General features: G+C 58.0%; 36 protein-coding genes, 1 tRNA gene and 1 pseudogene. 13 read left to right on the forward strand and 25 right to left on the reverse strand.

The annotated features are described in order from the left end of the window. The 4 genes and pseudogenes from WA922_RS02725 to WA922_RS02740 all read right to left on the reverse strand — a co-directional run. Positions 1-466, reverse strand: a pseudogene (locus WA922_RS02725) (IS5 family transposase); the annotation flags it as partial. A 249-nt stretch (positions 467-715) separates the two neighbouring features. Further along, positions 716-800 (reverse strand) — tRNA-Leu (locus WA922_RS02730). 122 nt (positions 801-922) lie between these two features. After that, complete coding sequence (locus WA922_RS02735) at positions 923-1,201, reverse strand: integration host factor subunit beta (protein WP_424770142.1); 279 nt, start codon at positions 1,199-1,201, stop codon at positions 923-925. Positions 1,202-1,408: 207 nt separating this feature from the next. Further along, a complete protein-coding gene (locus WA922_RS02740; RefSeq protein WP_424770143.1) occupies positions 1,409-1,750 on the reverse strand; it encodes a GntR family transcriptional regulator in 342 nt (113 codons plus the stop codon). Positions 1,751-1,950: 200 nt separating this feature from the next. On the opposite strand from WA922_RS02740, the gene WA922_RS02745 reads away from it, so the two are divergent. Genes WA922_RS02745 through WA922_RS02755 form a run of 3 tightly spaced genes read left to right on the forward strand, consistent with a single transcriptional unit; the run spans position 1,951 to position 6,460 of the window. Further along, a complete protein-coding gene (locus tag WA922_RS02745) occupies positions 1,951-3,723 on the forward strand; it encodes a peptide MFS transporter (protein ID WP_424770144.1) in 1,773 nt (590 codons plus the stop codon). Positions 3,724-3,767: 44 nt separating this feature from the next. Further along, complete coding sequence (locus tag WA922_RS02750) at positions 3,768-5,159, forward strand: amidohydrolase (protein WP_424770145.1); 1,392 nt, start codon at positions 3,768-3,770, stop codon at positions 5,157-5,159. Next, positions 5,156-6,460, forward strand: a complete 1,305-nt coding sequence (locus WA922_RS02755; protein WP_424770146.1) for an amidohydrolase — start codon at positions 5,156-5,158, stop codon at positions 6,458-6,460. Before WA922_RS02750 ends, WA922_RS02755 begins: the two co-directional genes overlap by 4 nt. Positions 6,461-6,496: 36 nt before the next feature. Here WA922_RS02755 and WA922_RS02760 read toward each other — a convergent pair whose 3' ends face one another. From WA922_RS02760 to rpe, 9 genes are all read right to left on the reverse strand, one after another. Then, on the reverse strand, positions 6,497-7,294 hold the full coding sequence (locus tag WA922_RS02760) for a crotonase/enoyl-CoA hydratase family protein (RefSeq protein ID WP_424770147.1): 798 nt from the start codon (positions 7,292-7,294) through the stop codon (positions 6,497-6,499). Between the two features lie 45 nt (positions 7,295-7,339). Next, complete coding sequence (locus WA922_RS02765; RefSeq protein WP_424770148.1) at positions 7,340-8,125, reverse strand: alpha/beta hydrolase; 786 nt, start codon at positions 8,123-8,125, stop codon at positions 7,340-7,342. Positions 8,126-8,139: 14 nt separating this feature from the next. Continuing rightward, positions 8,140-10,074, reverse strand: a complete 1,935-nt coding sequence (gene dxs, locus WA922_RS02770) for a 1-deoxy-D-xylulose-5-phosphate synthase (RefSeq protein WP_424770149.1) — start codon at positions 10,072-10,074, stop codon at positions 8,140-8,142. A gap of 106 nt (positions 10,075-10,180) precedes the next feature. Further along, complete coding sequence (locus WA922_RS02775) at positions 10,181-10,645, reverse strand: Fur family transcriptional regulator (protein WP_424770150.1); 465 nt, start codon at positions 10,643-10,645, stop codon at positions 10,181-10,183. Positions 10,646-10,700: 55 nt separating this feature from the next. Then, complete coding sequence (gene msrA / locus WA922_RS02780) at positions 10,701-11,393, reverse strand: peptide-methionine (S)-S-oxide reductase MsrA (protein ID WP_424770151.1); 693 nt, start codon at positions 11,391-11,393, stop codon at positions 10,701-10,703. After that, complete coding sequence (locus tag WA922_RS02785; RefSeq protein WP_424770152.1) at positions 11,390-11,527, reverse strand: hypothetical protein; 138 nt, start codon at positions 11,525-11,527, stop codon at positions 11,390-11,392. Before WA922_RS02785 ends, msrA begins: the two co-directional genes overlap by 4 nt. Before the next feature lie 146 nt (positions 11,528-11,673). Beyond that, positions 11,674-13,263 (reverse strand): bifunctional phosphoribosylaminoimidazolecarboxamide formyltransferase/IMP cyclohydrolase, encoded by a 1,590-nt coding sequence (gene purH, locus WA922_RS02790; protein WP_424770153.1) that lies wholly within the window; start codon positions 13,261-13,263, stop codon positions 11,674-11,676. A 7-nt stretch (positions 13,264-13,270) separates the two neighbouring features. Further along, positions 13,271-15,169, reverse strand: a complete 1,899-nt coding sequence (locus WA922_RS02795) for a heparinase II/III family protein (protein WP_424770154.1) — start codon at positions 15,167-15,169, stop codon at positions 13,271-13,273. After that, the gene (gene rpe / locus WA922_RS02800; protein WP_424770155.1) at positions 15,169-15,831 is read right to left on the reverse strand and encodes a ribulose-phosphate 3-epimerase; all 663 of its coding nucleotides are present in this window, start codon (positions 15,829-15,831) and stop codon (positions 15,169-15,171) included. Before rpe ends, WA922_RS02795 begins: the two co-directional genes overlap by 1 nt. 234 nt (positions 15,832-16,065) lie before the next feature. Between rpe and WA922_RS02805 the strand changes: the two genes are divergently transcribed. Then, complete coding sequence (locus WA922_RS02805; protein ID WP_424770176.1) at positions 16,066-16,557, forward strand: DUF2141 domain-containing protein; 492 nt, start codon at positions 16,066-16,068, stop codon at positions 16,555-16,557. Here the strand turns inward: WA922_RS02805 and WA922_RS02810 are convergent, their stop codons facing one another. Beyond that, on the reverse strand, positions 16,558-17,460 hold the full coding sequence (locus tag WA922_RS02810) for a hypothetical protein (RefSeq protein WP_424770156.1): 903 nt from the start codon (positions 17,458-17,460) through the stop codon (positions 16,558-16,560). It lies immediately after the preceding gene. Continuing rightward, positions 17,457-18,452: a diacylglycerol kinase family protein gene (locus tag WA922_RS02815; protein ID WP_424770157.1), complete on the reverse strand. Its 996-nt coding sequence runs from the start codon at positions 18,450-18,452 to the stop codon at positions 17,457-17,459. Before WA922_RS02815 ends, WA922_RS02810 begins: the two co-directional genes overlap by 4 nt. A gap of 94 nt (positions 18,453-18,546) precedes the next feature. Here WA922_RS02815 and WA922_RS02820 point away from each other — a divergent pair, with 94 nt between their 5' ends. Together WA922_RS02820 and WA922_RS02825 are read left to right on the forward strand one after the other, a co-directional pair. Continuing rightward, positions 18,547-19,746: a M20 metallopeptidase family protein gene (locus tag WA922_RS02820; RefSeq protein ID WP_424770158.1), complete on the forward strand. Its 1,200-nt coding sequence runs from the start codon at positions 18,547-18,549 to the stop codon at positions 19,744-19,746. 104 nt (positions 19,747-19,850) lie between these two features. Continuing rightward, positions 19,851-21,407: a long-chain-fatty-acid--CoA ligase gene (locus WA922_RS02825; protein ID WP_424770159.1), complete on the forward strand. Its 1,557-nt coding sequence runs from the start codon at positions 19,851-19,853 to the stop codon at positions 21,405-21,407. Between the two features lie 41 nt (positions 21,408-21,448). Here WA922_RS02825 and WA922_RS02830 read toward each other — a convergent pair whose 3' ends face one another. From WA922_RS02830 to WA922_RS02840, 3 genes are read right to left on the reverse strand one after another with little or no spacing between them, the layout of a single operon-like run. Beyond that, positions 21,449-21,631 carry a hypothetical protein gene (locus WA922_RS02830; RefSeq protein WP_424770160.1) on the reverse strand — a complete coding sequence of 61 codons (183 nt, stop codon included), beginning with the start codon at positions 21,629-21,631 and terminating at the stop codon, positions 21,449-21,451. Continuing rightward, complete coding sequence (locus WA922_RS02835; RefSeq protein WP_424770161.1) at positions 21,631-25,881, reverse strand: translocation/assembly module TamB domain-containing protein; 4,251 nt, start codon at positions 25,879-25,881, stop codon at positions 21,631-21,633. Before WA922_RS02835 ends, WA922_RS02830 begins: the two co-directional genes overlap by 1 nt. Further along, positions 25,881-28,220, reverse strand: coding sequence for an autotransporter assembly complex protein TamA (locus tag WA922_RS02840; RefSeq protein WP_424770162.1), 2,340 nt, complete (start codon positions 28,218-28,220; stop codon positions 25,881-25,883). The genes WA922_RS02835 and WA922_RS02840 overlap by 1 nt, the downstream gene beginning before the upstream one ends. A 59-nt stretch (positions 28,221-28,279) precedes the next feature. Here WA922_RS02840 and WA922_RS02845 point away from each other — a divergent pair, with 59 nt between their 5' ends. After that, positions 28,280-29,416 (forward strand): YihY/virulence factor BrkB family protein, encoded by a 1,137-nt coding sequence (locus WA922_RS02845; RefSeq protein ID WP_424770163.1) that lies wholly within the window; start codon positions 28,280-28,282, stop codon positions 29,414-29,416. 75 nt (positions 29,417-29,491) lie between these two features. Here WA922_RS02845 and WA922_RS02850 read toward each other — a convergent pair whose 3' ends face one another. The 4 genes from WA922_RS02850 to WA922_RS02865 all read right to left on the reverse strand — a co-directional run bounded on the left by WA922_RS02850 (position 29,492) and on the right by WA922_RS02865 (position 37,299). Further along, the gene (locus WA922_RS02850) at positions 29,492-31,078 is read right to left on the reverse strand and encodes a sodium/sugar symporter (RefSeq protein ID WP_424770177.1); all 1,587 of its coding nucleotides are present in this window, start codon (positions 31,076-31,078) and stop codon (positions 29,492-29,494) included. A gap of 58 nt (positions 31,079-31,136) precedes the next feature. Further along, entirely contained in the window at positions 31,137-33,530 is a 2,394-nt protein-coding gene (locus tag WA922_RS02855) for a glycoside hydrolase family 3 N-terminal domain-containing protein (RefSeq protein WP_424770164.1), read from the reverse strand. After that, positions 33,527-34,456: a glycoside hydrolase family 16 protein gene (locus tag WA922_RS02860; protein ID WP_424770165.1), complete on the reverse strand. Its 930-nt coding sequence runs from the start codon at positions 34,454-34,456 to the stop codon at positions 33,527-33,529. The genes WA922_RS02855 and WA922_RS02860 overlap by 4 nt, the downstream gene beginning before the upstream one ends. Positions 34,457-34,545: 89 nt before the next feature. Further along, on the reverse strand, positions 34,546-37,299 hold the full coding sequence (locus WA922_RS02865; RefSeq protein ID WP_424770166.1) for a TonB-dependent receptor: 2,754 nt from the start codon (positions 37,297-37,299) through the stop codon (positions 34,546-34,548). 150 nt (positions 37,300-37,449) lie between these two features. On the opposite strand from WA922_RS02865, the gene WA922_RS02870 reads away from it, so the two are divergent. After that, positions 37,450-38,526, forward strand: coding sequence for a LacI family DNA-binding transcriptional regulator (locus WA922_RS02870; protein WP_424770167.1), 1,077 nt, complete (start codon positions 37,450-37,452; stop codon positions 38,524-38,526). Positions 38,527-38,560: 34 nt separating this feature from the next. Beyond that, positions 38,561-39,835, forward strand: a complete 1,275-nt coding sequence (locus WA922_RS02875) for an MFS transporter (RefSeq protein ID WP_424770168.1) — start codon at positions 38,561-38,563, stop codon at positions 39,833-39,835. Positions 39,836-39,994: 159 nt separating this feature from the next. Here WA922_RS02875 and WA922_RS02880 read toward each other — a convergent pair whose 3' ends face one another. After that, a complete protein-coding gene (locus WA922_RS02880; RefSeq protein WP_424770169.1) occupies positions 39,995-41,005 on the reverse strand; it encodes a hypothetical protein in 1,011 nt (336 codons plus the stop codon). A gap of 165 nt (positions 41,006-41,170) precedes the next feature. On the opposite strand from WA922_RS02880, the gene WA922_RS02885 reads away from it, so the two are divergent. Genes WA922_RS02885 through WA922_RS02900 form a run of 4 tightly spaced genes read left to right on the forward strand, consistent with a single transcriptional unit; the run spans position 41,171 to position 45,667 of the window. Continuing rightward, complete coding sequence (locus tag WA922_RS02885; protein ID WP_424770170.1) at positions 41,171-42,337, forward strand: GNAT family N-acetyltransferase; 1,167 nt, start codon at positions 41,171-41,173, stop codon at positions 42,335-42,337. A gap of 1 nt (position 42,338) precedes the next feature. After that, on the forward strand, positions 42,339-42,884 hold the full coding sequence (locus tag WA922_RS02890) for an N-acetyltransferase family protein (RefSeq protein ID WP_424770171.1): 546 nt from the start codon (positions 42,339-42,341) through the stop codon (positions 42,882-42,884). Then, on the forward strand, positions 42,884-44,206 hold the full coding sequence (locus tag WA922_RS02895; protein ID WP_424770172.1) for a hypothetical protein: 1,323 nt from the start codon (positions 42,884-42,886) through the stop codon (positions 44,204-44,206). Before WA922_RS02890 ends, WA922_RS02895 begins: the two co-directional genes overlap by 1 nt. Positions 44,207-44,212: 6 nt before the next feature. Beyond that, positions 44,213-45,667, forward strand: coding sequence for a lipopolysaccharide biosynthesis protein (locus WA922_RS02900; protein WP_424770173.1), 1,455 nt, complete (start codon positions 44,213-44,215; stop codon positions 45,665-45,667). 671 nt (positions 45,668-46,338) lie between these two features. On the opposite strand, the gene WA922_RS02905 is transcribed toward WA922_RS02900, so the two are convergent. Together WA922_RS02905 and WA922_RS02910 are read right to left on the reverse strand one after the other, a co-directional pair. After that, positions 46,339-46,797 (reverse strand): hypothetical protein, encoded by a 459-nt coding sequence (locus WA922_RS02905; RefSeq protein WP_424770174.1) that lies wholly within the window; start codon positions 46,795-46,797, stop codon positions 46,339-46,341. A 262-nt stretch (positions 46,798-47,059) separates the two neighbouring features. Further along, positions 47,060-47,318 (reverse strand): hypothetical protein (locus tag WA922_RS02910; RefSeq protein ID WP_424770175.1); only part of this gene is annotated, 259 nt, incomplete at its 5' end.

Consider the following 47,318-nt stretch of genomic DNA (forward strand, 5'->3'; position numbering starts at 1 on the left):
GTAATCGGAGGCCTCGCCGCCGGTCAGGATGAAGCCGAGAGGCAGTCCTTGATTGTCGCAGCGGGCCCATAACGTATTTGGGATTTTGCTCGTAAAGCCGCCGCGTGATCGACCAAGAGCATTCGCACAAGCCCCCTTTTCCGCCCGCCGCCGAGACATGGCCGCAAACCGAAGTGCTGTCGATCATGTGCTGCCAGTCATCCGTCAGACCCAGATCGACCAGCGTTTGCAGCAGCGCATCCCAGACACCCTGTTCGGCCCAGCGCCGGAACCGGACATAGACCGAGTTCCACTTGCCATACCGCTCGTGCATGTCGCGCCAGGGGCAGCCGACGCGCAGCACGTGGAGCATACCGTCAAGAAAGCGCGGATAGTTGCCCGCTGGCCGCGCCCACCGGCCCCGCTCAGACGGAAGGAACGGCCCGATCAACTCCCACGCTGCGCCCTTTAAATCTCCGCGATCCATAACTGCTCCCTAAAAAGCAATCTTGAATCAGAACGAAGCGCCCTCGGGATTCGCTTTTGTCAATAAGGTTTAGTGTGCTACCGGCGTATCGCCTGATCCTTATGGGCCACTGCTAAGTTGTGGGGGTTGGGTTCGGCCTTTGGTCGAACAACTGGTTAAGGTAAGCGCGGCTTTGAAGATGGTCTAAAAGGTGGGCCAGTTTCCTAAGTAGTTTTTAATCTATGGAAGTTAGATATTTAAGAGAATATGTGGTACGGGTGACTGGACTCGAACCAGCACGATCAAAGATCAGGGGATTTTAAGTCCCCGGCGTCTACCATTCCGCCACACCCGCACGCTGCAGCCGATCACCGTATTCGCGGCTGCGCGCCACTCCCCTAGCGATCCAAATAGAAAAGGCCAATTGTCTGGCTGAAATATTCACCGTGAGGCGGCCATATGCTGCTGCGTGCGGCTTTAGCGGTTGAGCCGCTCGCGCATTTCCTTGCCCGGTTTGAAATATGGCACACGCTTGGACGGGACGTGCACTGTTTCACCGGTCCGCGGATTGCGGCCCGTGCGGGCGTCCCTCTCCCGTGTTGAAAACGCCCCAAACCCGCGCAATTCCACGCGCCCGCCTTCGGCGAGACGCTTGGTAATTTCGTCGAAGAAAATATCGACAACTTGTTCTATTTCCTCTGCCCGAAGGTCAGGGTTGTCTTTGGCCAATGCCTGTAACAATTCAGACCGGATCATTACATTCTCCTCGGTTAATCAAGTGCCCCCGCACCGTGCCACCCGGCACCATACCATATGCCGCGTAATAGCACCGCAAATGGAACCTGCGCGTTTTTTCGAATGCAGCGTTGCAAATTTTACAATGGCAGAGAGCGCGCGTTGGCGCAATCGCGGGAAACCAAGTTTGACGAAAATAACGTGTTTACCGGCAAGGCGGGGCCAGCATTATACCGGATCGAGCAATTCGCGCGCCGGAATACCCAGTCGGCGCATACGTTCGCGGATTTGCGGCCATTCCTCACGCAGGAACAGGGCCCGCTCGCTGGCGCGCAAAGCTTCGGCTGCGCCTTTCACCACATACATACCGACGCCGCGCTGAACCTCCACCAACCCGTCAGACTGGAATTGTTGATAGGCTTTCGCCACAGTCAGCGGGTTGGCCCCTTGCGCCGCGGCAAAGGCGCGTACCGAGGGCAGCATGGCGCCTTCGGCATATTCGCCTTCGATAATCGCCGCCGCAATCTGATCACGCAGCTTCAGATAGACAGGCCTGGTTTGCTGGCTCATGATGATGGTCCTTGCATGGGTGCATCAGTGCCATAATACACCACGCCGCGTCAAGTTCCCCGCATCAGACGATAAAACCGCCCAGCCAGGCGAAACAATCGCTTCACATGCCAAAATCAGCCGCTACTGTGCCGCCATTCGGCCCTTCTGACGGGAGGAGGGGCAACAAATATTGCGCCCATGAGGGGGATCAAATAATTATGTCAGCACAAGCTTTGCCGGACGGAAATTCTGCCGGAACTATTCTAGGGCACCCGAAAGGGCTGTTCGTTTTGTTCTTTGCCGAAATGTGGGAGCGTTTTTCCTACTACGGCATGCGGGCTTTGTTGATTTTCTATCTTACCAAACACTGGCTATTTTCCGATAGTGATGCTGGCATCATCTACGGCGCTTACACCGCACTAGTCTACATTACCCCTGTAGTCGGCGGCTACATGGCCGACAAAGTTTTGGGTCAAAGGAAGGCAGTTGTCTTTGGTGCGGTTCTATTGACACTTGGGCACTTCTTTATGGCGTTTGAGGGAGAGCCCGCCGCTGGAAATTCAGACAATCCAGTCATTTATATTTTCTGGTTAGCCTTAGCTCTGATCATCGTTGGATCAGGCTTTTTGAAAGCCAATATTTCAGTAATGGTTGGCCAGCTCTACCCGCGCACCGATATTCGCCGCGATGGTGCTTATACTATATTCTACATGGGCATAAACCTAGGCGCTGCTCTGGGTTCCTTGCTGTGTGGATACATAGGAGAGACCTACGGCTGGGCGTATGGCTTTGGCCTTGCTGGAATTGGTATGCTGGCCGGATTGGTGGTCTTTACTCTGGGCAAAGGTCTTTTGCTGGGCCGTGGCGAGCCATCCAACCCTGAAGCGCTGAAAACTAAGAAACTTGGTGTTTCGATCGAATGGTGGATGTATGCTATTGGCATTGGCTTGGTCGCTGTTTGCTGGTTCCTTATCCAGTACCAAGATGCGGTCGGACTTTTGCTAGGAGGCTTTGGAGTATTATTGGTGCTATACGTCCTGGCGATCGCCATGTTTAAGCTGCCCTATGGATCTTTCTCCAACGGGCCAGAGCTGCCATTGATGCTTTTCATATTGGGCATCGTGTTGTCGGTCTTCGGTGTAATAATGGCGCTGTTCATGCCTGAATTGCTTTTGCTTTCAATGGCAGTCCCAATGATCGGCGCGGGACTAATAATTGCGGTGATTTTTCAGCAGTTCATAAGCTATCGCAATGATGATCGAGATCGAATATTTGCCGCCATGTTCCTGATCGTAACCTCAATCGTATTTTGGGCTTTGTTTGAACAAGCAGGCTCCTCACTGAACCTGTTTACTGATCGCCATGTGGATAGAGGCGGTGTTCCAGCCTCCACGTTCCAATCAATCAACGCAATCTATATCATTCTGCTCGCTCCAGTCTTTGCCACACTTTGGACTTGGCTGGGGCAGCGTGGTTTAGACCCATCGACTCCAATGAAGTTCGGTCTGGCTGTGATCCAAGTGGGATTAGGCTTTCTGGTCCTTGTATGGGGTGCCAGCAGCGTAGGAATAGATGTACCGACACCGGTCATCTTTATATTCCTCATTTACCTACTGCACACGACTGGCGAACTTTGTCTGTCGCCGGTTGGACTATCTGCAATGAACCGACTCGCACCAGCGCACATGGCATCCTTGATTATGGGTACTTGGTTCTTTGCCTCCGCGACTGGGAATTTTGCTGCTGGCATGATCGCGGCTGCAACTGGCGCAGAAGGAATCGGCGACGTTTCAGGAAAAGAAGTAGTCCTCGATGTCTACGGGACAGTCGGCCTTTATGCGGTTGGCATCGGTGTCGCTGTTATGGTCATCAGCCCGCTGATCAAGAAGCTGATGCATCTTGATACGCTGCAGGACGACTCTCTCGAAGGTCAGGCAGCTGCCGGCCTTGAAGCGCAAGAGGGCGGCACCCGTCCAGCGACTAGGGCATGATCGGGCAGATCAGCGGCAACGAATGAAGACGGTTGGAGAATAAAATGATGCGCTACCGTGCCATAACCATATTGGGGGGCGCGGCGGCGCTCGCTGCGTGTTCTGCCAATGCGGGTTCTTCGCCCGCCAGCGCGGGGACACGGGCGTCGGCGACATCGTCTGCACCGGCAGAAGAGCCCTATGCCTCCACCTATTCCGCCTATCCCGGTGCGCCAACGGCGTTGATCGGCGCGACCGTCTTTGATGGTGCGGGCGGGCAGATAGACACTGGCACGGTGCTGTTTGAAAACGGCAAAGTGGTGGCGATTGGCGATGCCAGCCTGGCGGTTCCTGCGGGCTACATGCGGATTGACGGCAGCGGCAAATTCGTGACGCCGGGGATCATCGATATCCACAGCCATCTGGGCGATTATCCCACCCCGTCAGTCGATGCCCATGATGACGGTAACGAAGCGACCAGTCCGACCACGCCCGATGTGTGGGCGGAACATTCAATCTGGCCGCAGGACCCCGGCTTTACCCGTGCGATCGCCAATGGCGGGATTACCAGCCTGCAAATCCTGCCCGGCTCTGCAAACCTGATGGGCGGGCGTACCGTCACCCTTAAAAATGTCCCCAGCCGGACCGTGCAGGGCATGAAATTTCCCGGTGCCCCTTACGGCATGAAAATGGCCTGCGGAGAGAATCCCAAACGGGTTTACGGCAATCGCGGCCGGATGCCGTCCACCCGCATGGGCAATTTCGCGGTCAATCGCCAGACCTGGATCGATGCACAGCAATATGCCGAGGGTGATCGCAAAAACCGCGATCTGGGCAAGGACACGCTGGCCGGGGTCCTGGCAGGTGACATCCTGATTCACAACCACTGTTACCGCGCTGACGAGATGGCGCTGGTCATGGATATGGCCAAGGAGTTCGGCTATACCGTCAGCACTTTCCACCATGCCGTGGAAAGCTATAAAATCGGCGATCTGCTGAAGGAAAACCAGGTCTGCTCTGCCGTATGGGCGGACTGGTACGGCTTCAAAATGGAAAGCTATGACGGCATTCCTGAAAACGCCGCGCTGATCCAGCAGGCCGGTGCCTGCGTTGTGATCCATTCCGATGATGAAAACGGCATTCAGCGGCTCAATCAGGAAGCGGCCAAGGCGCAGGCTGCGGGGGCGCGGATGGGCATCGATATTGCCGATGCCGATGTGATTTCATGGATCACGCTCAATGCTGCGAAAGCAATGGGCATAGATGCCATGACCGGCAGCTTGGAAACCGGCAAAATGGCCGATATCGTGCTGTGGAACGGCGACCCTCTGAGCGTGTATTCGCGGCCAGAGAAAGTGTGGGTCGATGGCGCGTTGATGTATGACGCGAATGACCCGAAACGCCGTCCGGTGAGCGATTTCGAACTCGGCCAGCCCGGTGAAGGGGATGTGAAATGATGGCGCGGCTTGCACTCAGCGCGGCCTTGGCCGCCTTCGCATTCCCTGCTTTGGCGTCTGCACAGGATATCGTAATTACAAATGCCACTCTGGCCATTGGTGATGGCAGCGCGCCGATTGAAAACGGCACGGTCATCATCGACAGCGGCACTGTGATATTTGCAGGGCCAGCTGGCAACGCGCCACAATCCCCGGCTGGCGGCACTGTAATCGATGCACGCGGGCAGTGGGTCTCGCCCGGTATTTTCATGCCGCTGACCAATTTGGGCCTGTGGGATGTCGGCGCGGTCAGCGAAAGCAACGACATACGCGCTGGTAATAGCCGGTTCAATGCTGCGCTTGATGCGTCTACCGCGGTGAACTACGCCTCGCAGCACATATCGGTCAGCCGTGCGGGGGGCGTGACGCGCGCCACAATCGCGATGGGGCCAAGCGGATCCATTTTTGCCGGACAGGGCGCCGCCATCGATCTGGGCGCAGATACTGATGCAGTGATGGAGGCAAAATCCTTCCAGCTTGTTTTGCTCGGCGAAGCGGGCGCCCGTCTGGCGGGCGGTAGCCGCGTGGCGGCCTATGCGGAATTTGCCAATTCGCTTCACGAAGCAAAAGCCTATGCCAATGGTAATTGGGCTGGCGAAGACGCATTACTGACACGCGCCGATGCGGCAGCGTTGGTCAGCGTCATCGACGGATCCCAAAAACTCTATATCCATGTCGAGCGCGCAGCCGACATCCGTTCTGTTCTTGCGCTCAAGCAAACCTATCCGGCGCTTGATATGGTGCTGGTCGGGGTAAGCGAGGGCTGGATGGTGGCGGGCGCTATTGCCGCAGCGGGAGTACCGGTGATCGCCGATCCGCTCGATAATCTGCCTGCGCAATTTGAACAACTGGCCGCCACGCAAAGCAATGTCGGCCGGATGGTTGATGCGGGCGTTACTGTCGCACTGGGCGGATTATCGGGCGGCATTACCGGCCCGCGCACAGCCCCGCAATTTGCCGGCAATCTGGTTGCATTGTCAAAATTGCCGCGCGCCTCAGGGCTGACATGGGGTGAAGCGATGGCAAGCATTACGTCGGTACCCGCCGCCATATCCGGATTTGCCGGGCGCTACGGTGTGCTGGCCAATGGTGCGGCGGGCGATGTGGTTATCTGGAACGGCGATCCGCTGGAAGTTTTCAGCGCGCCGACACGGGTGTTTATTGACGGGGTGGAACAGCCGCTGACCAACCATCAGACCCGTCTGCGTGATCGGTATAGAGACCTTGACCAAAGCGACTTACCCAAAGCCTATGATTGGTAATTGGCATGCCATGCCGATAAAATAAGAGGCGGATGTCTACTCCCCCGTGAAGATAGCCGGGCGTTTTTCCAGCAGCGCATCAATGCCTTCCACATGATCCCTGGTATGGTGCATTAACGCCTGCGTGTTGGCAGCCAGTTCCAAAGCACTGTCATAGGACATCGAGCGTCCCTGACGGAGCAGGTTTTTGGTTTGGCGTAAAGCATGCGGCGGCATGGCGGCGATTTTGCCCGCCATCGCTGCCGCATCATGCATTAGATTATCGGCTGGTACGACCCGGCTGACCAAGCCCCATTTTTCCGCCGTGGCGGCATCAATCACGTCGCCGGTATATAACAATTCCGCAGCGCGCGCTTCCCCGATAATACGCGGCAATATCCACGCGCCGCCATCGCCGGGAATAATGCCCAGCTTCAGGAAAGTGACGCCAAACTTCGCCCGATCTGACGCGATCCGGATATCTGCGAGGCAGGCCAGATCACAGCCGAGGCCGATGGCCGGCCCGTTGACAGCCGCGATCACCGGTACTTGCAGAGCGTATAAGGATCGCAGGATACGGTGGATATTGGTCCGGTAGCCATTGGCAACGTCAATCGGCGCCCCGCCGAAATTGCCGGTCCGCTCTTTCATCGCTTTGACATCCCCGCCTGCGGAAAAGGCGCGCCCCGCTCCGGTCAGGATCACGCACCGGACATTCGGATCGGCATTCACCGCATGACACGCAGCCTCGAACTCGGCCCCGTCCCCATCAATGCCCAGCGCATTCATACTATCGGGCCGGTCCAGCGTTATAGTGGTGGCATGGCCGCTATGGGTGATTGAAAGTAAGGGCATCGGAATACTCCGTGAACAGGTAAGGCATGGCGGCCGCTTATATCACTATAGCGCCGCCAGCCACGCGGCCTGCGCGGCTTGGACGGCGGGGGTGAAGATCAGATCATGACCTTCTGCGTCAAACAAGATAAATTCTGCTGCGGGGCCCGCTTCGGCAAGGGCTTCGCCGTGCTGATAGGGTATCAGCGTATCGTTCGATCCATGCACAATCAAAGTGGGCGCGGTAATTTGCCCAATCTTGCTTGCGTTATCATATGTATCCCGGATGAGCGGGCGGACCGGCAACCACCACAGCACTTCGGACGCTGCATCGGGCAGGCTGGTAAAGGGCGCTGACAGAACCAGAGCTTTGGGCGAAATCTCTGTCGCGAGTTGGACAGCCGTACCGGTGCCGATGGAATTACCCATCACAATAATCTGGCCTTTCGCTATATCCTGCCCGGTCAGAAAAGCCAAAGCGGCCCGTCCATCAGCATAAAAGCCCTGTTCGCAGGGCGTGCCCGCATTGCCCCCATATCCGCGATATTCGACCAGCAACAACCCGTAACCCAGCGCCGCCACTTGCTCGGTTGCCACCACGCTGCCGTAAAGCGTGCCGCCATTGCCATGAAAATATACTACAGTTGGTTGGCCCGCCCCGGCGCGGCGATAAAAGGACCGCAATTCCAAACCGTCCGCCGTCTGCAGAAAAACCTCTTCGAAACCATCGGGCAGCGGCGAAACAATATCGGGCGACGGATAAATCAGCCGTGTCTGCTGCGCATAGAGGATCGCGGTGATACCGGCATAGATAATGCCGCAAAATAATACAAAACCGGTCAGCCGGTGCATGATCAAAAGCAGCTTTAAGCCCGAACCTCTTCCACGCGCTCGCTTTCATCGGCGCTGTTGTGACGCAGTGCTTTCAAAACCGCATCGACAATATGCGGCGCGTTAAGCCCGGCTTCGTCATATTGCCTATCCGGCGCGTCCTGATCCTGGAACATATCGGGCAAACGCAAAGTGCGGATTTTGAGGCCCGCATCGGTCAGTCCATTGTCGCTGGCAAATGTCAGCACATGCGCGCCCAGCCCGCCGATCGCGGCCTCCTCAACCGTGATCACAACCTCATGCGTGCGCATCAGTTTCTCGATCATTTCGGTGTCGAGCGGCTTGGCGAACCGTAGATCGGCAACCGTGGTCGAAAGGCCCTTCGCCTCCAGCTCATCAGCCGCTTTCAGGCTTTCCGCCAGCCGTGTGCCGAGCGACAGCAGCGCCACTTTGGACCCTTCGCGGATAATCCGCCCCTTGCCAATCGCCAGCTTTTGCGGTGTTTCCGGCAGCGGCACGCCGGTACCGGCACCGCGCGGATAACGCAGCGCGATTGGCCCGTCATCATATTCAGCGGCGGTATAGGTCATATGGACCAGCTCCGCCTCATCCGCCGCGGCCATCACCACAAAATTGGGGAGCGTCGCGAGATAGGTAACGTCGAATGAGCCCGCATGGGTCGCGCCATCGGCGCCCACCAGACCAGCGCGGTCAATGGCAAAGCGAACCGGCAGATTCTGGATCGCAACGTCATGCACGATCTGGTCATAAGCGCGCTGGAGGAAAGTCGAGTAAATCGCCGCAAATGGCCGCATGCCTTGCGCCGCAAGGCCCGCTGCAAAAGTCACGCCGTGCTGCTCTGCAATACCGACATCAAACGCGCGGTCAGGATGCGCCTGAGCAAATTTGTCGACGCCTGTGCCCGATGGCATCGCGGCGGTTATCGCGCAAATCCGTCTATCGGTTTCCGCCAGTTTGGCCAGCGTTTCGCCAAATACGTTCTGATAATTGGGCGGGCCGCCGGATGATTTTTTCTGCACGCCGGTAATGACATCGAATTTGGCAACACCGTGATATTTATCCGCGCTGCTTTCTGCCGGTTCATAACCCTTACCCTTTGTCGTAACGACATGGATCAGGACGGGGCCTTCCTCCGCGTCGCGGACATTTTCCAGCACTGGGATCAGATGATCGAGATTGTGACCATCGATCGGGCCGACATAATAAAAGCCGAGCTCTTCAAATAAAGTGCCGCCAGTTACCATGCCGCGCGTATGGCTTTCCGCTTTGCCGACGGCCTTGTGCATACGGCGCGATAATTTCGCCATCGCCTTGGACGCCAGGCTGCGCAGACCCATATATTCGCTGCTCGACACCATTCGCGCAAGATAGGCACTCAAACCCCCAACCGGCGGCGCAATCGACATGTCATTATCATTCAGGATCACGACCAGACGGTTGCCGGCCTGTTCGGCATTGTTCATCGCTTCATAGGCCATGCCCGCGCTCATCGCGCCGTCCCCGATCACCGCGATGCCTTTGCCGGGTTGATCATTCAGCTTGTTGGCGACCGCAAAGCCGAGGCCCGCCGAAATCGAAGTGGAGGAATGCGCAGCACCAAACGGGTCATATTCGCTTTCGCTGCGTTTGGTGAAACCGCTCAACCCCCCGCCTTGACGCAGAGTGCGAATCCGGTCCCGCCGTCCGGTCAGGATTTTATGCGGATAGGCCTGATGACCCACGTCCCAGATCAGCCGGTCATCGGGCGTATTGAACACGTAATGGATGGCCACGGTCAATTCCACCACACCCAGGCCTGACCCCAGATGCCCTCCGGTAGAACCGACCGCCGAAATCATCTCGCTGCGTAATTCATCAGAAAGCTGGCGCAATTGCTCCGGCTTGAGAGTGCGGAGGTCAGCGGGTGTATCAACCGTATCGAGTAACGGTGTATCAGGTGTAACAGACATGTATATGTGGTAGCCTGACAGAACCGGCTTGTCGATTCAGTCTGTTGCGCGGCGGACCGATCGGCCTACCCGGCGGGCGTTCTGATCGAGCCGGTACGCATGCGGCCTACTTACACTGCGTGCAAATGCCCCTGATTTCGATAATCGGTCGCCGCGCGGCAAAACTGGCCTCTTCGGCGATGCTGCGTACGGTTCGGCTTACATCATCGCTGTCGATATGCGTCGCCTCTCCGCAATCATCGCAGACCAGAAAAATGCAGTCATGCGTGCAGCCGGGATGGCTGTTGGCGAGATAGGCGTTGGAGCTTTCCACGCGCAGCGCCAGATTGTTGCTCACGAACAGATCGAGGATCCGGTACACGCTGTTGGGCGCAACCCGTTTGCCGCGTTTGGCGGACAGATTATCGGCAATGTCATAGGCAGAGGCTGGCCGGTCATGCTGTGCCAGTTCACTAAACACATCAGCCCGCATATTGGTCCATTGCTCGCCTGATTGAACCAGCGATTCGCGCGCGGCATCGATCAGTCCGTCGCCGGAATGCTCTTGATGAAAATGTTTCTGCTTGCCCATGCGGCTGATATAGCGACAGTTCCGCGCCGTTTCTACTCGCTCGCGCCAGGAAGGCCTAGTTGCGCACAAAAGTGCTGCGATAATGCGATGGGTACATCTGTTTCAACGCGGCAATTTTGGGCTTGTCCCAGCGCAGAATATACCGGTGACGCGGGTTCTTCACCATGAAATCCTGGTGATAGTCCTCTGCATCGTAGAACTTTCTGTAGCTCTCAATCTCGGTGACAATCGGACTGCTCCATTTGCCCGAAGCCTGCATCTGTTTGAGATAGGCAGCAGCCACCCTGCGTTGCTCCGCGTTCATCGGGACCAGTGCGGCGCGGTACTGGCTGCCGCGATCGGGCCCCTGGCGATTGCGCAATGTCGGATCGGCGGTGACCGAGAAAAATATCTGCAATAGTTGGTCATACCGGACGATTTTGGGATCATAGACCACCCGCACTGCTTCGGCATGGCCGGTCACGCCGGTATTCGTCCGTTCATATGTCGCCGTCGCTGCATTGCCTCCGTGATATCCGGAAACCGCGCTTTTCACGCCATTCACGTGGCTGAATACCGCTTCCACGCCCCAGAAACATCCACCCGCAAAGACGGCGGTTTGCAGACCGCTGCCTTCATTTGCAAACCGGTTTGGCGTAGGAGCAGCCACCGGCCGTTCCAAAGCGGCAGCTGGCTGGCTGTAAGACGGGATCGCGATGGCCGAGGCGACGGCCAGCGGGACCAGACCGGCCAACAGAAGACGCCTCACCGGATCACTCCCGCCAGGGCTTGCGGAATAATATCGGCGCCCAAATCGGGGCTGATCTGGAACGCGACAATCAACCCGCCCACGATAAAGCCGATCGCGAAATTGCGGGAGAGGTCCGATTTCAAAAAGCGCATAGCGTTTCAACTTACCATCATAATCACTGCAAAACGCCTATACCCGCGGCGACTGTCCGCTGCGTGAACGCTCTGTTGTCATATGAATATACGTCGGGGCGCGCTGAAAGGTTTCAGGCTGCCACAAATATTAACGCTCAGCGTTATCAATGCCGGAAATGACGCATTCCGGTAAAGACCATTGCCAGACCCGCGTCATCGGCCGCTTTGATAACCTCATCATCGCGCATGGAACCGCCGGGCTGGATGATCGCCGTCGCGCCCGCTTCTGCTGCCGCCAGCAAACCATCGGCGAAAGGGAAGAAAGCGTCCGAGGCGACAGAACTGCCAACCGCACGCGACGCACCCCAGCCATATTTCTCGGCAGCTTCCGACGCCTTCATGGCGGCAATGCGAGAGCTGTCGCGGCGGTTCATTTGCCCCGCACCAATGCCTGCGGTTACGCTGTCCTTTGCATAGACGATGGCATTCGATTTCACGTGGCGGGCAATGGTCCAGGCAAACAGGCAGTCTTTCAATTCCTGCTCTGTCGGCTCGCGCCTGGTTACCACTGTGAGGTCAGCTTTACCGATTGCGCCATTATCGCGCGACTGGACCAGCAGGCCGCCGGTGATGGGTTTGACCGACAGGCCGCCCCGGCGCGGATCGGGCAGATCGCCCGTTACCAGCAGTCGCAGGTTTTTCTTTTTTGCAAAGGCGGCGCGTGCTTCATCGCTGACAGCGGGCGCGATCACGACTTCGGTAAATATCTGGCAGATCGCCTCTGCCGTTACGCCGTCGAGCGGTGCGTTGACCGCAACGATCCCGCCAAAGGCCGATACGCTGTCGCACGCCAGCGCCTCTTCCCACGCTTCCAGCAAACTGCCGCGCTGGGCGACACCGCAGGGGTTGGCGTGTTTGACGATGACAACCGCAGGGTCACCGCCCGCAAATTCGGCACATAACTCCAAAGCGGCATCGGCATCGTTGTAATTGTTGTAAGACAGGTCTTTGCCCTGAACTTGTTCTGCCTGTGCGATCCCGCGCGCATGTGGGCCTACCGGTGTGTAAAGCGCCGCCTTCTGATGCGGGTTTTCGCCATAGCGAAGCTCGGTAGGGGCAGCGCCATTGATCGCCAGCATATCGGGAAACAACTGGCCCTGATCGGCAAAGGCGAACCACTGGCTGATCATTGCATCGTAAGCGGCCGTTGCGCCAAATGCTTTGGCCGCCATTTTCTTTCGGAAATCCAGTGATGTTGCGCCATCTTGGCTATCCAGTTCACTCGCCAACCCCGCGTAATCAGCGGGATCAGTCACAATCGTCACGAAGGCATGGTTCTTTGCTGCAGAGCGCACCATGCTGGGCCCGCCAATATCGATATTCTCGATAATATCGGGCCGCTCGGCACCGCGCATAACAGTTGCCTCAAACGGATATAGATTGACCACGACCAGATCGATTGCGCCAATCGCCTGCTGTTCCATCGCAGCGACATGTTCCGGGTTATCGCGCACCGCCAGCAATCCGCCATGCACCATCGGATGCAGCGTTTTCACTCGCCCATCCATCATTTCGGGAAAGCCGGTGAGATCGGAAACGTCTTTCACTTCAAGACCCGCATCGCGCAGCGCCTTCGCCGTACCGCCCGTCGAAACAAGTTCGACCCCGCGCGCAGCGAGTAACCGGCCCAATTCCGCCAAACCGCTTTTGTCGGACACTGACAGCAGAGCCCGTTTGATGGGTATATTACTCATCGAAAACCTATCCCATTTTCTTGAACAGCCAGGAGAAACTTCCTCCGCCGCGCGATGTCATGCCTTGAATAACCAGTTGCTGGATTGGCTGGGGACGCCCGCCGCCATCAACCCACATGCTTTCCTCAATCGACAGACTGCCGCCGCCATCGGTGGCGGCAAGGCGAAATTGCCAATATGTGCCGTCGGGCAAAGCGAGGCCCGCACCCTTCTTGTCTTCCGACAGGCCCAGCTCAATTCCCGGCCCGATATGGAAACGAATGGCAAAACCCACTTTCCCGGTTTTACCCTTTTTTCCTGCGGGGATCAGCAAATCTTCGCCGCGCAATTCACTGCCATCTTCACGCATAATCAGGATGCGCCGGTGCGTGAGGCCAAACCGCGCAGCATAGCCGTCATGGCTGGCAGCAATCCGGGTCGCCATGCCCTGGCCGAGCCTTAGAACCTTGCGGTCCACCTCTACTTCGCCCACACCTGCGCCCAATTTACCATTGATGTGGACAGCAGTGGAATTGGCATCTTCCAAAGTCAGCGTGGAATGCGCCGCCGTGGCACGCAGCCCCTGTTCGATCCGTGCCGGAACCTGTCCGCCAGCGAGTGCCGAACCTCCGCAATTGACCACTATGCGCTGCCCCTGCGCACATAATTCGAACGCCAGTGTCGACGCACAGCCCGACCGCGCATGACGCGACAATGGCGGCGGGGCAGCGTCGAACTGCAATGTCGTTTTGTTGCCGGCAACCCGCTGATAGCCCCATTGACGGACATTTTTGAGCGGACGGGTGCGGACAGCACTGGCATCAATCAACGCGGCAATGCGGCTTGCCCGCACCGCCCCTGAACCCTGCCAGTTTCCGAGCCCCCCATCGGAATGCACCAACGTCAGCAGCGGCGGGACCAGCAGATCGAGCATCGTGCCGAACGCCTGCGGCGGATCCATATCGCGCGCACGGTAACAGGCGGATACATCAATCAGCAGCGCAATCGCATCCATCTGCGCAAGCGGACTGCGCGATAATACGCCGCCATCATCCGCGACGAGATCACCCAGCGCGCGAACGAGCCCCGCTTCACCAAATAATCGCCGCGGGTGGCCATCAGGCAGCAACAGCCCTGCTGCGGTTATCGCGCACCAGCCGGCAACCTCACCAAGCCCGTCATGCGCTCTGCTGACATTCCGGTCGAGCCAGCGCGCCGTTTCGGCAATCGCCTCGATCGTGCGCGTTCGCTGCTCCGGCTTTTTCCCCGACAGGATCAGCGGTGCATGCACCAGCCAGTTCAGCAGGCGATGGCCGACCAGTTCAACATTCCACGGCAAGCCCGTGCCCGGTTTGAGGTTGTTTTTCAGCCACTCCGCCATGACCCGTTCGGCTGTCTGAGCGCACTGCTCCCTCGTCGCTGAAGTAGAGAGGTCACGCAGCCATGAGAAGCCGTGAATAACGCGCTCAAAGGGCGGTGTCAGACGGGCCTTGGAAGAAAAGTCCATCTGCGCAATTGGCGCCTTGACGCCGTGCACCAGAAAATGCCCGGCCCGAAGAGCGACACCAGCCGCCCGGTCACCGGGAAGCGGTGAATTGACCGTCGCCAGCAGGCGCGGCCGGGCCGGTTTGGAAAACGGCGCAGTCAAAGTCGATGCCGGAACGCCGAGCCGGTATGCCAACCGGATCAGCTTGTCACCCGCACCGATGGACGGCGCCGAAAAATCGGCAATTGCCAGTGCACGGCCCGGTGCGAGCGTTTCGCGCTTGGCGGTTTGCCCGGCGCTGTCGGCCCTGTCGGCACTGTCGGCAACAACCAGATCGTCAGCCGTTTCGCCGTTGAGAGGAATGGCCCGGCCATCCCCGCCACTATCGATCGGTTCGCGGCCGGTGTCTGTGTCGATAGTGCGGGAGGAGACATCCACCATCACAGGGCGCCTTTTAATGCAGCAATATTGGCGGCATAGTAATCGGGGCCGCCCTTGAATGTGGCGGATCCGGCGACCAGCACGTCTGCCCCTGCCGCAACGCATTGGCGCGCAGTTTCTGCATTGACGCCGCCATCGACCTCCAGATGAATGTCGCGGCCAGTGCGGTCGATCATGGCGCGGATCGCCTCGATCTTGCGCAATTGGCTGGTAATAAAGCTCTGCCCGCCAAAGCCGGGATTGACGCTCATCACCAGCACCAGATCCACATCATCGATCAAATACTCAAGCGTGGACTCAGGCGTTCCGGGATTGAGCGAAACACCCGCTTTCTTGCCCAGATTCTTGATCGCTTGAACCGTTCGGTGGGTATGCACGCCCGCTTCTGGATGGACGGTGATAATATCTGCGCCCGCCTGAGCGAACTGCTCCAGATACGCGTCCACCGGGCTGATCATCAGATGCACGTCAAAAATTTTTTCAGTGTGCGGGCGCAGCGCCTTCACCACATCGGGGCCGATTGTAATGTTGGGAACATAATGCCCGTCCATCACATCCACGTGAATCCAGTCCGCACCCGCAGTGTCAATGGCCCGCACTTCTTCCCCCAGCCGAGCAAAATCAGCAGACAGGATCGAGGGGGAGATGAGCGGCCGAGTCATAGCTACGCCTTATTACGGATAATTGTCCGGCGTAGGAAACGCCAGTCGCGCTCACAAGCGGCGCAGCGGGGCTTTTCCACATCGGCACGGCTTTTCTCCCAGCAAAACGCAAATTCAGCGGAAATTCACACCGTCACAGCCATATGGGGGCCATATTCAGCTGCGAACAGGCGGTTGTCCTACCATCTCGCCGCTCTGCGTGAAGCGGCCCATCGTCATAGGTTTAATATGAGAATGAACATGAAATTCACATCGGCTGCTGCGGTGCTCGCTATGGGCAGCATGGCCTTCGCCGCGCCCGTGCTGGCCCAATACCGCCAGACCATCAGCAATGATATGAGCCGCTGCAGCGCCTCAGCCGGACCGGCAGTGAAAGTGACCGTCAGCGGAATCGAAGGGTCTTCGGGCACCATGCGCGTCCAAAGCTATCGCGGAACCAAGGCCGACTGGCTGGAGAGTGGCCGCTGGCTTAGCCGTATCCAGACCTCCGCACGCGCAGGCACGATGACATTCTGCATGCCCGTTCCCGCTGCCGGTTCCTATGGCATAGCCGTGCGGCATGACACAAACGGTAATGGCAAAACCGATATCACCAAGGATGGCGGCGGCATGTCGAACAACCCCAGCATCAATATCTTCAATCTGGGGAAGCCGAGTTACAAGAAAACCCGCTTTTCTGTTGGAGAGGGCGTCACCGCGATTACGATCAATATGAAATATATGTGATCACTGGCCATAGGCATCCCGCTGTCTGGCCCGCCACACGCGCCATAACACAATCGGCGCAGCAAGAACGGGATGGCGTTCGCGCCACGGCGTTATGTCCACCGGAACCCCAGTGTGCCGCTCAATCTTCCAGGCCGCATAGCGCGCAGCGCCATCGAATGTGGTGCTCGCCTTGAGCAGTCGGATAATATTGAGCGGCTTGCCCCACCTGCGCCTTTTTCGCCAGGCGCGCATGATCCTGGTCTTTTGACCGCGCGTCCAAACCGGCTTGAGCCGCTCGTCGCTTAGGCGGTAATCAATATCTCCCGCCGTCCAAGCAAGCGGTAACAGTCCGTCAAAATGCTCGCGATTGAGCGAAAGGATGGAATTCTCGCGCCCGGTTTTTTCCACGCGCAATTCCGCCCGGTAGGTTTCTTGAAAAAGAGCGCGCCAAAAATCGCCTTCGCGCCCGCTTTCTGGACCGAGCGCAGCGGCAAAGCGCGCTGCGGTAATGGCTGCCTGCGCGACCGATTCTGCAACATGCGCCCTGCTGGCATTATCTCGGTGCCATACCAAGGCGCTGGGTTGGACGAACCGCGCCCAGATCGTGGTATCGCGCAATTCACCGGATGCGGCCTGTTTCAAGATACCGGCTGACAGCGCCGCGACCTTGGCGCGAAGCACCATGCCGTCAAAAACCCATTCATGATAGCTGACCCGCGGCCAGATTGTGTCTCTTTGGGGGCCGGGCATCACAAGATAGAAATCGAGCACCCCCTCCAGCTCGTGCGTGCGCAGATTTGAGCCGTAGAATAGGGCCGCCTGTGCACCGGCACGTTCTGTCAGATGCTTTGCAAAGGCCGTCACAGCGGGTTCGACAGTGCGATCAAGCTGGCTTTCGACGCGCTCCTTCAACGTGGTCATTGCGGCACGACAAAGGACAGCTCCGGCCCCTTGGACACCGCATACCGGCCCGCTGCATAGGCCTCCCCGTCAAGAATGAACTCGTTTTCAATATCGAGCACATAATTCTCAACGGTCAGGAAATGAACGCCGGCCTGCGCCAGCCAGGCCGGATTCCACCCTGCCAGAATCACAGGTAAAAGCGCCATGATCCGGCGGCGCGGATGATCAATCAGGGCAATTTTCAGGCCCGATTTTTCCCGTCCGAATAATTTGATTCCGACTGGAAATTTTTCAAGCGTGGATGACATCATCACAAAGCGCCGCGTGCGGTCACCATACTTGCTTCGCGCCGCCTCTCTGCCATCCGGTCCCAGCTTCAGCCGTATGGCGACCCCTTGACGCCAAACATTGCGGTCGCCGCCAAACAGTCCCTGCATCACGCCCCATGCCGTTGCAGCACCGACCGCAAGGCTGTTGAATGCCCCCATCCGGTGCGCATCCTGTCCTGCATGAACGCCCAGCGTGAAACCGCCCGCCCCCAGAATAAAACCCAGGCGCGGCTGATGGCTGCCATCTGCCACTTCGACTTTGAGAGTGTGGCGCTTGATCCGCTTGCCGCCCGCCAGCGATCCAATAGCTGCATCCAGGTTCCAGTCAGCGGGGGCACCCAGATCGACGTTCAGCGCATTGGTCTTGCCCTTGGGCAACACGGCGATTTCAGGCCATTCCCCGGCAAACACGGCGCCGCCGCATGTCAGGACATCGCGGACCGTCCCATCGCCTCCATTGATGATCAGATATGCGATTTTCTCCTGCGCGAATTTCTGCAAGGCGGCGGTAATATCATGGCGTGTCGCGGGTTGCTCCACCATCACGCGCGCGGATGCCACACAGTCGAGGTCGCGCCCCCGGTTGCGGTGGCTGCGCGGGTTATAGATCACCCCAATCTTCGGCCCGCTCTCCGGCGTAATCCCTTCGCATGGGGGTAAATCAGGCGTATTGGCAGTCATTGAGCGCCGCTTTAGCCGCTACGCAGAATATTTCACTAAGCTTTTTGATAGATACACGGCAGACACGCAGGCTTATCAACGCTAACCCTCCATCATGTCTGCTCCAGATCTCCTTGACGCCGCGCGCGGCCAGCTCGGTACAATCATTGCCTTAAGACGCGCGATTCATGCCGAACCCGAACTTGGCCTGCACACGCCGCTCACAAGTGCGAAAGTCCGCGCGGCGCTGGCGCATTTGCCTCTTGAATGGCGCGAAGGCGCCACCACCACGGGTATGGTGGCCACATTGAGAGGCGCCTTTCCCGGCCGGCGCGTTTTGCTGCGCGGGGATATGGATGCTTTGCCTATGCCGGAGAATACCGGGCTGGATTTTGCCTCCAAATTTGAAGGCAGGATGCATGCATGCGGCCATGACACCCATACCGCAATGCTGGCGGGTGCTGCCGAGTTGCTGTGCGCCAGACAGGCCGAATTGCATGGCGAGGTGCAGTTCATGTTCCAGCCGGGCGAGGAAGGCTATCACGGCGCGCGCTTTATGCTCAATGACGGATTGATTGACCCGCTGCCCGATGCGGCATTTGCACTGCATGTCATGCCCAATGCGGCGCACGGAGTGATCGCGGGCAAGCCGGGGCCGCTCATGGCGGCTGCTGATCAGTTTGCCATTGCTCTTAAGGGCCGCGGCGGCCATGCCTCGATGCCGCATGATACGCTTGACCCCGTGCCTGCCGCTTGCGCGGTGGTTGCAGCGATTCAGGCGATGGTCACGCGCCGTTTCAATGCCGCCGGTGCGGTGGTGGTAACCGTGACCCAGCTGGCGGCAGGGACCGCGCACAATGTCATTGCTGATCATGCCAGCATCAGCGGCACCATGCGGACCCTGTCTGCGCAGAACCGCGCCAAAGTGCAGCAATTACTGCACGGCGTTGCAAACGGGATAGCCGCAGCGCATGGTATGGAAGCAGAGGTGACGATTACCGAAGGGTTTCCCGTCACCATCTGCGATCCGCGCGCGGTCCGGCTGGGCCAGGCTGTTGCGCAATCGCTTCTTGGCGAAAGGGGTTGGCACGATTTGCCGGCGCCGATCATGGGCGCGGAAGATTTCGCCTATCTGCTGGAGAAAGTGCCGGGCGCAATGTTTTTCCTTGGCGTCGCTCCCGAAGGCGACGATTGGGCCTCGTGCTGCGGCATCCATTCCTCCCGCATGCATGTAGACGAGAGCGCACTGCCCAATGGAACGGCCCTGTTGGCCGGATGCGCGCTGCGGTTCCTTGAACGGGGTTTCGGCCCGTAAGCATTTCGACATGGCAGCCATTTACGCAGCGCAGCGAAAGGGACATGTTCCGGGGCATACGAGCCGAGCGATTCGGCCAGCCATAGATTATGGAGAGTGAAGCCATGCCCGATACAGAGGTATATTACCCGACCTATTGCGCCGCATTGTCTGGCCATGCCGCGACCAGCCCGGATCAGATCGCACTACGGTTCGGGGCCCGGACAACCGATTACAGAACCTATGACCGGCACGCGACACAGATCGCCAACGGCCTTGCCGCGATGGGTATGTCCAAAGGCGACCGGATCGCGTATTTCGGCAAGAATAGCGACCGTTCGGTAGAGCTTGCGATGGGAGCGGCACGCGCAGGAATTGTGTTTATGCCGATCATTTGGCGGCTATCCCCCAAGGAAGTGCATTTCATTCTCGATGATGCCGGGGCGAAGGCATTGTTCGTCGAACCGGAATTTGCCGATCAATTGCCTTTTGATGGCCCGAAAATCCTCACCGATGACAGCTTTGACGCATGGCGCGATGCCCAATCGGATGTCGCGGTTTCGGCTGAGGTGACGGCTCAGGACGCATTGCTGCAACTGTACACGTCGGGCACCACGGGTCTGCCCAAGGGGGTCGTGCTCAGCAACCATAATGGTACCAATCTGCGCCCGTTGTTGCGGCAGCACAATATCTATTGGTACTGCGCGGATTCCGGAGATACGATGATATTTGCGATGCCATTTGGCCATATTGCCGGCGTCGGGACCGCGCTGGGTGCGGTTCTGGGCGGGCAGGAACTGATCATTCACCGCGAATTTGACCCTGCATTAATGATTGCCGACACCCAGAAATACCGCGTGAAATGGATTTTCATCGTGCCCGCCGCGCTGGGGATCATGCTGGCCCATCCCGATGCCGCCAATGCCGACTTCTCCTCCGTCAAAGGGTTGACTTACGGCGCCAGTCCGATCCCGCTCGATATGCTCAAGGAAGGTGTTGAGCGGCTCAAATGCGATTTCGCCCAGCTCTACGGTCTGACCGAGACATTCGGCACCGTGATCAGCCTGTCGCCAGATGACCATAGGCCCGAAAATGTGATCGGCCGAGAGCATGTCATGAAATCGGCCGGCCAACCTATGCCCGGCGTCGAGGTGCGCATTCTGGATGAGGATCTTAATCCGCTGCCGGTCGGGGAAACCGGTGAAATTGCGATCAGAAGCGACTGCGTCATGCTCGGCTATTGGAACCGCCCCGAGGAAAACGAGAAAGCCATGATCGGGGATGGATGGTTTCGCACCGGGGATGCGGGGATGGTCGATGAAAACGGGTATCTGTTCATTCAGGACCGGATCAAAGATATGATTATTTCCGGTGGCGAAAATGTCTATCCTGCAGAAGTGGAAAGCGCGGTCTATGGCCATCCCGATATTGCCGATGTCGCGGTGATTGGCATCCCCGATGAAAAATGGGGGGAAGCGGTGAAGGCTGTGGTCGTCGCAAAACCGGGTTCGGGCCTGACCGAGCAAGACGTTATCGCTTACGCAAAGGAGAATATTGCGGGTTTCAAATGCCCGAAATCGGTCGATTTCATCGACACCCTTCCGCGCAATCCCTCCGGAAAAATTCTTCGCCGCGAATTACGCGCGCCCTATTGGGAGGGAAAAGACCGCGCCGTAAATTAGCCGCAGATCATTTGGCCCAATGGCACCGCCAATCCGGGCGACTAGCCGCCCCCGCCATCTGACGTCTGATCAGCGATATCATTGTCGATATCCTCGGCTAGGTCGCGAATATGCTTCTGTGCATTGTCGAAACGATCACCAAAATCCGCCTCTTTTTCCTGCCGCAGCATAATGGCTGCAAGCAGGCCAAGCAGCAGAATCGCCACGACGACCAGAGGCCTCATCAATAGTTCTTCTTGTACCGCACATTGACGTTGGTGCCGATTGCGCCGCCCGCCTGGCTCAAGATCGACAGTGCGGGAGTGAGGCTGATTTCGAGCTGGGTAGCCGTAAATCCGCGCCCGTCAGTGATAACTTCAACGTAAATATCGTCGGTCAGATACTGGCCGGCAGCCAGTGATGTGCCCCGGCCGCTTGTCTCGTCCGAACCCAGTATCCGCAGCCGGTCCACCCCGGTCGCAGAGCGCAATTTGCCGAGCGGATTGAGCCCGCCGCCAGTGCTGTTGAGCGAGTTCAGCGAGGCAGCCAATTGCACAGCCTGAATGGCCGACAGATTGCCGACGGAATTGCCAAACAGGATGCGCGAAATAATCTCGTCCTGCGGCAGGCCTGGAGTGCTCGAAAATGCGATTTGCGGATTGAAGGCCTGTCCGCTGACATTTACATTCACCGTGACATCCTCAATCTCGTCCGAGGCGACCAATGTGATCGTGGGGTCAAGTGTGCGCCCGCCATTGAAACTCACACGTCCCTCGGTCAGCTCAAATGACCGCCCGGCAAAGCCAAGCGTCCCGCGTATAAGATTGACCCCTCCCGACATGCGCGGCTCTTTGCTGGTTCCGCCAATATTGATATCCGCGCTCCACTCGCTTTCCAGCCCCATACCCGAGACATACAGCTTTTGCGGCGCAGCCAGAGCGATGTCGAGACGGATCAGTTCCAGCAGCCCTTCGGATAGCGAAGGCGGCTCATCACCAGTAATACGCGCGCGGCCCCGTGGCGGCTTGAAGCGTACACCGGTGAGTTCTGGGATGGCCGCATCACCCTGGCGAATAACTTCATATCGCGTTTCGGGCAGCAGAATTCTGCCAGAAAGCAGCGCGGTCTGCCCCGCGCTCTTGGTGAAGGCGAGAGTCCCGGTTGCAGTGGATGCGATGGCGTCGCTTTCCGCCAGTCGCGCATTATCGAGCTCCACCTTGATATCCATCGGATAACCGCTATCAGCGGCGAGGCTGACATAACCCGCCGCAGATATTGTGCCATCCCCGGCAACCGCCTGAAGCTGTTCGATTTCGAACCGCTCGCCGGTGAACCTGCCGCGCAGCGCCATATTTGACAGGCGTGTGCCGTAAGTCTGGTTTTCGTAAGTGAGGCTGTTGGCCCGCACGATACCGGCCAGCGACGGGGAGGAAACACGGCCGCTGAAATCCGCGGCCAGGCCGAGAGCCCCGGAAAGCCGCTGATCGGGCTGCCCGGCAAGCGAAAACAGCGTGTCCGCCGGTCCGTTATAGCGGACACCGCCGCCCAGGGGTGCCTGCATCAATCGCGTGACCCAGGAACCGCTACCCGGTGGTAGGGGCGTAAGCGACGCGTTCATGCGCCCGATTACCGTACCTCTGCGCCGGATTACTGCGCGCGCCGCGCCGCCCGTGCGCTGAAGCTGTCCGACAAAGCTTACATTGACCGGTTGGCTGACGGAAACCGCAGTAGTGCGAGAAAAATTGGAAATCGTCATCCGTGCATCGGCGACCGGAAAGGCATTTGCACTGGCTTGCGAAAAATCAAGGCTGCCAGTGGCTTTGCCCCCCACACCAAGGCCAGGAGCAAACGCATTAATGATTTCCATATCCATATCGTCAAGACGGCTCTGGATCATGATCCCATTACCGTAACGGCCCGCCAACCGAATATTACCCTGCCCGAAATCGATCCTCGTCGGCAGCAATTCATACGAGGAACCGCCGGGAATAATCCGCGCCGGAGACGTCGTTTTGAACGCGACACCGCGCGCCTTGCCTTGCAGCGATGCGCGCCACAGTTCGGGCTGCAAATCAGCATTGGCCGAAACGCGGAAAGGCACTCCGCTCGTACCCTCGGCAAGTATTTTGGCGTTTCCGCGCCCATTTTGGTAATCGACCAGAGCGCGCATGACATTTATGTCGAGAGCGCCATATTGCGTGTCGGCCAGCTGAATATCGGCGATGACCTGGGGCCGGTCATACAGAACCACATCGGCATCGATTATGGCCGAACCAATGCGCAGATTGGCGGGGCCGGGCAGCACGGTGTTATTCGCGCGCAGATTGACCCGCGCAGACTGGTACCGGCCGGTCGCGCCAAGCCGGACGATTCCGCCAAGCCCTCTTCCGTTTGCATCAAGCTGACCTATAAACGGTCCGGCTGCGCTCTGGCGAACGCGCCCTGACAAACCAATACCGGCGAGATCGGCACGGTTAATGGTCAGTGCCACAGCTCCGCTGGCTGTCGCCACGGTCACATCGGCGGTAAATGCTCCATAGTCGGTGGTGCCGCTGGCATCGATACGGTAATTGCCATTTTCGCCGCGAACATTGGCGGTAAGGCCCGCCAGACCTACGCCAAGGCCGGGCCGGGCCGCCTTAATCGTTGCACGCGGGCTGGTGATCGTGCCGGTCAGAGTGACCCCAACCGGGCCATAAGGGTCCGAGATAGCGCTCGCCACCACATCGATCTGACCGTCTGCCGAATAGCTGCCGCGCCCGTCAGTAACCTTGAGCAACGGCGAATTCATCCGGACATTTGCAAAACGGGCGACACCGTCGCTGCCATATACCACATCGGTGGAAGCAACGAGATTACCACCGAGATAGGTTTGCGCGCTGTCATTAAGCAATGCGGTGGAGCGTGCGCGCACTTTCCCCGCCAACGCAAAATCGCCATTCTGGCTGGCCTGGAGATCAATGTCAGTGGCGATGTTGAAAATACCAACGCTCTCGACACGGTAATTATCGATCTTACCGTCGATTGCACCGGTGTAGAGCCCGGTTGACGTGTCCGCGAGAAGGATCAGCTGGGCGTCGATCCGGTCAGACCGCATCCGCATATTGTCCGATAAAATGCGGCTCCCCTCAACCGCTATATCTCCCTCCAGCCGGATATTCGCGAGCGTGCCGCCAGCGACCGTATCCAGACCGGTTATCCGCGCGGCTCGTGCCGTCACCGGAACGACGATGCGGTCCGCGCTGACCCGGGCAGAGCCCTGCGCGCGCAAATTTTCAATACCCAAATCGTTCATCACGATCCGCGCGGCATTGATATCGTACTCCACTGCAGGAGCCGCAAATGCCCCGTCCAGCGAGAGCATCGCGCGCAGGCCTCTACCGCCCAGATTGGGCGCTATGGCAGCGGGCTGAAGCAGAGTGAATTCAGCGATAAAATTGTCAAAACTGTTATTTGACAAATCGATCACGCCGTTGGCAGCAAGAGTAAAGGCATCGCTGGAAATATGCCCGTCAATCTCCGCCCGCCGTTCATCCAGAGCGGCCGCTATATCAATATTGGTTTGTTCACCCAGCAAAGCCGCAGTTGAGGGCGGGGCGAATATGCCCAGCTGAGTGGGCCCTGCCACAGTGATCACGCCATCGCGCGCACTGAGTGCGAGATCGGCAAAGTTCTGATCGGCCAAAGTCGCCGCCAATTTTCCGTTCCACCGGGCCCAGTCGCCGTCACCTGATAGCGTCATTTTCAGCGGCTGGGTGAAGCCGGCCAAACCGGCGATCATGCCGTCACCCGGCGCGCTGAGATCAAAATCAAGAGCGAGCCTGTTGTCATCGGGCACAGCATCCAGAACGAGCGCAATTGTGTCGCCGCCGGGACTGCCCTGGCTCGACATCGTCCCCCCGTTCAGCACTGCCTGAGCGCGGCCATCAGCGATGTGCACCTCGCCCGTGAGTTGCGCAACCCGCCGCTCACCTGAAACCGGCGCTTCGGCAATGAACTGGCCGATTGTGAGGGACCCGATATCAATGTCGTAATCAGGCAGAAGCGGATCATCGCTCGGCGGGGTCTCGTTGAATTCGGGAAGCCGCTCCAGCACGATCGTATCTGCGCCCAGCGAACGGACATCAATATGGCTTTTGATAAACGCAAATGGTCGCCAGTCTATGGCCACTTTCGGCGCGCGCAGGAAGACCCCTTTGGGATCGGCAATAGTCAACCCTTCAATCGTCATCTCGCCATAGAGCGAACCGCCAATATTCTCGATCCCCACAGCCATGCCGTTTTCAAATTCCAGCGCCTCAATCTGTTCAGCGACGAAAGTGCGGCCCGGATCGGTATTGAGCGCAAACAGGGCCGTGATGATGACCACAATAACGGCCGCCACAATGCCAAGCGTGATTTTCACAATGCGCCGCGGCCAAACGGATTTTTCCGGCTTGCTGGCCGGCTCCTCCGGCGCTGCGGGGGAAACCGCGTCACTCTGGTTCTCAGTCATCAGAAAGCCTGCCCGATCGAGATGTAGATATTAATCAGGCTCTCACCGTCTTTGCGCCCAATCGGCGTTGCGATATCAAGCCGTAACGGGCCAAAATTGGTGTAGAAACGTCCGCCGATACCCGCACCATAACGCAATCCTGAAAAGTCAGGAACGGACGTGTTATACACCTGGCCAGCATCGACAAATGCGACCACCCCAAAATCGCCAAAACGATAGCGCACCTCTGCGGCTAGCTCATTCGTGCTCAATCCGCCGACCGGGCGCAGGAGGAACTGGCTATCGGTTTCATCCGGATCGGTGATATCGAAAGCCGGATTGGGCTCCGCCACTTGCGGGCCAAGCTGCTGGAAACCAAAGCCCCGTACCGAGCCGCCACCGCCTGCGTAAAAGCGCCGCGAAGGGGCGATGTCTGCACGATTGACACCGACGATGGTCCCCGCCCGCAGCCGTCCGGCCAGAACGATGGAATCGGTCGGGGAGAAATAGGCTGTCGCATCAAACACTCCGCGGCCATAGGGGTCAAAGCCGCCTTGGAGAGAGCCTTCGGGTTGCGCGAGCAAGCTTAGACGGAACCCTTTTGTCGGGTTCAGCAGATCATCGGATGTATCAAAGCCGAGCTGCCCGGTTAATGCGCCGATGAAATAGGTCCGGTCGACCCGCTCACCCAGATCAAAATCGAAATCTTCCTCGACTGTGCCAAGAATTTCCGCGCCATATGCATAGGTCAGGCGCTTCTGCCAGATTGGCGTGGAGACGTAGCTTACCAGCCCGCCAAGCCGCCCTGTCAGTGCCTTATAGGCGTCATAGTCAGCACGCAGCGCATTCAAACCGATTTCGACCGTCCGGTCGCGCTGGCCAGCGTTTGAGCGCCGGAACGAGAGGCCCGCGCCCTGCTCCTGAGTGCCCAAAACTGCCGAGGCAATCAGTGCGCCCTCCGGCTTGAACAGGTTGCGATGCGTCCAGCTGCCTTCCAGACGGAACCCTTGCCCTGTGCCAAACCCCGCCCCGCCAGCCAATGTCCGCGGGGGGCCCGCGTCTTGATCGACAGCGATATTGATAAATTCGCTTTCGCTATCAGCGGCCTCGCCGGTGGCAACCGGTTGCACCGACACCGTGTTGAACAGGCCGGTTGCAACCAGCGCCTGCCTGAGATCATCGACCTTGCGGCTATCATACAGTTCGCCGCGCTCAAACCGGGCGAGCACCTCAACATGCTGGGCATCAAACGCTTCATTGCCGCTGGTCACAAATCCGCCAAATCGCGCCCGCGGGCCCGTATCCACCGGCAGGGTGTAAACGCCGTCAAGCGTCTCCTGATCAAGCAGGATATCGCGCTGGCCGATCTTGGTGAAAGGATAACCCTGTTCGGGCAAACTGATGGCCACCTGGGCCTCTGCACCCTGTACCCGCGTGGCAATGATCGGTTCGCCAACTTGCAGCGCCAGATTGTCCCTGATCAACCCGTCCGGGATGGTCGGATTTGCCTCTATCACTATCTCGGCAAATGTGAACCGGCCGCCAGGAATGACGTCGAGCACCGCAGTCAGCGGCTGACCGTTTGTTTCTGCCGAACGGTCGATCCGTGTGGTTACTGCGGCATCATACCACCCTTCGGCACGCAAAAGGCGCTTCATCAGGGCGCTGTCTTCGGTCAGGCGCGCAGACATCATGGCAATATTCGCGGCTTCACCATCAGCATCTTGCAAAGCGGAGAGCGATTTGAATGACCCGGCCAAATCAACGTCTGTCTGATCATCCGCCTCGTCAAGACCGTTGACCTCAACGCTGTATTCTACGAGCAGTACCTCCTCGTCGGCTGCCTCGTCAGCAAACTGCACCTCTTCAACGGTGAAAGACTCAAGCGGGGGAAGCGGTTTGATTAGCTCCGCATCGCGAATAGGCGCATCGCCAATCTCTTCGGTTGCATCACCATCCGCCAGTTCGGGCAGGCCAAACGGAGCCGCCGCCCCTTCATCGGGGTTTGCCTCAGCCTGTTCGCTTGCAAAGCGGCGTTCGAACTCTTCGATTGATTCAAGTTCACTAGCGAGCTCCGGATCATCACCGTCAAGAGCGGGGATCGCGCCGTTGAATTCCTCATCTGTAATGATCGTCTCGACAGCAGGCAGGTTTGCATCAGCGGGCGGCGGCGGAACAGGCAGCGCACCCGCTTTCAGATCTTCCGCTTGCGCGGGTACGGCTGGCTGCTCTACTGCGGCGCCGCTGGCATCTTGTGCGGCGGCAGATTGCGCCATCATTGCCATCGCTGCCGCACCGCTCAACAAAGATGCGCGGATGATGCGGCCACTTTTACCGTGCTTGAGCGTTAATGAACACATGGGGCGAGAATTCCCAGACATTTTATATATGCGCAGTTAATACCAGACAGGATCACGTTTTGATATCCAGACCTTCTCATGGCGCGCCGCCAAAGCCAAACGACATAGCGGGCACCGATAGCCGACTCGAAGCCAGTATTGGCCTTACCGAGCAAGAGGTTGATGCGATAGAGGAAACACAGCCTGGCGCAACCGCCACGTCACCTGCCAACCTGCCGCTGTCGGCATGGCAGCAGATTGCCAAGCGGGTCTGGGTGATGGCCGGATTCCATAATCTGTCGCTGCTGGCGGCCGGTACGGCTTTCTTTGCCTTTCTTGCCATTACGCCGCTTCTGGCAGCCACGGTGATGACCTACGGACTGCTCGGCGATGTCGAGACGGTTCAAAACCAGATGGAGACGATATCCGCAATAGTTCCGCCAGAAGCGGCAGTGTTGATCGAAACGCAATTGCTCACGGTGGTGGAAACCAGCAGCGGCGTTACGGGTGTGACATTGGTGATATCGCTTATATTCGCCCTTTATGGCGCGATGCGCGCGGCCTCCGGCCTGATCGGCGCGCTCAATATTATCAACTCGGAACATGAAAGCCGGAACATGTTTTCCGTGGCACTGCGTGCTGCCGGGATGACGCTCGCGGCTATCATGATTGCCCTGACCGGGCTTGTCAGCGGCGGCCTGGTCGCCTGGCTGCAAACGCAGACATCCCCCTTGATCGGTCCGTTTGCTGATGATCTTTATCAGCTGATAACCTGGGCCGTGGCGATGCTTCTGGGATCATCGGGCTTTGCACTGATCATGAAATACGGACCAGACCGGAGGGCTGCAAAATGGCGCTGGCTATCCCCCGGCTCGATATTGGCGACATTTACCTGGGTGGCCATCTCGTTCGGCTTCTCGCTCTATGTCAGATATGTGAGTGACTACAGCGCGACTTACGGCTCGCTGTCAGCCGTCGTCGTGTTCCTGATGTGGTTATTTCTCACATGCTATGCAATTTTGATCGGGGCCTTGCTCAACGCGGAAATTGAACGTCAGACGTTAATCGATACGACCGTTGGCATTGACCGCCCATTGGGGGAGCGCGGCGCGGTGATGGCCGATAGCGCAGTAAGCATCGCGCCAGATTCTGAAATTCTGGACAAAAAACGGCGGCGACAGGCCGCGAGAGAAGCGCGCAAGGCAGCCTCCCACTAGCCCGGCCCTCCTACTAGTCCATCTGCTGGCCCAACAGATGGCCCAGCAGATAGCCAAGCCGATGCCCCCCGGATCCTACCACAGCAGGATATACAGGCCGACCAGCATCGCCACCACTGCCAGCGCCAGCGTATTGAACAGCATCGTCGTGGCGAAAGCGATATCGCCCAGCCTGACTGTTCGCGCATCCTCTGGCCGCGCCGTCATCCGCGAAACAACTGCCGCGGCGACAAGCGAAAGCATAAAGACGCCCCAGATGCGAATGATGAAAGGCACATCCGGCATGCCGAATTTGAGCGCAACATTGACGACAACCGAACCGATCAATGCGGTGAAAGCCCCCGCCGTGTTCATGCGCCGGTCGAAAAAGCCGAGCAGGAACACGACCACCACGCCGGGCGCAATGAAGCCGGTATATTCCTGTACGGTCTGAAATCCGCTCTCAAAGCCGCCAATAAACGGACGCGCCAGAAACAGCGCAATGATCATTGCCGAGAACGCCGCGAGACGGCCCACCGTCACGTAATGGGTTTCCGCCCGATCCGGCTTCCATGAGCGGTACAAATCCATTGTGAAAATGGTCGAGATCGAATTCATCATCGACGCCAAAGAGGACACCACCGCCGCAATCAGGGCCGCAAATACCAATCCGCGCAGCCCCGCCGGTGCCATTGCCATCAGTTCGCCATAGGTGCTGTCCGAACGGGCCCCCAGCACCTGTCCATCGAGCACACCCTGACTTGCCAGCATTACTGCAGCAATGCCCGGAATAACAACGATAAATGGCACCAGAATTTTAAGGAACGCCGCAAAGGCGAGGCCTTTTTGTGCTTCGCCCAAACTCTCCGCCCCCAAAGCGCGCTGGATGATGTACTGGTTAAACCCCCAATAGCTGAAATGCAGCACCCATAATCCGCCAAGCAATGTCCAGATACCGGGCAAATCGCCATAGGCCGGGTGATCATCGTCCAGGATCATTGTAAAATGGCCGGGCATTTCCTGCATCAGCATGCCGAGGCCCGCCAGCGCGCCATCCGCCCCCGACAGGCGGTCAAGCGCGATCCAGGTGATCGCCAAGCCGCCCAGAATGAGTATGATGACCTGGATAATATCCGTCAGCGCAACCGCCTTCAGTCCGCCATAGATCGAATAGAGCGCGGCAAAGGTAGCCAGAGCCGCCATCGACCCCATGATGCCCCAACCGGTCAGCGAAGTGACCGCGAGGCCGCCAAGCCACAAGACGGTGGTCAGATTAACGGCAGTGTAAAGCGCGACCCAGAACACGCTCATCAATGTCTTCACACCTTCGCCATAACGCTGCGCGAGGAATTGCGGCATTGTGTAGATTTCACGCTTCAGGAAAATGGGCAGAAAGTATTTGGCGACGATGATCAGGACCAGGGCGGCCTGCCATTCATAGGCCGCAATCGCGATACCCACCGCGTAACCCTGACCCGACTGGCCGATAATCTGCTCGGCGGAAATGTTCGATGCGATCAAGCTCGCACCAATCGCCCACCACGGCAAAGCGCGCCCGGCGAGGAAGTAATCCGCTGTATCTTTGTGATGCCCCTTGGGCTCGCGCGAAACGAACAATGCGATGCCCAGCAGAGCAAATGCATAAAGCGAAATGATAATGATATCTATCGTTTCGAGCGTCATCTTGGCTTCCCCCTGCATGCCGCCCCATTGGGGCCGTTCACGCTAAACTATTCTGCTGTCAGAAAGAACACGGCGTCCCCGCAGGCAATTCTTCCCGGCGTATCGTATGAACACGCAGTATAAGGCTGGCAGCCGAGCGAACGCGCAGCGCGTTTGTCAATTGCGGCAGGCAATCGCGCGTCAGCACCATCTCGCGCCATCCCTTGCCTTCCGCGACCGCAATTTCCCGCGCGGCATCATACGTGCTGGCGCCCGAAATGAACGTCACCGGCCCCTCTGGGCGCTGCGGCAGGGCATATGTGATGCGGTACGCTTCGGCAGCGCCGGAACCGGACAATTCCAGCTCGCCGCCCGCCTCGAAAGCGATCTCGCGCGCATCTTCCTGTGCATTACGGTCGATCGCGCGAATGATGATGCGCGGCGCAGTGCCCAGCATTTGCGAAAACGCATTCGCCCCGGAGCGAACGGTTACGCCAGCGGCAAGCCGCCCGGCTGCGAACCACTCGGCCCCGGCCCCGCTTGCCAATGCGGCGCAGCCTTCATCCAGTTTCCTCAGCCCCGAGACATCATCCAAAGAGCGGCCATAGCCAGGCACGAACAAGGCATTTGCGCCGCCGTTGACGGGCGTCCCCGCGCATGTGGCCGGCCAGCTGAATGACAATCTGCCAGTGGCGGGGCGCTTGCCAAACAGGATATCGGCAACGCCTGCACCTTCCCCGCCGGGAAGCCATGAGGCGATAAACGCATTGGCGGCATTGATTTCCCGGTTCACCCATAGCGGGCGGCCGGACAGAAACACCGCAACGGTCGGAATGCCATCATCTTGAAAGCGGCGAAGCAGGGTTAGCCCTTCCTCGTCACGAAAGGCTAAATCGCGCAGGTCTCCGGCAAATTCAGCATAGGGCTGCTCGCCAAACACCACCACGGCAACATCGGGTTTTGCACTATAGGACCCGTCAGCCGACAGGACGGCGCGGCCACCTGACGCGCGCGCCAGATCGGCAATACCGGCATAGATTGATGTGGCCTGCGGGAAATAGGAATTGTCCAGATCGCCGCCGCCTTGCCAGGTTAACGTCCAGCCGCCCGCAGCCTGGGCGATATTATCCGCTGCCGTTCCGGCGACAAGCACATGGGCGCCAGCCGTCAGCGGCAAAGTACCGTCATTGTTCAATATGACCTGGCTGCGCCCTACGGCCTCACGCGCCAATGCGCGATGTTCAGCAGAGGCCAGCAGATCATAGCGACCCGCAACACCGCGCTGAGATGGGCGAACGCTGTCGGGGCCGAGCAATCCGGCGCGCGCCTTGATCCGCAATATCCGGGTGACCGCCTCGTCGACCCGCGCGACGGGAATGGTGCCGCCGCGCACCTGTTCCAGCAGAGTCTCCATCAAACCGCGCCAGTCATCGGGCACCATGTAGATATCGAGCCCCGCCAGCAGCGATTGGGGGCAGTCGGAAACGGTGCAGCCCTGCACCTGTCCGTGACCGTTCCAGTCCCCCACGACCAACCCGTCAAAACCCATATCGCCGCGCAGAACCCCGGTCAGCAAATCACGATTGCCGTGCATCTTGCGGCCATTGATCGAATTGAAACTGGCCATCACCGATGCCACACCGGCATCAATGGCAACCGGATATGGCTGGCCATGCAGCGCCAGCAGCGCGTCAATATCACCGTTTACGTCACCCTGGTCCACGCCCTGCTCGGTGCCGCCATCGCCAAAAAAATGTTTGGCCGTCGCAATTACGCGCGTTTCGCCCAGGAAATCGTCGTCACCCGGGCGCCCCTGCAGACCTTCGACCAACGCCGCGCCAAGAGTGGCCACGAGTGCCGGATTTTCGGAATAGCTTTCATATGTCCGGCCCCAGCGGTCATCGCGCGCCACAGCGATCGTGGGTGAAAAGTTCCAGTCAATACCGGTCACTTTGATCTCGGTCGCCGTCGCATGACCAATCCGGCGTACCAGATCGGCATCTCCGGCCGCGCCCAGCGCGATATTATGCGGAAAAATTGTCGCACCGGGCACGTTCGTGTGGCCGTGGACAGCATCGGTGCCCCACATCACCGGTATTGCTGGCTCGCCATTCGGCAACGGTTCTACCGACGCGAGATACATCTCGTCTGCGTAGCGCAGCCATTCGCTGGCTGGTGCAAACTCGTCACCATAAGGCCCGCCATTCCCGCCGTTTAGATAGCTGCCAAAGCGATAGCGGCGCATATCCTCCACGCTGAAAGAATTGATCTGTGGCTGGATCAATTGCGCAATCTTACGCTCCAGCGTCATTTTCGTGAGCAGAGCATCGATCTGAGCATCTTCGCTGGAAACCGCATTAGAGGCGGGCGCGCCAACCGCTGATGATGGCGCGGTGCTGCCAGCTATCGGCGTGCAGGAGGCCAGCGCCAAACTGGCCAGCCCGTTTGTCATGACGCAGAATGAGCGGTTCATCGGGCAATCTCCGCATTGGCCGACGGCAATTGGTAAACCCGCACATGGTCGATTTCCATCACTGCGGGAAACGCCGCATCATCCACACCCTTTCGCCCGCCCCAATCGCCGCCAACAGCGATATTGAGGATCAGATGCATTGGCTGGTCAAATGGCCACCGCGCACGGTCGCTGCGCTTTTTCTCGAAATAGAATTTGGGCGTATCATCGACACCAAACAGCAGGCCCTTGGGTGTCCATAGCAATTGATAGCGGTGGAACTGGCTACACGCGGTCGGTAAATCATAGCTGGTGGTCCGCTGCGTGTTGCGCCCGAAATTGAACGCTTTGGTATGGACCGAATGATGGATGACGGTGGGGTCATAGCCCACATGTTCCATGATGTCGATTTCGCCGCCCGCTGGCCAAACGACATCGGGATCTTCGGGCAACATCCAGATTGCTGGCCAGCTGCCGCGCTGGCATGGCAGCTTTGCACGTACTTCAAAAAAGCCGTATGTCCATGCGGCCTTGCCCTGTGTGAACAGGCGGGTGGAGGTGTAGTTCTGGCCGCCAAAATCATCGAACAGGTCGGCGCTGAGCGTTTCGCGCCGCGCCTCCAATACAAGATTGCCGTTCTCTATACGGACGTTTTCGCGCCGCGCATTGGCGTAATATTGCAGCTCGTTATTATACCAGCCATCGGCGTTCTTATGCGTATCGTAGGCCCAGCGCGCAGAATCCGGCTGCGATCCGCTGTTGAATTCGTCCGCAAACACCAGCGCATAGCCGCGCGGTGCACGGTGCGGTTCAGCCGCTGGCGGCGGTGCGTTTACGGATGTTTGCGCCGTGGCTGTATTGGCTGCGCTGGGAGAAGACGCTTCTGCATCCGGGGCGGAGATGAATTGCGTGGCCGCGATACTCGCAGCGAATATAAATGTCAGCATGGATCAACCCTGTAGGTTAGCTGGCCCATAAACAGAGCCCCATAATAGCGAGGGCGGCAGATCGCTCTGCCGCCCCCCGTTCGCCTTGCCTAGAATTGCACCCGCATCCGGGCGCCATATGTGCGCGGCCGTGTGAAGAAGCGGGTATTGTCAAACTGGGTAATAATGATAGCAGCTTCTTTCTGCTGGTTGGTGACGTTGTTGGCATACACTTCAAAGCGCAGCTTCCCATCGTCACCATGCGTGTAACCGGCACCCAAGTCGAACGTCCAAAACCCTTCAACCACATCGTTCAAACGCAGGCGCGGATTGTCAGGATTTTGAAAATCAATCGAGTTGAAGATCGTTTGGAAAGAATCTGACCGGTAACCCGCTGAAATCACCCAGTCGAGCGATCCGCTGTCAATATCAATATTTTGCGACAGCGACGTGTTGAGTTGCCAGCGCGGAGTGCGCGGCAGACGCCGGCCGGTAATGGGCTGAAATACAGCTTCAAGCGGAGCCACGTCGGCCTGGAAACGAAAATCCTGAATGTCTTCAGCTTCGTTGATTTTGGCCTCCAGCCACAGGACGTTGAAATCCCAGTTAATATTGGCTGGAAGATCAAGGCCGCCTTCCAGATTGATACCGTAGATCTCGGAATCCGCTGCATTAAAGCTGAATGAAACGATCAGGCCGGTGCTGATGCCGTCCGGCACAGGAATGGGGCTGCCGATACCAGCCTGGAAGTCCAGAATCTGCTGCACGGACAGGATCGATGTGAAGACCTGATCACTGTAATCGTTGTAAAAAGCAGACGCGTTTAGCGTTGCTTTCATATCGCCGATAAAGAACTCGTTCTTACTGCCGAGCTCATACAGACGCACCTGCTCGGTCCCATAGGTCGGTGCGACGCCGTTCTGGCCCAAATTGTCATTGAAGCCGCCAGATTTATGGCCTGTCGCAATCAGCGCATATAGCAAATTATCAGGGGTTGCATCATATTCAGCGCGCAAACGCCAATCGACGAAATCATCCTCAAACTGCCCGTCCTGCTGGAATATCTGCCCCTGAAACGGAACGGCGAAGGTAAACTGCGAATTGAAGAACGGATCACCGCGCGTAAACCCATCACAGAATAACAGGTCAAACGCATTGGTATCCAGACATTCTGGCGCGCCAGGGCGTTCATTCACGTCCCCGGGCAACGGCCCAAAATCAAGAATGTCGCCCAGATTGTCACGCTGCCCAAACTGCGCGATACCGTCACGGTAGAATGCAAAAACTTCCGCATCGCTGATCGTGCCGTCCCCGTTTGAATCAGGGTCAAAGATCGTCCGGTCGAAACCGCTGAACTGGAACCCTTCGGTGCCGACGCGTACACCCAAGCAGCACTCAAAGCTACCGCCGCCCAGTGCCAGACCATAACGGGCGGCAACGCCGGTACGTGCCTTCTCGTCATCGGTATAGCGCATACCCCCGGTAAGGCGGAAATTATCGCTCACTTCCCATGTCACATCACCATACAGCGCCCAAGCGTTGGCATTGGTACGGGTGTTGAATTCGACGCCCTGGAAAAACGGATTGCGGTCCGCAGCGGAGCCAAGAAACGTCCGCTGGTCCTCTTCAAAATACATTCCGCCAACCGACCAGATAATCGGACCGTCGGAATTAAACAGACGCAGCTCGTGATATTGCGATTCAGAATCGGTAATAAACTTGAAGCGCGAGAAATTATCGAGCGCCTCGCGAAGCACCTCCTCGCTGACGATGACATCGTTGGGATCAGGGGTGAACACATTATCGGTGGTGGAAAGATCCTCTATGACACCGGGATAAAACGGTGTGAGCGGGGTATTCGCATCATAGCTGCGCAGGAGATCGCGGTAACTTCCGGTATATTCGACAGTAAATGCATCAAGTTCGTAAGAAATGGTCGAACGCAGGCCATAATGTTTGACATCTTCGTCGGGGGTGAAAGCGTTCGCAATAACATCGCGCGGATTTTCGATATCTTCTGGCCGGATACCATTGCCGAGCGGCCCGGCATAATTTGTCCCGGTATATCCGGTGCCTTCCTCGTGAATATAATCACCAGCCAACAAAATGCTCAGGCGCTCTGTCGGCTCCCACAAAAATTGGCCGCGAAACGCCTTGTTATCGGCGGCTTCTGCAACGTCTACCGTATTGATCGGGCCGACATTGTTATAATAGCTATCATGTTTGGTATACATGCCCGCAAACCGGAAAGCCGCATTGTCTCCCACAGGGACGTTGATCATCCCGCGCAGCTCAAACGCATCATAATTACCGTAGCCAATTTCGGCATTCGCGTCCCACACACCGATGCCGGGCTTCCAAGCAATGGCGTTGACCGACCCGGCTGTGGCGTTGCGGCCCCGCAATGTCCCTTGCGGGCCGATATTGACCTCGACCCGCTCAATGTCGAAGAACGCTGAACCAACGCCAGCGGGCCGCGGAACATATACGCCATCAAGATGGAATGCCGCCGCCGGGTCGCCCAGCTCCGTATTGTTGGACGAACCAACGCCGCGAATGTAAATTTCGATATTGCCGCCATTATTGGCGACCGTCAGGCCGGGCAGCTCGTCGTTGAAATCAGTGATGTCCTGAATGCCTCGAGCGCGCAAATCCTCGCCTGAAAATACAGCTGCTGTACCCGCATAATCCTGCAAATCTTGCTCACGGCGATCTGCCGTCACGATAATCGTGTTATCATCCGAAACGGACGGCTCTTCGGTATCGGCAGGCGGCTGGTCGCCGCCTTCGACCTGTGCGTGTACCGGTGCAGCCAGCGCAAGTACCGAGCAACCAAATGCCAATGCTGTTGAAAATTTCCGCATCAAACCCTCCCAAGTTTCGGCGATTCGCTCGCCTGTTATATGATTCCATAGGAAAAATTGGGAACGCTCACAAGAAAAAAGTGATCGCTCACAATCGGCCTTGCACAATCGGTCTTGAATGCATGTATTAACAATGCGATTGCACGGGTCATGGGCAAACGAACTTCAGTGACGATCGAACATGTCGCGCAGGCCGCCGGTGTGTCGCGCCAGACAGTCTCGCGCGTCATCAATCGCGGACCGAACGTGAAACCTGCAATGCGTGAACGGGTGGAAAGTGCGGTCGAGGAACTCGGCTACGTTCCCAATCTCTCCGCGCGGAGAATGGGCGGCGGCAAGTCCTTCCTGATCCTGGCCATCAATGATCGCCAGCGGACGCTGGAAAACTGGCAGGCTGGACGCGGCAATGACTGGGTTGACCAAATGCTGTATGGCGGAATGACCGAATGCGAGAAGCACGGTTTCCATCTCGTGTTCGAGCTGATTGACGCTGATCCCCAGCTTGCACCGCGCCAATTATCGCGCGTATTGTCGTCGCTGCGGCCCGACGGCGTCGTCCTAACGCCGCCGCATAGCGACAATTTGCAGCTGCTTGAATTGCTGGCCGACCGGCAGATACCGTGTGCGCGGATCGGCAAGGATGATGGCAGCAGCCAGGTTGATATTTTCATGGACGAGGCCGGAGCGGCGGGGGAGGCGACGAGGCACCTGCTGGCGCACGGGCACCGCCAGATTGCGTTTGTCGCAGGCGCCCCTGAATATGGCAATTCACGCAAACGGATCGAAGGCTTTCGCGCGGCTCTGGCGGATGCTGGTCTGCCCGAAAATGCCGGGCTGGTCGCAAATGGTGATTTCCGTTTTGACACAGCCGCCGGGGAAATTGCGCGGCTGCTCGATGGCTCCGCGCCGCCAAGCGCGATCATCGCCGATAATGACGAGATGGCGTTCGCCGCCCTCCATCTGGCGGACCAACGCAGCATCTGTGTGCCAGGACAGCTATCGGTTATTAGTTTTGAAGACACGCCGGGGGTGCGTTTCAGCGTACCGCCGCTAACGGCCATCCGGCAACCAACCGCTGAAATGATCGGCAAGGCGTGTGAGCGTTTGATTGCCATCGCCAATGGCGCAGCAGGCGCATTATGGACCGGCGAGAGCCCGGGCAGCGACCGGTTTGAAATGCCTTATCGGCTGATCAACCGCGCCACAACCGGGCCAAGGGCTGCCTGATATGATACAGGCCAGTTAATATGACGCGCGCCGCATGAGGCCGCGCCGCGGCCTGACCGTGTCGCTATATGTGCTGGCATTATTCGGAGCGCATATGGCGTTCCTTCCGTTACTCGTTCTTGTGCTACCCAGGCGGATCGAGATGCTGGCGGGCGCTGATGCGGTTGCCGCACTTAGCTGGGTATTGCTTGCAGGCGGCATCACCGCCAGCCTGTCGCATATTGTGGCCGGGCATCTGGGTGACCGGTGGCTGGTCCGTTTTGGATCCCGCAGGGGCCTCATCGCGATCGGTGTGGCGGGATTGCTCGTCAGCTATTGTCTGATGGCGATGGCGGCGACGGTGTCGGCCCTGCTGGTCAGCTTTATCGTGTTCCAATGCACACTGAATCTGGCGTTTGCCCCGCTTGGGGCGTTGCTCACAGATTACATTCCCGATGCATCCAAAGGCACGGTAGCCGGCCTGATGAACGCGGCTCTGCCGCTGGCGTCGCTCGCCATTACCGTCATTGCCTGGCGTTACCCCTCGGACGACAACGCCGCCTTTCTATGGATCGGCATATCCATTTTCGTCACGATCAGCCCGTTGCTGCTGTTCTGGAATTTCGAAGAGGTAAAAATGAACCCGGCAACGATGATCGGCCCAGCAGGTCCCGCAGGCCGCCCCTTATCCGGCCGGACGCACGACATACAGCCGCACGCGCCATCCCAGAAACGGGCAATCAGCCGCGATTTCATGCAGGTCTGGCTCGCCCGGTTCATGGTGCAGCTCGGGGCCACTTTTGTACTGGGCTATCTGTATATTTATGTCACCAACCAGACGGATGGCTCCTTTGGCTGGCCCGATGCCAATCCCAGCGCGCTGATTGGGCAGCTGTCCGCGCTGGTAGCGGTCATCGCCATCCTTGCTGCATTGGCCAGTGGTTTCTTGTCCGATGCGAGCGGGAGGCGGCGCGTGCCGATGGCCGGGTTCGCACTGTGCACTGCGGTTGCCCTGATCGTGCTGGCATATGCGCCGAACTGGGCATTGTTCATCGCGGCTTATAGCCTGTTTCACCTGGGTTTGACCGGGTTTCTGGCGGTGGACACCGCGCTGGTTGCGCAGTTACTTTCCGGAAACCCCCGCCGGGGAATGTTTCTGGGTTTGATGAACCTGACCAATAGCCTGCCTGCAATACTGGTTCCGGCGATTGCTCTGGCAAATATATGGCAGACGCAGGTGAGTGACAGCCTGTCGAACGTGTTCCTGATGTGCGCAATCGGATCGGCGCTTGCCGCGGCGGCGGTGATGCGTGTGCGAACTGTTCAGTGACCAAACCATGCCGCTCGGCAAATACTGTGGTCTCTGCCGCATCCCCTGTCCGCACCGGCTCACAGGCATCCGGTCAATGCCTGCGACTTTCGGGGTAAACACCGCCGTATCAATGCATGCCGGGCCCACCATATTGTGCGGGCGGCAGGCGGGGTGAGTTCAGCGGCCGTCCTGCCCGCAGCCCAGCCGCGCACGAATGTGGCTGCGCGGGATGCTCTTTACTACCGGCCGGCCTAGCTGCTCCAATATATGGTTCTGGCGAATAAGCGCGCCGTGCCGGAAAGACCCGCTCGCTGCCGGAACCGGCCGGTCCATCAATCCGCGGACGTAGCCACCCAATGCGGCATAGGTCTGCGCCGAGCGATCAGGGTCGCTCTGGCCAATCCCCCGCCGTGCCGCCAGCCTTTGAGAACGTTCGTTTTCAACGAAACAGTCAAGCTCGACTGTCGCCAGGCCATATTGGTACCAATTATCCGGATCATCAACGAGGCGGGATAGCGTATGGGCAGCCGGCGCCGAGAGAGCATTGCCCGCGTTGCAAAAATCCAGGAATTCATGAATTTTCTTGATGCTGCCCGCACACGCCGCCCCGTTGAAAGAGATAAATATATCGTGCCGGTCCGCATAATTATACAGCGCCTCCGCCGAGATCGGACTGTTTTGTTCAATGGCTGGGTGATTGTGTTCAAGCATGTGCCGGCAAATCATAAACACGCCAGAAATGAACTGATATTGGCTGGTCAGCGCATCACTGACGGTTGACTGGAACGGCTTATGACGGGTGCAGCGTTTCTGGTAAGCAATCAGGGCGATGCTTGACCGGGCGATGATGTGGAGATCCCAGATGCCAGGCACATGGGCCGGGGGCAATTGGGCAAGGTGATGCGCGTGGACCGCCCCGGTAATGTCCAATGCTGCATCAAAATTTTGCATCGCGATGCGCAGTGCGGACATGTTGATTTTCCGCCCCTCGCGCGAATCCTTGTATTTGCACACAATCATTTGTGCAGGAATGTGATGATTTAAGATAAACGGCCGCGCATTTTCCTCCCCCAATTGCCGCCCGCTTTGAGAGAAGAGCGAAGACACGCCATTCCACAGGCCATAATGGAATTCCATATCGGCTGTGCCCCACGGTTTGGGCAGAATGGGCCACAAGACCTTTTTCAAAGATTGCTTGATTAACTTTCTCCGCGCTGGCTTCCCAAATCAGGACAGAGGCGTTGCTCCGCTATTATAGTTTACCCGATCGGGTAGCTTACTTACCGCAAGAGGCAAAGATCCAGAAGAGATATGCCCTAAGAGATAAGCCCGAAAAGATAAGGATGCGTTGGCTTGACACACTATGTAGCATTCCCTGTTTCAAAGGCCGTCGAGCCGCTCGGCGGTTCGGCTGCGGCCTTGTCTTGGGATTGTGATCCATTGGAGGCGCAGCTTTGCGCGCAATTGGAGGAGGAGTGGACCGAGTTGGCCAGCGATGCCAGCGAGCAGAACCCGTTCCTGTTTCCGCACTTCATTGCCCAGTCACTGGCTTTGTTCAGCGACCAGTCGGCCAGGCTGCTGGCGATCCGCGATGCGGGAATTTTGATTGCGATAGTAATCCTGCGCCGCGATGTCGGATATGCGAAACTGCCGGTGCCATTCCTGCGCAGCGCAGTGCACCATGAACAGTTCCTGTGCACTCCGTTGGTGCGTGCGGGATATGAGGCCCAGTTCGCGACTGGATTATGCGCGTGGCTCGAACATGCGCCAGCTCATTACTGCTTTGTCAAGCTGTCGATGATCGGTGCGGACGGGCCCATTGCGCACGCTATCACGCATCATTGCGGGACGGATGGGCGGCGTGTCTTTGCCGCAAACCGGTTTGAACGCGCCGCAATCGTGCCGCGGGGCACAAATGCGGGCGAAGTAGATGATCTGCTGACCGCCAACCGGCGCAAGAGCATTCGCAGGGCAACCAAAGGCCTCGCCAAAATGGGTGCTGTTACGTTTGAACGATTGAGCGATGGCGCACAGCTGGTCGATTGGACGGGCCAGTTCTTCGCTATGGAAAACACTGGCTGGAAGCAGAAAAATGGCTCTTCGATCCTGTCGTGCGAACATGAAACGGCACTCTACAGGCGCATGATCGTCGACGCGTTTGCAGCGGGCAAGTTGCAATTTACGCGGCTGTGTCTTGACGGCGAGCCGATTGCCTACACGCTCGACATTGCAGCAGGGCCAACCGTCTTTTGCCTCAAATCAGCGATTGATCAGCGTTATCGTAAATTTTCGCCGGGTGTCCTGATGGAGCTTGAGACGCTAAAGACCTATCTCACCGCGAAAGAATGCACGTTTGTTGACTCCTGTACAGCTCCCGACAATAGCATGCTCAACGAATTATGGCCTGACCGTAAAGCTCTTGCGGATTTGCTGATCGCGCGCAAAGGGATTGTCTATGCCATCATCTTCCGGGCGATCCATATGATCAAGTTGCTGCTCAACACCGCAGTCAGGATATAATATGAGCAGCACAGACAAACCCGTGGTTCACGGCCATAGCCGGACTTTTACGGTTGCCGATCTGGATGCACCGACACAGCCGCTGCTGGCGGTCATGGTGGACTTGTTTCAGCAAGGTCAGACATCGCATCACGCCGCGTTTCCAGCCCATTTTGGTCCGGCCAGCGACAGCGCCCCAATTGCTCGATATTGCAGAGGGTTTTTAAAGCCGCGCAACCCGTTTCGCAAACGCAGTGGCTTTGCCAAAGGCCTGTTCATAGATGGCGTGCTGGCCGGCCATGTGCTGTACCGGCTTAACAAGGGCTACAACGTATTTTATGGCAGCCCGCGCTGGAGCTGCTTTATCGAAGACATTACCATAACAGAAACGGCGCGCGGCACAGGCGGCGCATCTGCACTTATGGAGGCGTTGCTGGCCGATATGGAAGCCCTGGGCCAGTGCGTCATTTCTGGCACGGTATGGAATATGAACGCGGCGTCAGCGGCGCTGTTTACCAAACACGGCTTTGAACCATTGTCACGGGCATTTCACAAGGTGCTGCCGTGATGCATGCCAGACTTTGGGTGACACTTGCAGCGTTCGGATTGGCAGCCTGCTCTGACCAGGCGTCTGAGAGCACAATCGCGCTCACCGGTGCATCGCCGCATATGGTGCTGCTGGTGGGCGATCAGGACGAGCAGGACCAAGACTTTGTGACCGTTCTGGATGTCGATCCAAACAGTCCGGCGCGCGGACAGCCGCTGGGTTCGGTACGCATCGGGCATAAAGCATCAATGGTGCACCACATGGAATATACTGCGCCGCCCAAGGGTGAACCGATTTTCATGAACGGTCATCATCACGAATTATCCTTGATCGTGGATATTGCCGATCCGGCAAATCCCAAAATTGCCACCTCGTTCACGCCGCCAGCGCCGTTGCGCTTCCCCCATGATTATGCCCGCACCACCAGCGGGACGCGGCTGGTGGGCTTCCTGCGCAGCGAAGGTGATAGCCCGAACCCTGATGAGGCGACATCGCCCGGCAATCATGGCGGCATCGCGGAATACACCATGCAGGGTGAACTGATCCGCACGGCTTCGGCGGCGGCCGCAGGTTACACCAAGGCGATCCGGCCCTATGCCTTTGCCCAATTGCCGCAAATCGACCGGATTACCGTAACCAGCGCGCCGATGATGGAAACATCATGGGCTGATGTGATCCAGATTTATCGCTATTCCGATTTTAAGCTGCTGCATACGCTCGACCTGAAAGTCGGCGTTGATTATCAAGGCAATCGGGTCGAGGGCATCAATGGCGCAGGCTTTGGCCAACATGTGCTGGCGGACGGGTCCATTTTCCTTAATTCCTACGGCTGCAATTTCTACCATTTGACCGGTATCGATACGCAGGCGCCCCAGCTTGATCTCGTATTCTCGGTCGAAACGGATCCGCCCAGCGACCCGGCACAAATCAGGGGTGCGTGCGGCATTCCCCTGCTGATCGGGCAATATTGGATTCAGCCCATCGGCAAGAAGAAGCAGCTTGTCGTGCTCGACATCTCCGATCCCAAATCGCCCACAGAGGTGTTCCGGTTCGACACGCCAGAAGGTTTTGCGCCGCATTGGATGGGTAAGGACCCTGCGGGCAACCGGCTGATTATGGGCGCAGAGCTGGGCGGCGAGCAGGGTTTCTACATGCTGCGCTTCGATACCCGTTCGGGCCGGATAGAATTTGACCCTGACTTTGCCGATTATCGCAGCGACAGCCTGTTCAATATCTTTCGTGCGAAAAGCACAGGCTATATCTCGCTTGACCGCGAGGATTGGCCGCATGGCGCGACCGGCGCTGCGTGGGGCCATGCGGCCGTGTTCTTTGATGGCAGCTAGGCGGGCATGACCGCCCCCAGCAATTTCAGAGACCGGGTCCGCCGCGCGCTGATCTGGCGGTCAGGCACGCAGATCTTGGCGCAGTTTATATCATGGGGCAGTACGCTTGCTGTGATCCGGATTCTCGATCCGGCAGATTACGGCCTGTTCGCGATGACACAAGTCGTCCTCGTCCTCTTGAGCTTTTTTAACGGTTATGGCCTTGCCAGCTCGATCATCCAGTCAGAACAGGTCAATCCGCGCGAGTTACGGCAAGCCTTTGGTGCGCTGCTGATCCTGAATGTGGGGATTGCCGTGTTGCAATTCCTGCTCGCCCCGGTGGCGGCAGAGTATTACGGCCAGCCCATCATTGCCGAGCTGTTGCAGGTACAGGCGCTGATATTTCTGGCAACGCCTTTCATCGTACTGCCCGAGGCGCTGATGGCGCGCAATCTTGAGTTCAAGAAGACCGCGCTGATCAATCTGCTGTCGGCTGTCATCGGCGCGATTACTGCGCTTACCTGTGCGCTCAACGGGCTGGGTGTGTGGACATTGGTCTATGCAGCCATAGCGATATTCTGGACGCAGGGCATCGGGCTCTTCCTGTCCGCCCGAATGTTTATCTGGCCCAGCTTCAACTTTCGCGGGTCGAAAAAAATGTTCACCTTTGGCGGAACTGTTTTGTTGGCGCATGTGTGCTGGACGATCCAAAGTCAGTCTGATGTCTTCATCGCCAGCCGCTCGCTTTCGCTGCAACAGCTCGGCCTCTATGCAGAAGCCCTGTTCCTGACCACCATCTTCACGGCCAAGTTTGTACCGCCTTTGAACGAGGTTGCTTTCCCGGCATATGCCCGGATACAGGATGATCTGGCGGCGCTGAACTGGTCCTTCCTCAAATCTGTCCGATTGATCATGCTGATCGCGTGTCCGATCTATTTTGGGATGGCGGTGACTGCGCACGAGCTGGTGCATGTCATGCTCGGGGAGAAATGGCTCCCGATGGCGCCGATTGTGTCGGTTCTGGCGCTGGTGATGCCGTTGATGACGTTACAAATCCTGTTCGCGCCAGCCAACAATGCTCTGGGCAAGCCGCATATATCTGCGCGTGTGACCATGTTCGGGGCGGCTGTAATGTCGGTCAGCTTTCTGGTCGGTGTGCAATATGGCGTGATGGGACTGGCTTATGCCTGGGTTGCAGGTTTTCCATGCCTCACAATATTGACTTTCCTGCTTTCAAAGCCGCATCTGGGCTTAACCGTTGCCGGCCTCGCAAGATCAGTGTGGCCAGGGCTATCCGCTGCCTGTGTGATGGCTGGGGTGGTATATCTGACCAACGGCATCCTGCCAGAAATGTCTGTGTACATCCGGCTTAGCATATTGCTCGCGACAGGAGCGGGCACATATGTGTGTCTGCTATTTGTGCTGGCCAGACCAACCCTGTTCGAGCTCGCGGCGTTGCTTCAATCGCGCAAAGCTGCATGATGACAGATGTGTGCCGCTCGGGCGCGGGATGATCGCAACAATTGTGCCGCCGACAAGCTGCGCTCCGCATGGCGGAGGCGGGACCCCGCGCAGGTCAATTTCGCTCTGGCGCACGAAGTCCAGCGCCATCTTCCCCGCATCGTAGCCATACAGCCTGCCGCCTCCAGCGGTATTGCCTGACCGGCTCTCAATAACCACGGCATACGCCTGATCCCGAAAAGCAGACTTTATGCTACCGCCGCCGAAAACCAAGCGCCGTCAGGCACTTGGCCGACCATCAGTGCCGCGCCTTTTATCTTGCAGTTCATCCACCACTCACCCGGGCGAACCACCGCGCGCTCCTGGCGGGCCATTTCGGCCACTCCGGCACCGCCCGCGATCGGCGATCTTCCAGGTCAAAGTGGGTCAGTCGGGGTGTGGGAGATTTGTCCGGGATAGCAACGGCTTGAAGCGCGACTGACCCACTCTGTGCCGCAGATTCGCCACCGGGTCACTAGTGGGTCAGAAGTTCCACACCGCCAAAATCAGCTATAACGCACTGACCTTGCTACACTTTCCATGCGGCATCCGCTGCGTAGGGTGTACGCCCTAAGGCTTCCCCAACTGCGGGGCGTGATTCGGTAGCTGAGCCGGGCCATTCAATGAGGGTTATGAAGATGGTTGCTTGGTCGTCAGCAGGGAGGGTCATCCGTCACATTGTCCTCCGACTCTTCGATCGTCCAGAAGTGACTCAGGACTTCCATAAAGCTGGCGACTGGATTGTCTGGGGCAGTTTCACCTAACGAACGGACCGATAGAGCGACCTTCTCGCGAAGACCTAAATTGGTCACCGATATTCGATACTCGCCCGCCTTCTCGACGGTAATCAGGATCGGACTCCCGCCAGTCTGGTTCAAAACATCTGAGTCCAAGCCGGAGAGTTCCCGTTGCGCACCGGCACTTCGATCGATGAGCCGCGCGTCTTGCTCATTGGCAAAGCTCCTCACCAAGTCAGACAGCCTTCGCTGCGCATCCTCGGTTTTCGGGCAGAGGCTATAGGTCTGCTTCGCTTCCATTTCCTTGTCTGTGTCGTTAAATTGACTGCAAGCAGATATGAAGAGCAGCGGAACCGCCAGCGCGATTGCCTTCATCCGATTCCGCATCAGTAAGCTCCAACTGTGCAGCCGATCGTCGCTCGTGCAGCGAGCGCAGTGAATATCGCCCAACCGCCAATTGAATTTTCCAAAGCATGGGGGCCAGTCCCTCTACCCTCAATAAAAACTTTGGAACCATACCAAGTCGGCGTGATGGTGATTTCTGCCGACCGCGAATGATATCGATGCCCTTCCTGCGTGATATTCGTGATTGTCCGAGCGCCGGGATTAACGATTTGAGTAATGGGATTCCCGCCTGTTAGGACGATATCCGTTGTTGTCCCTGGCCTTGCCGCAAGAGCACCGGGAGCGGAATTTCCCGGCTTGCTGGATTGAGCAAAGAGTTCATCGGCACTGCAAAACGCGTAATCACCAACCTTGAAATGTGGATCTGGACTTGTAACGGTTTTGTGCCGGTGACTTGAGAGTTTAACACTCGCGCAAGGAGACCGACGAGATGAAGAAGCATACAGAAGAGTTCAAGCAAGAGGCCGTGCGCATTGCGCTGACCAGCGGGC

The organism is Pontixanthobacter sp. (assembly GCF_049682855.1).
In the GTDB taxonomy this organism is placed as follows: Bacteria; Pseudomonadota; Alphaproteobacteria; order Sphingomonadales; family Sphingomonadaceae; genus Pontixanthobacter.

What these genes read in the sequence shown, in the direction of transcription:
- WA922_RS02735 (WP_424770142.1), bottom strand. Translation starts at nt 1,201, where the DNA reads ATGATCCGGTCTGAATTGTTACAGGCATTGGCCAAAGACAACCCTGAC.
- WA922_RS02765 (WP_424770148.1), bottom strand. Translation starts at nt 8,125, where the DNA reads ATGCACCGGCTGACCGGTTTTGTATTATTTTGCGGCATTATCTATGCC.
- WA922_RS02795 (WP_424770154.1), bottom strand. Translation starts at nt 15,169, where the DNA reads ATGGTGGATGTCTCCTCCCGCACTATCGACACAGACACCGGCCGCGAA.
- dxs (WP_424770149.1), bottom strand. Translation starts at nt 10,074, where the DNA reads ATGTCTGTTACACCTGATACACCGTTACTCGATACGGTTGATACACCC.
- rpe (WP_424770155.1), bottom strand. Translation starts at nt 15,831, where the DNA reads ATGACTCGGCCGCTCATCTCCCCCTCGATCCTGTCTGCTGATTTTGCT.
- WA922_RS02750 (WP_424770145.1), top strand. Translation starts at nt 3,768, where the DNA reads ATGATGCGCTACCGTGCCATAACCATATTGGGGGGCGCGGCGGCGCTC.
- WA922_RS02875 (WP_424770168.1), top strand. Translation starts at nt 38,561, where the DNA reads ATGAGGCCGCGCCGCGGCCTGACCGTGTCGCTATATGTGCTGGCATTA.
- WA922_RS02835 (WP_424770161.1), bottom strand. Translation starts at nt 25,881, where the DNA reads ATGACTGAGAACCAGAGTGACGCGGTTTCCCCCGCAGCGCCGGAGGAG.
- WA922_RS02860 (WP_424770165.1), bottom strand. Translation starts at nt 34,456, where the DNA reads ATGCTGACATTTATATTCGCTGCGAGTATCGCGGCCACGCAATTCATC.
- WA922_RS02755 (WP_424770146.1), top strand. Translation starts at nt 5,156, where the DNA reads ATGATGGCGCGGCTTGCACTCAGCGCGGCCTTGGCCGCCTTCGCATTC.
- WA922_RS02905 (WP_424770174.1), bottom strand. Translation starts at nt 46,797, where the DNA reads ATGAAGGCAATCGCGCTGGCGGTTCCGCTGCTCTTCATATCTGCTTGC.
- WA922_RS02850 (WP_424770177.1), bottom strand. Translation starts at nt 31,078, where the DNA reads ATGACGCTCGAAACGATAGATATCATTATCATTTCGCTTTATGCATTT.
- WA922_RS02745 (WP_424770144.1), top strand. Translation starts at nt 1,951, where the DNA reads ATGTCAGCACAAGCTTTGCCGGACGGAAATTCTGCCGGAACTATTCTA.
- WA922_RS02830 (WP_424770160.1), bottom strand. Translation starts at nt 21,631, where the DNA reads ATGAGGCCTCTGGTCGTCGTGGCGATTCTGCTGCTTGGCCTGCTTGCA.
- WA922_RS02820 (WP_424770158.1), top strand. Translation starts at nt 18,547, where the DNA reads ATGTCTGCTCCAGATCTCCTTGACGCCGCGCGCGGCCAGCTCGGTACA.
- WA922_RS02900 (WP_424770173.1), top strand. Translation starts at nt 44,213, where the DNA reads ATGACCGCCCCCAGCAATTTCAGAGACCGGGTCCGCCGCGCGCTGATC.
- WA922_RS02855 (WP_424770164.1), bottom strand. Translation starts at nt 33,530, where the DNA reads ATGAACCGCTCATTCTGCGTCATGACAAACGGGCTGGCCAGTTTGGCG.
- WA922_RS02740 (WP_424770143.1), bottom strand. Translation starts at nt 1,750, where the DNA reads ATGAGCCAGCAAACCAGGCCTGTCTATCTGAAGCTGCGTGATCAGATT.
- WA922_RS02890 (WP_424770171.1), top strand. Translation starts at nt 42,339, where the DNA reads ATGAGCAGCACAGACAAACCCGTGGTTCACGGCCATAGCCGGACTTTT.
- WA922_RS02865 (WP_424770166.1), bottom strand. Translation starts at nt 37,299, where the DNA reads ATGCGGAAATTTTCAACAGCATTGGCATTTGGTTGCTCGGTACTTGCG.
- WA922_RS02760 (WP_424770147.1), bottom strand. Translation starts at nt 7,294, where the DNA reads ATGCCCTTACTTTCAATCACCCATAGCGGCCATGCCACCACTATAACG.
- WA922_RS02840 (WP_424770162.1), bottom strand. Translation starts at nt 28,220, where the DNA reads ATGTGTTCATTAACGCTCAAGCACGGTAAAAGTGGCCGCATCATCCGC.
- purH (WP_424770153.1), bottom strand. Translation starts at nt 13,263, where the DNA reads ATGAGTAATATACCCATCAAACGGGCTCTGCTGTCAGTGTCCGACAAA.
- WA922_RS02775 (WP_424770150.1), bottom strand. Translation starts at nt 10,645, where the DNA reads ATGGGCAAGCAGAAACATTTTCATCAAGAGCATTCCGGCGACGGACTG.
- WA922_RS02805 (WP_424770176.1), top strand. Translation starts at nt 16,066, where the DNA reads ATGAACATGAAATTCACATCGGCTGCTGCGGTGCTCGCTATGGGCAGC.
- WA922_RS02815 (WP_424770157.1), bottom strand. Translation starts at nt 18,452, where the DNA reads ATGACTGCCAATACGCCTGATTTACCCCCATGCGAAGGGATTACGCCG.
- WA922_RS02870 (WP_424770167.1), top strand. Translation starts at nt 37,450, where the DNA reads ATGGGCAAACGAACTTCAGTGACGATCGAACATGTCGCGCAGGCCGCC.
- WA922_RS02895 (WP_424770172.1), top strand. Translation starts at nt 42,884, where the DNA reads ATGCATGCCAGACTTTGGGTGACACTTGCAGCGTTCGGATTGGCAGCC.
- WA922_RS02810 (WP_424770156.1), bottom strand. Translation starts at nt 17,460, where the DNA reads ATGACCACGTTGAAGGAGCGCGTCGAAAGCCAGCTTGATCGCACTGTC.
- WA922_RS02825 (WP_424770159.1), top strand. Translation starts at nt 19,851, where the DNA reads ATGCCCGATACAGAGGTATATTACCCGACCTATTGCGCCGCATTGTCT.
- WA922_RS02785 (WP_424770152.1), bottom strand. Translation starts at nt 11,527, where the DNA reads ATGCGCTTTTTGAAATCGGACCTCTCCCGCAATTTCGCGATCGGCTTT.